Genomic DNA, 54107 nt, shown 5'->3' on the forward strand with positions numbered 1-54107 from the left:
ATGGTCCCGCCGGCCGGCATGTTTCAGGTCCAGCACCGGGATGCGCGAAACATCGTCATATTCGAGCGCCGCGCGCGCCCGGTCCCAGCGCGGGGGCCGGGCGGTGCAGGCGGCGCAGACCGTATCCTCACCCGCATCATAATCCTGCGGCAGGCCGCAGCGTGTGCACACCGCCCCGGTCAGGAAGCGCAGCTTGAGGAAGGCTTCGGCCGTCAGCGCAGAGGCGGCCTCCTCCTCCAGGCTGCCGAGCAGGGGGCGCGGCGGCCAGATGAAATCCCGCGCCACGCGGACAAGCCCCTTGGCCGCAGGCCCGGCGGCGTTCATATCCCGCTGCATGGTCAGCCCCCCTCCTCCGCCGCAGATCTTCGACCGCGCCCGCATCGCCCGGCGGCGCGAGCGCATGGCCCCGCGCTTTGCAGACTATGCCTTCCTGCGCGCCCGTGTGTCGAGCGACCTTGAAAGCCGCCTGAGCGATACCCCGCGCCTCTTTGAACACGGCCTCGAACTTGGCGCAGCCGGCGGCGCCTTGTCGGCAGGCCTCATCGCCGTCGGCAAGGTCGCCGCGATGACCGCTGCCGATACCGCCTCCGCCTTCACCGAGCGGGCCGCTTCAAAGGGCCTCATCGCCATCATTGCGGATGAGGAGGCCCTGCCCTTCGCGCCGGAGAGTTTCGATCTCGTCCTGTCGCCGCTGACGCTGCACTGGGTCAACGACCTGCCCGGCGCGCTCATTCAGGTGCGGCGCGTCCTGAAGCCGGACGGGCTGTTCCTCGCCGCGCTGTTTGGGGCGGGAACGCTGGCAGAGCTGCGGGAGGTACTGGCCGAAGCTGAAACGGAGCTGACCGGCGGGCTGAGCCCGAGGCTCTCGCCGCTGCCGGGCCTGCGGGATATGGCGGGGCTGCTGCAGCGCGCCGGCTTTGCCCTTCCGGTGGCAGACCGCGATCCCGTCACCGTCCGGTATGCCCGGCCCGAGGACCTGCTGGCCGATCTCAAAGGCATGGGAGAGCGCGCGGCGTTCGCCAACGGAGCTGGCCGGCCATTGCCGCGGCGGGTGCTGTCTCGCGCAATGGAGCTCTACCGCGAACGCTTCAGCGATCCGGACGGGCGGGTGCGGGCGAGTTTCGAGATTGTGCACCTGTCCGGCTGGGCGCCGGCGCCGGGACAACCCCAGCCGCTGAAACCGGGCAGCGCCACGGCCAGCCTGGCGGGCGCCGTGCGCTCGGTGTCTCGCAAGCCCGGAAGCTGAAACTGCGGAGGGGTCAGACGCTGGTGACGGCGTCCTCGATGTGCCGGTACATCTCGGCATTCCCATCGGCCACGTTGGTCAGTGCGGCCAGCAGGGCCACCACCATCAGGGCAACGATCAGGCCATACTCGACAGCCGTCGCGCCACGCTCATCGCGCAGGAACCGGCTCAGCAGGGAGCTTTTCTTGGCCATCCTCCGTCCCATCATCCTTGCGCGGCGAGCCAGTCAAACAGGGGAATGTCTGCGGGCGGCGCCGGATACTGCTTCAGATTTTCCGGCTCCACCCAGGCGACTGCCTGTCCCTCTCGGGGTTGGATGAGGCCAGTCCAGCTTCGGCAGGCGTAAAGTGGCATAAGCAGGTGAAAACCGGTGTAAGCATGGCTCGCGAATGTGAGCGGATTCAGTTCCGCTTCGTTAACCGTGATCGACAGCTCCTCGAGAAGCTCGCGCGCCAGCGCTGCTTCAGGCGTCTCACCCGGCTCCAGCTTGCCGCCCGGAAACTCCCACAGCCCGGCCAGCTGCTTGCCCGGTGGGCGCTGCGCCAGAAGGATGCGGCCCTGATCGTCATAGAGCGCGGCCGCGACGACCAGCAGCAGTTTGCCGCTCATGTCCGATACGCGCCGTTGATATCGACATAGCCATGCGTCAGGTCGCAGGTCCAGACCGTCGCCCGGCCGGAGCCAACCCCGACCGAGACCCTGATCGTGAACTCAGGCTTTGCGAACACCGCGCTCGCCGCTGCCTCATCATAATCCGGCGCGCGGGCGCCGCCGCTTGCGACCTGCACATCGTCGAACCAGATCGAGAGGCTTTCCAGCTCGATCGGCTCATACGCCTTGCCGACCGCCATGACGATCCGGCCCCAGTTGGCGTCCCCTGCCGCCATGGCGGTCTTGATGAGGGGGGAGTTGGCGATCTCGCAGGCGATCTTCTTGGCCGAGGCGGGCGAGGCTGCATCCTCGACATGGATGGTGGCGATCTTGCTCGCCCCTTCCCCGTCCTTCACCACCTGCATGGCGAGGTCGTGGCAAACTTCTTTCAGGGCGGCAGCGAAGGCGCGGAAACGCAGATCGTCTTCCGAAGTGATGGCCTCCATGCCGCTCGCCCCGGTCGCAAACACCATCAGCGTGTCGGAGGTCGAGGTATCGCCGTCTACCGTGATGCAGTTGAACGTGTCATCGGCGGCCCGTTTCAGCGCCTCCTGCAACAGGGCCGGCGCAATCGCGGCATCGGTGAACACATAGGAGAGCATCGTCGCCATGTTCGGCGCGATCATGCCGGAGCCCTTGGCGATGCCGGCGAAGCGCACTTCGGTTCCGCCGATCTCCGCCGTCTTGCCGGCGCCCTTGGGATAGGTGTCGGTCGTCATGAAGGCACGCGCGAGAGCTTCCCAGTCCGGCGCGCCAAGTTTCGCGGCAAGGTCGGGCACATAGGCGCCGACGAAATTCGGATCGGCCAGCGGCTCGCCGATCACCCCGGTGGCGGCGAGGAAGCACTGCTCCCGCGCCACACCCAATTCAGCCGTCAGCGCTTTCAGCGTCGCCTCATTCTTCAGCACGCCTTTCGGACCGGTAAAGGCATTTGAATTGCCGGAGTTTGCGACAAGGGCCCGCGCATAACCGCCGCCCGCCTCCAGCGCCTCGCGGCACCAGCGCACATCGGCAGAGGCCGTGAGCGAACGGGTGAACACGCCGCCACAGGCAGTGCCCTCATCGAACACCGCCAGGAACACATCATCGCGCGTGATGCCGCGCCGCGCATAGAAGCCGCGGCTTCCGGCGGCGGCCGTCATGCCGCGAACAGCCGGCAGCACCGGGAATACGGAAGGCGCAAAGGGCGATGGGGCAAGGTTCACAATTCGTCTCCTGCAAGGGGGTCCGTCTCGGTCTCGGTCTCGGTCCCGAACTCCTGTTCATAGGCCTCGCCGCCCCCGCTGCGGATCTCGGCTTCGGCGCGCAGGCGGCGCAGGATGCGGCTCACCTCGCCCAGCGTCAGCAGGGTCGCGATCTCGGGGCGCATTTCCTCGCGCGTCTTCGGCGGACGCGTGCGCCGGTCCTTGACCTTCAGGATGTGCCAGCCAGCCACGCTCTCGAAGGGCGGGGACACATCACCCACCGCCGTATTGGCAATCACGAGCGGGAACGGCTCCGGCTGGTCGTTGGGGGAGACATAGCCAAGATCGCCATTCTCCATCCGCGTCGCCGTATCTTTTGAATGATTGAAGACGAGGCTCTCGAAGCTCTCGCCCGCCTGGATACGCAGCCAGACCGCTTCGGCCTCTTCCTCGGTCTCGGTCAGGATATGCGCGATCGACACCTGGTCGTTCAGCTGCTGCAGGCGCACCTGTTCGGAATACATCCGGTCGATGGCTTCATCCGTGACCTGTTCGGCGACGAGGTTCTCCACCAGAAGGTTTCCGAGAATGCGCTCGCGCGCCATTTCGAGGCGCCGCTGGCCGGCGGGATCGCGGTCGAGCCCCCGGCGGAGCGCTTCCTGCGCCATCAGCTTCTGGTCGATCATCTGGTCGAGCACTTCGCGGTAGGCCGGATGCTCCGGTGTCAGCGCTGCGCCGGACGCGACAAGGCCCCGCGCCACCGCCTCAACCTCCACATCGCTGGTGTAGATCGCCTCTCCATTGACCCGGGCTGCGACCTCGCGGCGCACAGGGGCCGGGGCGTCCGGCGCCATCATTTCGGCGGAGCAGCCCGCCAGCATCAGCAGGGCCAAAGCGCCGCAAGCGGCTAAAAATACGGGGCTGCGCGTCATGGCTGTGGCCTCCCGGGCGGCTGAGGGCGCCTCATTGACACCCTCCGGCGGGGTTCTTAAGTCTGCCGGGCGCGCTGGTCGAGTGGTTTCAGCCGGTAAATGCGCGGTGGGAGAAACCGGAAAAATCCTGTAGCTTGTATTGCGGGATTTGAATTTTTTTCACCAGAAACTCGTTGGTGTTGTCTGATATGCTTTCCATTGCTCGCAAGATGTTCGGGACCGTCAATGAGCGGCGCCTGAAGCCGATGCAGGCCCGGGTCAACCGGATCAACGCTTTCGAGCCGATCATGGAGGCCCTGTCCGACCAGTCGCTTAAGGGCAAGACCCAGGAATTCCGCAAGCGCCTTGCCGATGGCGCGACCCTCGACAGCCTTCTGGAAGAAGCCTTTGCGGTCGTCCGCGAGGCCGCCAAGCGCGCCAACAACATGCGCCATTTCGATGTGCAGCTGATGGGCGGCATGGTGCTGCATTCCGGCGCCATCGCAGAGATGCGCACCGGCGAGGGCAAGACCCTCGTGGCGACGCTGGCCGCCTATCTGAACGCCCTCGAAGGCAAGGGCGTCCACGTCATCACGGTCAACGACTACCTCGCCCGCCGCGACGCCGAATGGATGGGCCGCATCTATGGCGCCCTCGGCATGTCGACCGGCGTGATCGTGCACGGCCTGACCGATGAAGAGCGCAAGGCCGCCTATGCCGCCGACATCACCTATGGCACGAACAATGAGTTCGGCTTCGATTACCTGCGCGACAACATGAAATACTCGCTGGACCAGATGGCCCAGCGCGGACACCATTTCGCCATCGTCGATGAGGTGGACTCGATCCTGATCGACGAAGCGCGCACGCCGCTGATCATCTCCGGCCCGACCGATGACCGGTCCGAACTCTACATCTCCATCGACAGCCTGATCCCGCGCCTCGAGGCTGAGGATTTCGAGCTGGATGAAAAGCAGCGTTCGGTCGTCTTTACCGAAATCGGCACGGAGAAGCTGGAAGGCTGGCTGGCCGAGATGAACATGATCGAGGGCTCGCTCTGGGACCCCGGCAACATCTCGCTCGTCCACCACGCAAACCAGGCCCTGCGCGCCCACAAGCTCTACAGCCGCGACAAGGATTATATCGTCAAGGACGGCCAGGTGATGCTCATTGACGAGTTCACCGGTCGGATGATGGAAGGCCGCCGCCTGTCGGAAGGCTTGCACCAGGCCATCGAGGCCAAGGAACGGGTCGACATCAAGCCCGAGAACGTCACCCTCGCCTCGATCACCTTCCAGAACTACTTCCGCCTCTATGGCAAGCTCGCCGGCATGACCGGCACCGCGATGACCGAAGCCTCGGAATTTGCCGACATCTACAAGCTCTCGGTCATCGACCTGCCGACCAACAAGCCGGTGCGCCGGATTGATGACGATGACGTCGTCTACCGCACGGCCAAGGCGAAATATGCCGAGATCATCAAGGAAGTGCGCGAGGCCAATGCCAAGGGCCAGCCGATCCTGCTGGGCACCGCGTCCATCGAGAAATCCGAACTCCTGTCGAACCTGCTGACCGCGCAGCGCATTCCGCACAAGGTGCTGAACGCGCGCCATCACGAGCAGGAAGCCTTCATCGTCGCTGAAGCCGGCGTTCCGGGCGCCGTCACCGTGGCCACCAACATGGCTGGCCGGGGTACCGACATCCAGCTCGGCGGCAATTACGAAATGCGCCTTGAACAGGAAAAGCTCGCCAAGGAGAAAGCCCTTGGCCGGCAGCTGTCGGACGGCGAAATCTCGATGCTGGGCGCGCAGATCCGCGCCGACATCGAGGTGAAGAAGAAGCGCGCACTCGACGCCGGCGGGCTCTACGTCCTCGGTACCGAGCGCCATGAAAGCCGCCGGATTGACAACCAGCTGCGCGGCCGGACAGGCCGTCAGGGCGACCCCGGCCGGTCGAAATTCTACATCTCCATCGAAGACGACCTGATGCGCATATTCGCCGCCGACCGGATGGACGCCGTGATGCGCCGCCTCGGCATCAAGGAAGATGAGGGCATCACCCATCCCTGGATGAACAAGGCGATGGAGACCTCGCAGCGCAAGATCGAGGAACGCAATTACGAGATCCGCAAGAACGTCCTCAAATATGACGACGTGATCAACGACCAGCGCAAGGCGATGTTCGAGCAGCGCATGGACTTCCTGCGCTCCGATGATGTGTCCGAAGTCATCGCCGAAATGCGCGACCATGTGATCGAAGACCTCGTTGCCCGCACGATGCCAGAGAAGGCCTATGCGGAGCAGTGGGACCTCGACGGCCTCGATGAGGCGCTGAAGATGGACCTTGCCCTCGAGCTTCCGGTCCGCGACTGGGCCGCCGAGGAAGGCGTCGCCAATGAAGAGATCGCCGCGCGCATCCGCGAGGCGGTGGACACGCAATATGCCGAGATGACCCGCCAGATCGGCGAGCCGCAGATGCGCCGGATCGAGAAGCAGTTCCTGCTTCAGGTGCTGGACATGCGCTGGCGCGAACACCTGCAGCAGATCGACCAGCTGCGCTCGGTCATCCACCTGCGCTCCTATGGCCAGCGCGACCCGCTGAACGAGTTCAAGCGCGAAGCCTTCAACCTGTTCGACAGCCTGCTGACCGAACTGCGCGGCACCGTGACCCGCTCGCTGATGCATATCCGCATCCAGCAGGCCCCGCCGCCGGGGATGCGCACTGCGCCGCCGCCGCAAGCTGCTGCCCCGGCCCAGCGCCCTCTGCAGCCGCCCCAGCAGACCAAAGAGACCAAGCTCGACCCCGATACCGGCATCAACGAGATGAACCCGGACGAGGCGCCCCAGCGCATTCCGCAGGCCGAGGAAGATTGGTCGAACACGCCGCGCAATTCCGCCTGCCCCTGCGGGTCGGGCAAGAAGTACAAGCATTGCCACGGCGCTATCGAGACCCAGAAGGCCTGAGGAAAATCTGCAGGGCAAGCCCCGCCTCTCTCCATACTTCCCGGTGGCCGGAACCGCGCCTGAACCCTCTGCAATCAGGGCGCTGAAAGACTCTTCGGCAAAACTTATCCGACCGGGTCTCCGGCGGGGTTAATCTCACCCCTGCCGCGGGCGCCCCTCCAGTCCCCGCGGCGGGTCTCCCGCAAGGGCGGCTCCTAACCTACTGCGGATGAGACTTGGGTTCCGGGACGCCGGGGACACTCAATCCCAATACCCTTGCTGCCGTCCCCGGAACTTTGGGCCTGTCCCATCCGCAGGATTTTCAGGAAGACCACCCCCGCAAAACCGGAAGGCGCCCGCCTGTCCGGCGATTGGTGTTGCTCAGCCCTGCCTGCGCCCCTGCCCCCCTTGGCGCGCCATCCACACCCCGCCCAGGATCAGCGCAAACGCGGCCACCGCATTCCAGCTCTGTGTCTCGGCGAAGAACACCCAGCCGAACACCGCGCCCGCGACCGGCACGGAATACCCCGTCAGCGACAGGAAAGTGGCGCCGGCGCGCGCGACGATGGCCATGAAGATCGCCTGCGCGATGCCCGAGGGGCCGAGCCCGAGGGCGGCGATGGCGGCCCAGTGCGTCCAGCCTGCCTCGACGCTTCCCGGATCAACACTGAATGCCAGCGGCCAGGACAGCACCGCCCCGACCGTCGCATAGCCGGCTGCAAACGCGATCGGCGGGATGGGCGGGGCGCCCCGCGCAATCAGCGTGCTGGTCGAATAGGCGAGCGTTGCAAACAGAAGCAGGATCTGCGCGATCACACTGGCCGAGCCGAAATCGGCCAGCACATCCGGCCCGAACAGCACAACAATCCCCGCAAAGCCGAGCGCGACGCCGATGCCGGTATTCCGCGTCATCCGCTCCTCGGCGAACAGCACCGTCGCGCCCAGCACGACAAAGACCGGCGCGGCGGCGGTATAGAGCGCGGCGAGGCTCGAATTCACCGTTTCCTGCGCCGTGGTGATCAGGAAGAAGGGGATGAGCGAGCCGGCAATCCCCATTGCGAAGATGAAACCCCAGCAGCGCCGGTCGCTGAGCGGCGGCAGGCGCTGGCCGGTCACCCCCATCAGGATCCACAATACGCCGGCCCCCAGCGTCAGCCGGGCCGGCAGCACCCATTCCGGCGGCAGGCCTACTTCCGTGCCGGTGCCGACCGCGACGCGTGTCAGCGCATAGGCCCCGCCCCAGAGCACAGTCAGGCAGGCGAACAGAAACCAGACCATCGCGGGCCGGCCAGGGGCCGCCGCGCCGCTGCCTGCTTCGGGCGCCTCTATGCCGGACATCTACTTCCCCTTGCTCTGACCTGCGGCCTAGCACGGGGCTTGCATACAGCAAGGCAGTTTAACGCCTTCCCGCGCGTCGCGCCGCCGCACGCGATGCGGGTGGACGGAATTCACCTGTCCCGTTAAAGGGGCGCAAAGCTGCGGGGCAGCACCCTGAGAGGAGAAGACAAGATGGCCGTTCGTGTTGCAATCAATGGATTTGGCCGGATTGGCCGCCTGGTTCTGCGCTCGATCATCGAACATGGCCGCACCGACATCGAAGTCGTCGCGATCAATGATCTCGGTCCGGTGGAAACAAACGCGCACCTCCTGCGCTTTGACTCCGTGCATGGCCGCTTCCCGGCGGAAGTGAAAGTCGATGGCGACAAGATCATCATCAATGGCAAGCCAATCCTCTGCACCGCCATCCGCGACCCGAAGGACCTGCCGCACCGCGAACTCGACGTCGATATCGCGATGGAGTGCACCGGCATCTTCACCTCGAAGGACAAGGCCTCCGCCCACCTCGCCGCCGGCGCCAAGCGCGTGCTCGTCTCTGCCCCGGCAGACGGCGCCGACCTGACGGTCGTCTACGGCGTCAACCATGACAAGCTCAAGAAAGAGCACACGGTCGTCTCCAACGCCTCGTGCACCACCAACTGCCTCGCCCCGGTCGCCGCCGTCCTGCACAAGGCCATCGGCATCGACAAGGGCATGATGACGACGATCCATTCCTACACCAATGACCAGCCCTCGCTCGACCAGATGCACAAGGACCTCTACCGGGCCCGCGCTGCCTCGCTGTCGATGATCCCCACCTCGACCGGCGCGGCCAAGGCCGTTGGCCTTGTCCTGCCGGAGCTGAAAGGCAGGCTCGACGGCATCTCGGTGCGCGTGCCGACGCCGAACGTCTCGGTCGTGGACCTGAAATTCCTGGCGAAGAAAGCGACGACTGTCGAAGAAGTGAACGCCGCCATCATCGCCGCCGCCGATGGCCCGATGAAGGACGTGCTCGGCTATACCGACGTGCCGAACGTCTCCTCCGACTTCATCCACGACCCGCGCTCCTCTATCTTCCATCTCGACCAGACCAAGGTGATGGACGGCAATTTCGTGTCGATCATGACCTGGTATGACAATGAGTGGGGCTTCTCCACCCGCATGAGCGACACCGCCGTCGCGCTGGCGAAGCTGATTTGATCACTGCCGCACAATCAGCGCTCATCCTGAGCGAAGTCGAAGGGTGAGTGCGGGCCGCAGACGGATGTCCCGCCCGGCCTCGTCCTTCGACTTCGCTCAGGATGAGGCCGCCAGGCCGGGGAATACGCATGACTGCTTTCAAACGCATCGCTGACGCAGGCAATCTCACCGGCAAGACCGCCCTCGTGCGCGTCGACTTCAACGTGCCGATGGAAAACGGCCTGGTGACGGACGACACCCGCCTGCGCGCCGCTATCGACACGGTCCAGTCCCTGCGCACGGCCGGTGCCAAGGTCGCCCTGCTCGCCCATTTCGGCCGCCCGAAGGGTGAGCGCGTTGCGGAGATGAGCCTCGCGCCCGTTGCTGGCGCCTTCGCCAAAGTGCTTGGCGCGAATGTCAGCTTCATTGCCGACTGCAAGGGCGAGCATGTGAAACAGGCAATTGCCGAGCTGCCGCCTGCCGGCGTCATCCTGCTCGAGAACACGCGCTTCCATAAAGGCGAAGAGAAGGGCGACCTGGAACTCGCGAAAGAAATCGCCGCGCTCGGCGACCTATATGTCAACGATGCCTTCTCTGCCGCCCATCGTCGCCATGTGACGACGGCTGTGCTGGCCGAGCTCCTGCCCGCCTATGCCGGAGTGACGATGGAGGCTGAACTCGACGCCCTCGACAAGGCGCTCGGCACGCCGGAGCGGCCGGTGATCGCGATTGTCGGCGGCGCCAAAGTCTCCTCCAAGATCGACCTGCTGAAGAACCTCGTCTCGAAGGTCGACCGCCTCGCCATCGGCGGCGGCATGGCGAACACCTTCCTGTTCGCGCGCGGATATTCCGTAGGCAAATCGCTGTGCGAGCGCGACCTCGTCGAGACGGTCAAAGAGATCGAAGCCAATGCGGCGGCCTCCGGCTGCACGATCCTGCTGCCGGAAGACGTCGTCGTGGCAAAGGAGTTCAAGGCGAATGCCGAGCACCGCATCTGCGGCCTTGGCGAGGTGCAGGAGGATGAAATGATCCTCGATGCCGGCCCGAAAACCGTCACGGCGCTTGCCGCCTCGATGGAGAGCGCGAAGACGCTCGTCTGGAACGGCCCGCTCGGCGCGTTCGAGCTCACCCCCTTCGACACTGCCACCGTTGCCGCCGCCCGCGCGGCCGCAAAGCTCGCATCAGCTGGCCAGCTGATCGCCGTCGCCGGCGGAGGCGATACGGTCGCCGCATTGAACCATGCCGGGGCAGCGCCGGGCTTCACCTTTGTATCGACCGCAGGCGGAGCATTCCTGGAATGGATGGAAGGCAAGCCCCTGCCCGGCGTCGAGGCCCTCAAAGGCTGAGCACCTCGCGGCAAATCTGCCCGTTGTGAGCGCAAACAAACTGCTTTTATGCCCGTCGCCTGCCCGCAGTTGCGGCAGGAAAGCTACGCCTTGAAGAAAGTGCAGACCGCTTTGACGCATGGCAACCTTGTCAGGCTTTTCCGGCACGCGGCTTGAATATAGGCCATGGGAAAAGCTCCGGAGGCGCGAGACGCACCGGGCGCGTGACGAGGCACTCCGGCCCGGGGACAACAGGCCGGGAACAACAGCAAGGTGATCAGACATGGCGGACATGGATATGGCAGTTAAGGCCGGCAATCAGGAAATGGCGAAGCAGATCACGCAGAAGGCGGGCTTCATCGCCGCGCTCGACCAGTCGGGCGGCTCGACCCCGAAAGCGCTGCGCCAGTATGGCGTTGAGGACAATGCCTGGTCGTCGGATGAGGACATGTTCCGCCTGATCCATGAAATGCGCGCCCGCATCATCAAGTCGCCCGCCTTCACCGGCGAGAAGGTGATGGGCGCCATCCTGTTCGAGCGCACCATGGACGGCGATATCGACGGCATTCCGACTGCGGACTATCTGTGGGCGAAGCGCCAGGTCGTACCGTTCCTGAAAGTCGACAAGGGCCTCGCCGATGAGGAAAACGGCGTGCAGCTGATGAAGGCGATGCCGGACCTCGACAAGCTGCTCGCCCGCGCTGTCACCAAGAATATCTTCGGCACCAAGATGCGCTCGGTCGTCTCCGCCGCCAACCGCGCCGGCATTGCCGCCGTCGTCGCCCAGCAGTTTGAAGTCGGCCGCCAGATCCTCGGCCATGGCCTGGTTCCGATCATCGAGCCGGAAGTGACGATCACGATTGCCGACAAGGCCGAAGCCGAAGACATCCTGCGCGACGAGATCGCCCGCCAGCTGGACGCGCTGCCCGCCGGCGAAGACGTGATGCTGAAACTCTCGCTGCCGAGCGTCGCAAACTTCTATCGCCCGCTGATCGACCATGCGCGCGTGATGCGCGTCGTGGCGCTGTCGGGCGGTTACAGCCGCGACGTCGCCTGCCAGAAGCTCGCCGAGAATACCGGCATCATCGCCAGCTTCTCCCGCGCGCTGACCGAAGGCCTGTCGGCCAAGCAATCCGACGCCGAGTTTGACGCTGCCCTCGCCTCCACCATCGACGCGATCTACGCCGCCTCGAAGGCCGGCTGAGGCGCCGCACCCGAGAACTATGATCTGGAAAAGGCGGCCAGCCTGGGCCGCCTTTTTCGTTTTGCGCCCCTATCCCTGCACCGGTTCGGAGAAGGGTGACTCGACGAATTGCAGCGTCAGCCGGCGGGCCAGCGGCGCCACTGTCAGGATCACCGGCAGGGCCACCATGAAGGCCAGCCCCCAGGCGCGCATCCAGCGGGCGAGGAAATCCGGTGGCAGGCCGACATTCAGCGTCGTGATGACCCCGGACATCAGGAAGCTCATGGTGATCGCCATGACGATGCCAAAGGCAGGCTGGAAGAGGCGGGCGGGCAATTTGCGGGACATGGACGCACTCCGGAGCATATAGTTCCAATATAGAACTTTATGAGGGATTTCCAGTCCTCCCCCTCAGGCCCGGTTGACTGGGACGCCTGCCCGCAGCAAAGCCAGCCGCCATGACCGAAAAAGCCCTGCCCCGGCCGCGCACGCGGCTTTACCTGATCACGCCGCCGCAGATTGGCGACATCCCGGCCTTTGCGAAGGCGCTTGAAGCCGCCCTTGGCGCTGGCGATGTCGCCTCGCTGCAGCTGCGCCTCAAACGCCCGGACGGGATGATCGATCCGGATGCCACCCGCGCCGTCAGCCGCGCCGTCACCGGCCTCGCCCAGGAAGCGGGCGTCGCCGTGCTGATCAACGACTCGGCGGAACTGGCCATGGAACTCGGCGCGGACGGCGTGCATGTCGGCTGGGACGATGCGCCGGTGAAGGCCGCGCGCAAGCTGCTCGGGCCGGATGGGATCGTCGGGGCGACCGCGAAGAATTCCTATCACCGCGCCATGCAGGCCGGGGAAGACGGCGCCGATTATGTCGCCTTCGGCGCGTTCTATCCCACGTCCACCAAGGACGGGACCGTGGCGGCGGAGACTGAGCTGTTGACCGTCTGGCAGTCGGCCATGCTGATCCCATGTGTTGCCATTGGCGGCATCACGGCGGCGAACGCCGCGCCGCTGGTAACGGCCGGCGCGGATTTCCTCGCTGTATCTGCCGGTGTCTGGCAGTATGAGGAAGGCCCCGCCGCGGCGGTCAGGGCCTTCAACGCTGTGTTCGACCGGCTCGCCGACCCGGCCTGAGCCCTAGAGCGCGGTGGGCGAGGCGGGCGAGGCTCCGGTTTTCGCGTCTCTGATTTCGCGCACATCCTCCGCCATGCGGAAGAAGAGCAGGTAAAGCTCGCAGATGAAGCGCCAGAACAACACCCCGACTACTGAGCCGATCGTCACCCCGATAACCATGCCGATGCCGCCCAGGAAGCTCACGCCGACCATCATGCCAAGACCGCCCAGCACGCCGGCCAGAAAGCCGAAGGCAATCCCGATGAGACCAAGATAATAGATGATCGTGATCAGCTGCCTGCCGATCAGCTTGTCGAACCCGATGAAGTATGTGTGCATGCGCCAGCCTCCTTTGCGCTTTGGCCGGGCCTTTGGCTCCGGCGAGTGCAGCATAAGGGCGTTCCACAACCGGCGGCAACCTTCGGGAGAGACCTTTCCCGCGATTAACACTCCGGCGCCTTGACCCTGCGCGGGCAAGGGCTTACGCCCCGGCACCGGCCCAAAATCCCTGCCGGACAAGCCTGCAAGAGTAGCTGCCCCATGTCGAAACCCTCCCCTGTCGGCACCGTGATGATCGCCGCCGCGCGCGCCGCCGGGCGCAGCCTTGCGCGTGATTTCGGCGAGGTCGAGAACCTGCAGGTCTCGCGCAAGGGCCCGGCGGATTTCGTATCGAACGCCGACCACCGCGCCGAGGAGATCATCTACACCCATCTGACCAAGGCCCGGCCCGGCTATGGCTTCGTCATGGAAGAGCGCGGCATCGTCGAGGGCACGGACAAGTCGAACCGGTTCATTGTCGATCCGCTGGACGGGACGCTGAACTTCCTGCACGGTCAGCCCCATTATGCTGTCTCCATCGGGCTGGAGCGCGACGGGAAGATGCTGGCGGGTGTCGTGTTCGATGTCGCCAAGAACGAGATTTTCTGGGCCGAGACGGGGCGCGGCGCCTGGCTGGAGCAGCGAAAGCTGCGCGTCGCCGCCCGCAAGAAGCTGGGCGAAGCGGTGATCGCCACCGGCACGCCCTGGATGGGCAAGAGCGAAGAGGCCCACATCACCTTCGCCCGCGAGATGGCCGCGATGACGCCCGCCACGGCCGGCATCCGCCGCTATGGCTCCGCCGCGCTGGATCTTGCCTGGGTGGCTGCCGGGCGCTTTGACGGCTTCTGGGAGCGGGGCCTGAAGTCCTGGGATATCGCCGCCGGGGTGGTGCTGGTGCGCGAGGCGGGCGGGCATGTTGCCGAGATCAATGGCGGCGATGTGATGAAGACCGGCGACATCATGGCCGGCAATGAAGACATCCTGCCCGCGCTGGAACACCAGCTGCGCCATGCGGCATCCTTTGCGCGGGCAGCTGCAGACAAATGAGCCGGCCGCGCCGGTTCAGGCTGGCTGGGGCGCGCCTGCCGCGCTAACCTGGCATAACCCAGCACTCAGGGAGGGTCCCGACATGCCGCCAGCCTTCTACAGCATCGCCTTCGTGCTCGGGATCGTCTCGGCCGTCAGCTATGCCTATGCGGGCTATATGTTCACGCAAGGCCAGAGCGAAACCGCAACGCCCGTGATCCTCACCGCGACCCTGACGCTCGCCCTCATCCCGATTCTCGGGCTGGTGATGCGCAAGAAAAAAGAGTGACGCCCGCGTCATCTATTTCAATTCCGGGAAAATCGGCTAGTCTGCCGGCATGACCCAGCCAGACACAGACATCCTGATCATCGGCGCCGGCCTGTCCGGCATCGGCGCCGCCGTGCACCTGACCAAGCGCTGCCCCGGCAAGCGCTATCGCATCTTCGAGGCGCGGGACGCCATCGGCGGCACCTGGGACCTGTTCCGCTATCCCGGCATCCGCTCGGATTCGGACATGCATACGCTGGGCTTCAACTTCAAACCCTGGACGGAGGCCAAGGCCATCGCCGACGGCCCGTCCATCCGCAACTACGTCAATCAGACGGCGGACGAATATGGCATCCGCCCGAATATCCGCTTCGACACAAAGATCGTCGCCGCAGACTGGTCCGGTGCAGACCAGGTCTGGCGCGTGACAAGCGAGAATGTGAAGACCGGCGCGCAGGAGACGACGACCTGCCGCTTCCTGTTCATGTGCGGCGGCTATTACCGCTATGACGAAGGCTACCGACCGCAGTTCGAGAATGAGGAAGCCTTCCGGGGGCAGATCATCCATCCCCAGCACTGGCCGGAGGATCTCGATTATTCCGGCAAGCGCGTCGTCGTCATCGGCTCGGGCGCGACCGCCATGACGCTGGTGCCCGCGATGACGGACAAGGCGAGCCATGTGACCATGCTGCAGCGCTCGCCCACCTATGTCGTCTCGCGTCCTGCAGTGGACGGATTTGCGAATTTCCTGCGCAAGGTGCTGCCGGGCACCTGGGCGTACACATTGATCCGCTGGCGGAACGTCGCCTTCCAGCAATTCTTCTTCCGCCAGACCCGCAAGAACCCGCAGAAGGCCCGCGAGCGCCTGCTCGGCATGGTGCGCGAGGAGCTGGGGCCGGACTATGATGTGGAGAAGCATTTCACACCCAGCTACAATCCCTGGGAGCAGCGCCTCTGCCTTGTTCCGGACTCGGATCTTTTCAAGGCGCTGAAATCCGGCAAGGCAAGCGTCGAGACCGACCATATCGAGCGCTTCACCGAGGGCGGAATCCTCCTGAAATCCGGCAAGGAACTGGCCGCCGACATCATTGTGACTGCCACGGGCCTGAACCTCGTTTTCATGAACGGGGTCGATGTCTCGATCGACGGGGCGAAGGTCGATCCGGGGCGCCTGCTGAATTACAAGGGCGTGATGCTGTCGAATGTGCCCAACCTCGCCGTCACCTTCGGCTATACCAATGCCTCCTGGACATTGAAGGCGGACCTGACATCGGAATATGTCTGCCGTCTGATCAACCTGATGGACCAGAAGGGCGCGACCTCCGCGCTGCCTTACCTCGCCGCGTTCCCGAACGAGACCGAGCCCTTCGTGGACTTCTCTTCCGGTTATTTCCAGCGCGTCATGGACCAGTTCCCGCGCCAGCACACCGAAGCGCCCTGGAAACTCCACCAGAGCTATTTCACCGACCGGAAAAACCTCCGTGAGCTGCCGATCGAAGACGGTGTGATGCAGTTTCATGTGCCGGTTGCGAAGGCGGCTGCGAAGCCGGCGCTGCAGGCGGCGGAATGAGCCTCACTGGTTGAAGGCCCTCACCTCCCATCGCTTCGCGATGGGCCCCTCCTCTCCCAGAGAGAGAGGGGTTAAGGGGCAGCGCCACTGACCCCTCTCCCAATCATGGGAGAGAAGGGGTCCGCGCCGAAGGCGTGGGAGGTGAGGGCTCTTTCTAGCCTTCCGAAAACTGCAGCTCCGCAAGCCGCGCATAGAGCCCGCCCTGCGCCATCAGGGCGTCATGGCTGCCTTCCTCGACGATCCGTCCACGGTCCATCACGATGATGCGGTCGGCGCGGCGCACGGTGGAGAGGCGGTGGGCGATGACGAGCGTGGTGCGCCCGGTTGCGGCGTTCTCGATGGCGCGGCGCACGGCCGCCTCGCTTTCGGAATCGAGCGCGGAGGTCGCCTCGTCCAGAAGCAGTACGGGCGCGCCGCGCACCAGAGCGCGGGCGAGCGCGATGCGCTGGCGCTGGCCGCCCGACAGGCTGCGCCCCTTCTGGCCGAGTGGGGTCGCGAGCCCGTCCTTTTCATCGAGGAAGCCCATCGCCTCGGCCATGCGGGCGGCCTGCTCGAGGATGGCATTGTCCGCATCCTCGCGGCCGAAGCGGATATTGTCAGCGGCCGTGCCGGTGAACAGCGCCGATTCCTGCGGGGCGTAGGCGAAGCGGCGGCGCCAGTCTGTGGGGTCCGCTTCGGTGGAGGCGACGCCGTCGAGGCGGATGGTGCCGGCCTGCGGATCGAACAGGCGCAGCGCGAGACGGAACACGGTCGTCTTCCCCGCCCCGCTGGGGCCCACGAGGGCAACAAATTCGCCGGGCTTCACATCGAGCGAGAAGCCCTCCAGCGCCGAGGCGTCGCCTGCGCCGTAGCGGAAGCTGACCCGGGAGAAGGAGAGCGCGCCAGGGCCGGACTCCGGCATCGGTTTCGGGTTTGCGGGTGGGGCGATCTCCGGCACGACGCGCAGCACTTCGGCCGCACGGTCCGCCGCGCCAGCCGCGCGCATGACCTCGCCATAGACCTCCGCCAGCATACCGAGGCCGGAGCCGGCATAGGCGGCATAGAGCACCATCGCGGCAAGGTCGCCGAAGCTCATCTCGCCGCTGGCCACGGCCCGCGCGCCGAGCCAGAGCACCGCCGTGAAGCCGCCGAACAGCAGGACGGACACGAGCACGATCATCAGCGCGCGGGCGCTGGTGCGGCGCATGGCGGCGGCGAAGGTTGCCTCGATGGCGGTCTGGAAGGCGGAGAGCTGGCGGGCCTCGCGGCCATAGGCCTGGACGAGCTCGATGGAGTCGAGCGTTTCGGCGGCTTCTGCGCCTGCGTCCGCGAGGCGGGACTGGGCCCGGTTCGACATGCGCCGGATGATGCCGCCGATGCCGATGACTGGCAGGATGGCGATCGGCAGCATGGCCAGCAGGGTCAGGCCGAGCTGCCAGTTGACGGCGATCATCAGGGCGAGCGCGCCCGTGGTCGTGATCAGGGTCCGGGTCGCGAGCGAGGCGGAGGAGCCGAGGAAGGTCTCGATCAGCGTGACATCTGCGGTGAGGCGCGAGACAGCTTCGCCCGACCGCATCTGCGCGTGATAGGCGGGGGAGAGTTTCAGGAGGTGGGCATAGATGTCCCGGCGCAGGTCGGCGGCGATCCGCTCGCCAAAACGGGAGACGAAATAGAAGCGCAGCGCGCCCAGCACCCCTGCCCCGACTGCTGCCGCGAAGACCCAGAGGAAGGCCTCATCAATCAGCGCCATCAGGAGCGCGGGATCTGAGCCTGCCGCCTGGCCGGCATCCGCCGCGCGCCCCAGCAGCATCGGAATGGCGAGGCTGACGGCTGAGGCCGCGATCAGGAAGACGAGCGCTACCGTCACCGTGATCCAGTGGCGGCCGATATAGGGCCATAGCAGGGCCAGCGGTTTCAGGTCACGGCCGCGCGGGCGGGCGATGGCTTCGCCCCCATCCGGCAGGCTGGCGCGCCGGTCTTCTGTAATGGTGGCGCCGGAATCGGCCATGCCCAGATTGTCTCATCCCTTGCCGGTGGGCCGGGGACGCGAATCCCTGCCGCGGGCCTCTTGCAGGCTCTCCGGCTTTCCCTTATACGGCCGTCTTCGATTTCCGGCTGAGACATGCCAGCGCACCCCGGTGCGTCAACCCGTACAGAACACGCCAGACGAGAAAGAGGCCCGCGGCCATGAAGAAACAAGGGCATCCCGATTATCACTTCATCACGGTTGTGATGACTGACGGCACCGAATACCAGACGCGCTCCACCTGGGGCAAAGAGGGCGACCGCATGGTGCTCGACATCGACCCGAAAGTGCACCCGGCCTGGACCGGCGGCGAGGGCAAGAACCTCGATCGCGGCGGCCGCGTTTCGCGCTTCAAGGACAAGTTCAAAGGCTTCGTGTAAGGCGCTTATCGCCCACACACGATGTGTAGCGTGGAAAACCCCGGCCCCTGTGGCCGGGGTTTTTCGTTTCAGCGGCGAAGTTTCAGGGCAAGCCCGATGAACGGCACGGCGAGTTCCACGATGGCGCGCTCCAGCGGCCCCTTCGCGAACTTGCGGAAATAGCGCGCGAGGCTGGCCGCCTTGTGGGCCTGCACGGCGGCAGACGGGGCATCCGAGGTGGAGGTGTAATGCAGCGCGCCGGCGCGGGGCTGGTAGATCACCGATCCGCCAGTTTCGAGCGCGCGGCGGCAGAGGTCCACATCCTCCACATGCAGGAAATAGTCCTCATCGAAGCCGCCGAGGGCCTCAAAATCCTCCCGGCGCAACAGGAAGAAGGCGCCGGTGATGACCCCGACCGGGATGGGCCCGTCCGGTGGGGGATCGTTTTCCAGCGTCCACTGGCTTAGGCCGAGCGCGCGGGGCAGTGTCAGCGTGTTGCGCCGCCCGCCGCGCTGCTCGCGCCCATCCTGCCCGAAGATGCGCCCGCCGATGATGGCCGGGCGCGCCGCGCCGGTGAGGGCCGCTTTCATAAGGTCCACCGCGCCGCGCTTGGGCACACAGTCGGGATTGATCACCAGGAGATGCGCCGCCTGCGCCTCTGCCGCCGCGCGGTTCACCGCCGCCCCAAAGCCCGGATTGTCGAGGCGCAGCAGGCGCGCCCTGCCCCCGCACCCGTCCACGAAGCGGGCGAGCCAGTCCTGCACTTGCCGTGGGTTGCCATTGTCCGCAATCAGGATCTCGGCAATCGCAGGATCGGTCTTCAAGGCATAGAGGCATTCGGCCAAGCGCGGCCCGGTGCGGTAGGTGACGACGATGGCGGCCGTGTCCGGCGGCATCGGCCTCAGCCCTTCGCGGCGCGGCGGGCGAAGAGGACCAGCACCGCCGCAATCAGCGCAAGACCCGCCCAGAACGCTTCGTTCCAGACGCTGTAGGCGAAGCTGAACAGGCTGAAGGAGGCCCCCGCCACGCCGGCAATCGCAAAGCGCACATCGGCCCGCAGGCTGGACGGCGCCGGCAGCCGGATCGCCAGCAGGACCAGCGCGGCAGCCGCGAGCAGCGCGCCCACGAGCCCGGTCTCTGCCCATAGATGCAGCGGCATGTTGTGCGGATGGCCGGGAATAACCGGATAGTAGGCCCAGTTAGGGGCGAGCTCTGCGAGCTTCTCCGGATGGGCGGCAAAGGTCTCCCGCCAGGTGCGGCTGGCGCCGAGACCGTGGCCGAGCAGCGGCGCCTCGCGGATATGGCCGATGGCCGCTTCCCACGACCAGAGCCGCGACTGGAAGGAATCCGGCAGGGATCGTGACACGCCGTCCAGGCTGCGGATCAGCCCCATCATCACCGCGGGCGCAAACAGCACATAGGCCGCAGCCAGGCCGAACAGCGCGCGGTAGGCGTTTCGCGGCAGCACCTGCGCGAGCGCAAATCCGCCGATCATGCCGGCCACACACAGCACGCCCGCCTGTGTATCCACGCGGATCGCCGCGACCACCATGAGCGCCGTGAGGACCGCCGCCGCCAGCGTTCCCTTGAGACCAAACCTGTGCGCCAGCGCCGCCGCGACAAGCGGCAGGACAAGGCCGAAGGCATTGATGTTGCGGTTGACGTTCTGAATCCCGGCGACGGTATCCTGCGGCTCGGTGCCATAGACGGCCTCAATGAACGGCCCGGAAATGAAGCCCGAGGCAAGCGCAATGGCGCCGTGAAGGGCGAAGGCAATCCAGATCAGCGCCTGCGCACGCGGGGACATGTCCGTCCGCGCGGCTGCCGCCAGGGTGAGCACGCCGAACAGGGCCGTCATCACGATGATCAGGCTGCGCGCACCAATGGCAAAGGTGCCCTCCATGAGATTGCCGGTGATGATCTGCCGGGCCGCCGGTGACCAGAATTCGCTCGCCGCCGCCCAGGCGATGAAGATGAGGAAGGCAACGGCATAGAGCGCCGGCGGCCATTTGGGCCGGGCGAGGATCAGCGCAGCAATGCCGGTAAGACCCACCAGCGGCGCAAAGCCCTGCGTGCCCAGAAGCGCCAGCAGCGGCCAGAGCAGCATCAGCCCGGCGAAGGTGTATCCGTATGCCATGGGCGCTAGTCTGGCCTCCGCCGGGGGGATTGTCACCGCTGGCGTGTCACACGGCCTCAGCGGCGCGTTTCAGGTCCGGCGGCAGGGCTTCCTGCGGCAGGGCGGCGAGCGCCTCGTCCAGGGTCATGATCTGCTGGCCGTTGGAGCCGAGCCGGCGCAGCGCCACCTTGCGCTCCTCCGCCTCCCGCGCACCGACGACGGCAATCACCGGCACCTTTTTCAGCGAGTGTTCGCGGACCTTGTAATTGATCGTCTCATTGCGGCGGTCGACCTCGGCGCGCAGCCCGGCCTTGCGCAGCAGGTCTGCAACCTCCTCGGCATAGCCGCCGGCTGCATCATCGGAGATCGCCGCCACGACGACCTGCACAGGCGCCAGCCAGGACGGGAAAGCGCCCGCGAATTCCTCAATCAGGATGCCGATGAAGCGCTCCATCGAGCCAAGGATTGCGCGGTGGAGCATCACGGGGCGCTGCTTCGAACCGTCCGGGGCCGTATATTCCGCCCCCAGACGTTCGGGCAGCACATAGTCGAGCTGCAGCGTGCCGCACTGCCAGACGCGGCCGATGGCATCCGTCAGCTGGAATTCGAGCTTGGGACCATAGAAGGCGCCCTCCCCCGGCAGCAATTCACACGGCAGGCCGGCAGCATCGACGGCCGCCTGGAGGCCGGCCTCGGCCCGGTCCCACGTCGCATCATCGCCGGCACGCACATCGGGGCGCGTGGAGAGTTTCACCGCGATCTGCTCGAATCCGAAATCGCGGTAGACGCTTTCCAGCAGGCGGCAGAACTGGATGGACTCCTCGACGATCTGGTCTTCCCGGCAGAAGATGTGCGCGTCGTCCTGCGTGAACTGGCGCACGCGCATGATGCCGTGAATGGCGCCGTGCGGCTCGTTGCGGTGGCAGCAGCCGAACTCGGCAAGGCGCAGCGGCAGGTCGCGGTAGGATTTCTGGCCGGACTTGAACACCTCGACATGCGCCGGGCAGTTCATCGGTTTCAGCGCCATCAGGCGGGCATCTTCCGGCACGGAGATTTCCACGCCTTCATCCCCTTCCGGAATGAAATCGGGCACGATGAACATGTTCTCGCGGTATTTGCCCCAGTGGCCGGACTTTTCCCACTGCGCGGAATCCATCAGCTGCGGCGTCTTGATTTCCTCATATCCCGACGCATCGAGGCGCCGACGCATATAGGCCTCGATCTGGCGCCAGACCTGGAAACCGTTGGGGTGCCAGAAGACCGAACCGGCTGCGGCCATGCCATCGAGATGGAACAGGTCCAGCTGTGCGCCGAGCTTCCGGTGGTCGCGCTTTTCGGCCTCTTCGAGACGGTGGAGATGTTCCTTCAGGTCTTTCTCATTTGCCCAGGCTGTGCCGTACATGCGCTGGAGCATTTCGTTGCGGTGGTCGCCGCGCCAATAGGCGCCGGCGAGCTTCATCAGCTTGAACGCCTTGGGCAATTTGCCCGTGGACGGAAGATGCGGGCCCCTGCAGAGGTCGAACCAGTCGCCCTGGCGGTAGACCGTGATCGGCTCGCCCGGCGGGATGATGTCATCGATGATCTGGGCCTTGTAGTCCTCGCCGATTTTGCGAAACGTCTCGATGGCCGCTTCCTTCTGCCAGACCTCACGGATGATGGGATAATCGGCATCGACGATCTCGCGCATCTTCGCTTCGATCCGCTCGAAATCCTCCGTCGAGAACGGGGCGGGGCGGGCGAAGTCATAGTAGAAGCCGTCATCGATGACCGGGCCGATCGTGACCTGCGCATCGGGATAAAGTTCCTGCACCGCCTGGGCCAGCACATGGGCGGCGTCATGGCGGATCAGTTCGAGGCCTTCGGGGTCGCGGTCCGTGATGATGGCGACCTGCGCGTCGCCTTCCAGCGGACGGACAAGGTCCCACATCTCACCATTTACCTTGGCGGCGAGGGCCTTCTTGGCGAGGGATTTGGAGATCGACTCGGCAACATCCAGCGGCGAGGCGCCGTCTGCATAGTCGCGTTTCGAGCCATCGGGCAGCGTGACTTGGATCATGGGTCTTTGCGTTTCTGTGACGGGCCGCGAGGACGCAGCGCCCCGGCGGGAAAATCTTGCGAATCCGGCTTGGGTTCTGGCGGGCCGTGATTAACGCGGCTTTACCGGGAATCCTACCCCGATTTCACGGCGTACCGGTGGCTGGGATTTTCGGCGGGTGCATGAACGGGGCGCGCGGGGGCGCCTTCAGGGATGCGTCATGCACCCTGACGAGTTCGCGGGGTGAGCCCGGTGAGGAAAATGCCTGCGTTCATGGACACGGGATATGTCACGCCTCGGGCGAGGTTTCAACCAGCGCCTTCGCGCCGTCGCTCTGACCGCATGTGGGGCCGTTTCTGGGCCCGGATTTCCAGTCACCATAGCGCCAGGGAAGCCAGAACGGAACGTTCGGTTTTGTTTCCGGCGCGGGATCATAGCCATGGCTTCCGCCTGGACGGCAGCGAATGAAACGCGCCAGCGCCATCCAGAAGCCCGGCCACCAGCCATGCCGCGCGACGCATTCCGCCCCGTATTCACTACAGGTCGGCGAATGCTGGCACCGCGCCCCCGCCAGCTGGAACAGCTGGCTCGGCCCGTGCTTGTAGACGGCAAGCAGGACATAGGCGATGCGGCGGCGGAGGCTCATGCTAAACCGCTGCCCGCGCTGCCAACGCCGTATCAATCGCCGCCACCGCCGCCTCGAAGGCCAGCAGCGTCGAGGCGTGACGGGGGGGATAGTCGGCGACGGGCTCGAGGTGGCGCAGTTCCCAGAAGCGGCCTTCGGGCGGGGCCCCACCCTCTTTCAGCATGGCGCGCAGGCCGCTGAGCGCGGCGCGGATTTCCTCAACACTGGCGCCGATGGCGTTGGCGGCGAGGATGGAGGTGGACGCCTGGCCCAGCGCGCACGCCTTGGGATCGACCGCGATGGCGGCGACATGCTCGCCTGCCGCGTCGAGCGCCAGCGAGACATGCACCGTGGAACCGCACACGCGGGAGACTTTCAGCGCCTCGCCCTCGGCCTCTGCCAGGCGCCCGACATGCGGAATGCCGGCGGCAAGTTCGAGGATGCGGTTGTGATAAAGCTCGCTCATGCCGCCTAGATGGCCCGCGCGAAGACAGGCGGCAAGGCCCGGAAAAAAGAGGCCACCCAGCCTGGCCGGAGCCGCGACCGGATGGCCCGAATGATGAGAGGTGTCGAAATGGGGCAAGCGCCCACGCCCTCCCCCGTGCGATACACCTACCGCTGCGTCAACTTACAATTCGGAGAAAGATTTGTGACCGCCCGGCCTGCGCCTCCGCCAGGTCTCAAAACGGCCAGAGCGCAGCCAGACGCGGCAGGATGCGGATAACCACCAGCAGGCCTCCGGTAAACGCTGCCATGGCGAGCAGCAGCACCACCCCATCCCGCGCTGTCAGGGCGAGGCCGAAGAGCAGGATCGTCAGCCCCGGCAGGAAGGGCGCCAGCGGCACGAAGCTGAGCGGATAGGTGATCAGCGCCGCCATTACGCAGAGCAGCGCGACCAGCTGGATGAACGGCGCCTCGGTCAGAAAGGTCAGGCGCGGCTTCACCAGCGCGTCCAGCATGTGCGCATAACGCTCGGCGACCACCGCGCCGCGCACGAGGATGTCGCGCCGGAAGCGGAAGTCGAGAATGCGGCGCGGCAGCCAGGGGTGGGGCAGTCCTGCCACCACCTGCAGCGCGAAGATCAGGGTCAGCGTGGCAAACACGATCGTCGCGCCGGGAATGGCGGCAATCGGGCTGATCGAGATGAAGCCGATCAGCAGCAAGACCGGCCCGTGCGCCCGCCGCCCGACAGCGTGCATCAGCTCCTCGAAGCTGACATCCTGCCCCTCGGTGTTGAGGATCAGGGATCGCATCAGCGTGCGCAGGCTGGTGACGGGTGTTCGCGTGCCGCGCCGGTTCATGGCGCCGCCCCGGCTGAAGCAAGCGAAGGCGCGCCATAGCGCTCGATCCGGGAGCCGATGGCTCCGGCCTGATCCAGGCTGATCACATAGAGGCGGTCAAATTCCCAACCGTCTTCAATTGGCGCGCCGGGATCGGCGCCGAGCTGGCCTGCCAGCTGGCCGGTCGTGTTCGAATGGCCGATCACCAGATGCACCCCGGCGATGCCTTCCAGCTGCCGGGCGAAGGCGCCGAGGTCTGAAGCGTCATAGGTCTGCATGCCAAGGCCCAGCGCCCCGGCGAGCGGACGGGCGGTCTCCTGCGTGCGGCGGGTGGCGGTGGACCAGATATGGGTCACGCCCTCCCCTTCCAGCCGCTCTGCCAGGGCAGCGGCGCGCGCCGCGCCAGCTGCGGTCAGGCCAGGATCATTGCCGGTGTCCTTCTCTGCATGGCGCACCAGGAAAAAGCGCGCCGGCGGCTCTGCCACGGGCTGCTGTTCCGCCTCGCGTGCCGGGCCGGCGGCGCACGCCGCCAGCACCGCCGCACACAGGGCGGCCAGGAGGCCCCGCCGGTTCAGATGCGCCGCCATGTGCTGCCGCCGGGGCCGTCCATGATCTCGACGCCCTCCTCGGCGAGCGCCTTGCGGATGCGGTCCGCCTCGGCCCAGTCCTTTGCCGCGCGGGCATCTACTCGCGCCTGGACGAGGGCGTCGATGCGGGCGTTCTCGTCGGAATTGCCGCCCTGCTCCCATTCCTTCGGCGTCAGGGTCAGCAGGCCCAGCAGCTTGCCGGCGGCCAGCAGGTCCGCGCGGGTCGCCTTCATCATCTCCGTATCCTTCTGGTCGGCGGCGGTGTTGGCAGCTGACGCAATCGCCGAGAGCGCAGCGAGCGCCTCGGGCGTGTTGAGATCATCCTCCAGCGCCTCATGCACGCCCCGATAGGTCGCGCGACCGCCTTCGGCCTCCCAGACGCGGCGGAGCGCGCCATAGATCCGGTCGAGCGTCGCCTTGGCCTGTTTCAGGAGGTCCTCGGTCCAGTCGAGCTGCGCGCGGTAATGCGCTGTCAGCAGCGCAAAGCGGAGCACCTCGCCCGGCCAGTCCTTCAGCAGGTCGTGCACGGTGACGATATTGCCGAGCGATTTCGACATCTTCTCCCCGCCCATGTCGAGGAAGCCATTATGCATCCAGTAGCGCGCGAGCTCCTGCCCGTGCGCGCATTCGGACTGGGCGATCTCGTTCTCATGGTGGGGGAAGACGAGGTCGATGCCGCCGCCATGGATGTCGATGGTCCGGCCGAGGTGCTTCTCGGCCATGGCGGAGCATTCGATATGCCAGCCCGGCCGGCCGCGGCCCCAAGGGCTGTCCCAGATCGCGTCTTCCGGCTCGCCGGGCTTGGCAAACTTCCACAGCGCAAAGTCTGCCGGGTCACGCTTGTCGGGCTCAACCGCGACGCGGGCGCCGGCTTCATTGTCTTCCGGTTTGCGGCCAGACAGCCGGCCATAGTCCGGCATCGAGGGCACGGAGAACCACACCCCTGTCTCGCCGACATAGGCGTACTGTTTGCGCACCAGCTTCTCGATAATGGCGATCATCTCAGGCACATGTGCCGTCGCCCAGGGCTCGATGCTGGGCGGGATGACGTTCAGGGCCGCGACATCGGCATTGTAGATGGCGGCGTATTTCTGCGTGATCTCGGCAATCGGCACGCCGGTTTCCAGCGCGGCGGCGATGATCTTGTCCTCGATGTCCGTGATGTTGCGGGCATAGACGACCGCGCCTTCGCCATACCGCGCCATCAGGAGGCGGCGCAGCACATCGAAGACCACCGGCGGGCGGGCATTGCCGATATGGGCATGGTTATAGACGGTCGGGCCGCAGACATAGAGGGTGATCCGGGCCGGGTCCTGGGGCTCGAAAACGCGCTTCTTGCGCGCAGCGGTATCGTAAATGCGGAGGGTCATGTCGTCTCTTGGAAAGGGGCCGGACTGTGTGTGCCGCGCCGGCGCAGCTGCGCCAGGGCTGTCTCTTGCTGCCGCTCAGCGGCAACAGCAACAGGGACAGGGGCGGGGCATCCGGCGCGGGGACATGCGCGCGGCCATACCCCTTGCCGCAACGAAACGCAACTTTTCCCTCATCCACTCCCCTCGCGTCACCGTAGAAACGGCTAGCATAACGGCAGAGCGCCACTTATGTTCCCCAGATCGCCCTGAGGGTAGCAACTCCGGGCGGGCGTTAAGTCCGTGCCATGATGGCCCCGGCTCGACCCCCGTCCCTCAGTGAAGGACTAAACTATGGCAATGGACGCCGTGACTCCCAAGAATGATATCGCACGCCACGACCCGGTCGTGCGCCCGACGCAGGAAGAGGCGGAAGCCGCTGTCCGCACCCTGATCGCCTGGGCCGGCGACGACCCGATGCGCGAAGGCCTGATCGACACGCCGAAGCGCGTCGTCAATGCCTACAAGGAATGGTTCCAGGGCTATGACGAAGACCCGGTGAAATATCTCAGCCGCACCTTCGAGGATGTGCAGGGCTATGACGACATCGTCATCATGCGCAATATCGAGGTGGAGAGCCATTGCGAGCACCATATCGCGCCGTTCCGGGGCAAGGCGTTCGTCGCCTACATGCCGTCAGAGGCCGTCGTCGGCATCTCGAAACTCGCCCGCGTCGTCGAGATCTTCGCCAAGCGTCTGCAGACGCAGGAAACGATGACCGCACAGATCTGCGACGCGATCACCGAAAGCCTCGCCCCGATGGGTACAGCCGTCTTCATCGAAGCCGAGCATCAGTGCATGTCGACACGCGGCGTCCACCACCGCCACGTTACCACCGTGACGACGCAGTTCACCGGCGTGTTCAAATCCGACGCTGACCTGCGTAACCGCTTCCTGAAGATGTGTGAAAAATAATCTGCCACGCAGCCAGGCTCGCGCCGCAGCAAAATTCAAGCGCCCCGCCCTCACCGGCGGGGCGTTTTCTTGTCTGAGACGGTCTCAACGCTTCAGCCAGGCGGCGATGTCTGCCACCACCTTGTCCGTACCCGGTTCATCGACGATCCAGTGGGCGTTGTCCGGATATTCGAGGAAGTCGCCGGGGACAGGCGCCCGGGCATATTTCTCGCCGACCTTGCGGACGGCCTTTGCCAGTGTCGCGCGGTCCTGCGTTGCGGCAATCGTCAGGGTCGGTATTGTGATGCGCGCCTCATCGACCTCAACCCCGTCCGCGAGGTCGCCATACACCCGGCCGGAATCATAGACCGCGCCGGCATAGATCGCCTCATGGCGATCCTTAGGCACACAATTCAGCACGCCGTAGCTGAAGCCCGTTTTCCATATCTTGTAGGGTTTCTTCCGGTCCCGGCTGATGATGATGTTGAAGAACGCCCAGGCGACCGACAGTCCGATCACGGAGCACTCCTTCGGCTGGGCCGGCGTCAGGAACACCGCTTTGGAGACCTCGCCCGCCTCGGCCAGTTTCTGCGCGATCAGCCCGCCCATCGAATGCCCGATCACTGCAGGCTTTTCGCCTGTCTCTGCCGCGACCCGGCGCGCCTCCGCCTGCATCGCGGCGATGTAATCGGCCAGGCCAAGCTCCGGCAGGCTCGGGGGCGGGTTGTGCTGCACCCGCTGGTCCGGGAACAGCGTCGGCGCATGGCAGGTCCAGCCCGATGCCTCGAACAGCGGTTTCATCCTGTCCCAGGCCGAGCCGTCACAGCCGACCCCGTGGATCATCAGGAGATGCCCCATACCCCTTCCCTCCTTGCGCGCGGGCCGATGCTCCGCGCTCAGCCCTGCGGCACCTTGCCCGGCAGCACCGGTTCCGTCCAGCGCCGGAAACGGATGGCCACTTCCAGATATACAGGCCGCTTGAACGGCACGATCAGCTCCGGTGTCTCGTCCAGCGGGGCCCAGCGCCAGGCGTCGAATTCCGGCGTGTGCCGGTCGAGGCGCACATCGCTGTCAGAGCCCTTGAACCGGAAGGCGAACCATTTCTGACGCTGGCCCAGATATGGTCCCTGCATCCGTTTCTTCAGGTCGGGCGGGAAATCATAATACAGCCAGTCGGACGTCTCTTCGAGCACATCGACGAGCTTCTCGGGCACGCCGATTTCCTCCTCCAGCTCGCGCAGGGCCCCGGTCGCCGGGTCTTCGCCGGGATCGACCCCGCCCTGCGGCATCTGCCACTGGAAGGGCCCGCGGCCATTGATGCGGCGGCCAATGAAGACATGGCCCGCCTTGGAGAACAGGGCGAGGCCAACATTGGCGCGGTACAGGTTCGGATCGGGTTTGGGCTGGGTCACCCGCCGGAATTTACCCCACTGCCGCGCAGGCTGCCAGTGCGCAGCTCGCGCCCCTGTGCCACAGGCGCTGGCTGGGCCGGCGCGCGCGGCAACAGGGCCGAGGCGGGAGCGAGGATCAGCCCCTTCTCGGGCAGCTGCTCGATCCAGTTGCTGGCAGTCTCGATCGTCACCGGGAAGGCGAAGGCCGCGCCGAGCGCTGCGCCGTGCTGCAGCGCCAGCATCTCAAGTTCCATCAGCTCGCCGGCGATGTCCTGCTGCGTCTGGCGCGTATCGATCGCGCCGCTCGCGCGCACATAGCGCAGGCCGTGCGTCGAGGCTGCCCGGGCGAAAGCCGCCGTCTCCAGAGTGCCATCATCAATGAAGGCAAGCTGGCGTTCGGCGAGCGTCCGGAAGACCGGCTCAACGGCAGCCGGGTCAGCAGCGAACTTTGCGCCCTGATAATTGATGACGCCGTAATAGCCGCGCGCCCGGCCGAGCACCTGGTTCAGGCGCTGCAGGTTTGCCTGGGGCGCTGCGTCAGCCATCAGCGTATCGCGGCGCATTCCCAGCCGGTCATAGGCCTGCGCCTCCATCGGCACTTCGATCAGCACTTCATGGCCCGCCTCGCGGGCGAGACGGATCCAGTAGTCCAGCCGGTTCGCATCCGGGGCAAAGGACAGGGTGACGTCCGGGGGCAGGGTCTCGATGGCCAGAAGGGTCTGGGTGGCATTGATGCCGAGGCCGCCGATGACCAGCGACACGACCGGGCGGCCCTCGGGATTGGAGAAGGGCCGGGCATAGAGATCAGCCGGCGACCGGCCAGTGGGCTCGGGCGCCCGCACAGCGGCACTGACCGCCTGGGCCGGCGGCGCGGCAGGCCCGCCCACCGGCGCCCCGCGAACCTCGCCGAAGGACTGGCCCGGCTGCACCATCCGGCCATTGATGCGCACACCGGTCTCGCGGAATTGGGGCGCAGGTCCGCCCTGCCCGCCGGTCACATCAATGCGCAGGCCCTCGCCCTCAAGATTGGTGTAGGTCAGCGCGAACCCTTCTTCCGCGCCAGCCTCATAGGCGGCGGCCACAAGCTCGGCACCGCCGTCCGCATCCGGGTCCATCTGCCGGGCATAGGAATAGGCTGACGTATCGGCATAGGCATAGGCCGTCTCGGACGGGCCGAACAGGGCAATTGTCTTGCGCGGGCTGGCCGTTGCCGGATCACCGGTCAGGTGGACGCCGAGCCCGAAACAGGCCGCAAGACCGCCGAAGACCGTGAGGCTGAAGCCTGCATGGACGAGGCCAGTGCGCAGCGGGGACGGCTCGGACTCACGCCGATAACGCATGGAACACCCTGATCACCTGTTCTTCGGAAAAGACAGGGATCAGAATCGCCCGCGAGGGTTAACAGCTGGCAAACGGAGTGTTGACGCCGCCGCGTCAATTGTACGTTTCAGCAGTGGAATTCGTTAACCGGCATTATCCCGACGCATGGCGATCCGCGACAGGGCCGCCTGGCCCTCCTTCAGGACGGCCAGCGCCCGCTCCAGCTGGAAGTCCGTGCCCTCATAATCTTCAGGCGGCTGTTCATCCGGCATCCGGCTGCCATTACGCTGTTCGCCGTTTTCGTTCTGCATCGCGTGTGGCAGGTCAGCCTCTGAGAAGCGGCGGATGCGGGCGAGCTCTTCTTCCGTCAGGCGCACCTGCGTGACCATCAGGTCCGGCTCGATGCCGAGGGCCTGGATCGAGCGGCCGGCGGGGGTGTAGTAGCGCGCCGTGGTCAGCCGGATGGCGCCCCGGTCTGCGCCGAGCGGGATCACCGACTGGACCGAACCCTTGCCGAAGCTGGTCGTGCCGATGACGAGTGCCCGGCCACGGTCCTGCAGCGCGCCAGCCACGATCTCCGAGGCCGAGGCCGAACCGCCATTGATCAGCACGACAATCGGTACGTCCTTGAATACTTCGGCGCGGCTGGCATTGCGGCGCTCGACATCAATCGGGCGGCGGCCCTGGGTCGAGACGACCTCCCCGCCCGACAGGAAGAAATCTGCGACCTTGACCGCCTCATCGAGCAGTCCGCCGCCATTGTTGCGCAGGTCCAGAACCAGGCCGCGCGGGCGCGGGCCGATCTCGCGGCCAATCGCGCTCAGTGCGTCCTCGAGCAGAGCCCCGGTACGCTCATTGAAGGTCGACACCCGGATATAGGCGATATTGTCATCTTCCTTCCGCCAGCTGACGATTCTCGGCCGGATGACCTCGCGCACCAGCGTGACCTGGAAGGGGTCCGATCCCTCGCGCAGGATCGTCAGTTCGATCGGCGTGCCTTTCTCGCCGCGCATCTCGCGCACGGCATCGTTCAGCGTCTGACCTAGGATCGCGCGGCCATTGATGGCGGTGATATAGTCGCCTGGCTGGATGCCGGCGCGGTCAGCGGGCGTATCATCCATCGGCGAGATCACCTTGACGAAGCCATCCTCCATCGTGACCTCGATGCCGAGCCCGCCATACTCCCCGGAGGTCGCAACCTGCAGCGAGCGGAAGTCCTCGGGGTCCAGATAGCCGGAATGCGGATCGAGCGAGGTCAGCATCCCATTGATGGCCGCCGACATGGCTTCGCGCTCATCAATCGGCACGACGTAGTCACGCTGCGCCCGGGCAAAGATTTCGGCGAACAGCTCGATCTGCTGATAGGTGATCGCGCGCGGATCGGACGGCGTGCTGCGTTGCTCCTGCGGCCAGGCGAAAGCCGCAAACCCGACCAGAACCGCCCCCAGCACCCCGCCAATGGCCGTCCCTGTCAGCAATGGACGCATGTTCCACTCCATCCTAAACCTCTTGGCGGTCATCCGCCCCGAGCCATCCACTCTGCCGGATTAAGCACCCGGTCGCCAAGCCTTAATTCCAGAGTGAGTTCAGGCGGCGGATCAGCGCGATCCGGCATCCGCCCGACCGGTTCTCCGGCGGTGACAGCCTGGCCTTCGGATACGTAGATCCGGCTCATGCCCGTAAGAATAACATGATATCCGTCACTTGTACGCAGAATCAGCATCGATCCATAGCTGCGAAACGGGCGTGCATACTCAACCGTTCCGCCCACCGGCGCGATGACCTGGGCCTCGGCCCGGGTCGTGAAACTGACCCATTGCGCCGTTCCGCCGCCGGACAGCCGGTCGCCAAACCGGTGCAGCAAATTCCCGGCGGCCGGCTGCTGCAGCCCGCCAAGGGCCGACCGGCCAAGCGGGCGCGCGGCCACCGCAGCGGATGATCCCGCCGCCGGCGGCGAAGCGGCAGACGGGCGCGTCGCGGGAGCTGCCGGGCGCAGCGCGGCAAGCTGGGGCCGCGCGGCCGGTTTCATGCCCGGCGCGGACGGCGCGTTCGATTGCAGCGCGGCCAGCAGGTCGCGCAGCGTATCGGCCTCGCGGCCCAGCCGGTCAGCGCGGGCCCTGAGCGCGGCCAGATCGCCTGACACGCCCTCCGCCTGGCTGCGCTTGACGGCGGCCAGCTGCTCGATCTCCTCACGCTTCAGCGCCAGCGTTGCCTCGGCCGCATCGAGGCGCGCCTGCTCGCCCCTCACCTGCTGCTCCAGCCGCTGCAGGTTCTCGATATCGGCGGCAATCGCGGCCGCCCGCGCCTCAAGCTGGGGCAGCGTCGTGCGCATCAGGACCGCGCGGCGGATCGCCGTGCCAGACTGGCCTGGGGACACCACCAGCGCGGGCGGGCGCCGCCGGTTGGCGGCTGCGAGCGCGGCGATCAGGTCCTCATACGCCGCCTCGCTGGCCAGCAGGTCCTCCGCCGCCTTGCGCTGCCGCATCCCGAGGTCAATCAGCGCGCGCTCGGCAGACGCGGCCTGTTCCTCGCGGCGGCGTGCCTCCATCGCGGCTGACAGCAGCTGCTGGTCCAGCGTGCGCAGGTCGCGCACCGTCTCCTCCCCTGCTGACTGCAAGCGTTCGAGTTCGCGCAGCGCGCTGCGCCGTTCGGCGTCCAGCGCATCGAGGTCAGCGCGCGTGAATGTGTCCGGCGCCGCCGCCGTCAGGGCGAGCGCCAGCATGGACACGGCAAGCGGGCGGAAGAGACGCATTGCGCCATCATGATCCGGCAGGCGTCACTTTGGCGTTAATCATGAACCGCCTTGCGCCAGCCCCGTCTCGAGCCGACGGATCACATCTGCCAGCAGGGCGCGCATGACCCCATGCGGGCGCGGATCGAACGCCGGATGACGGATCAGCAGATGACCGGTTAACCGCACCGCCGGGCGGGCGAGGGCTGCAGGGTCTGCCGGCAGATCAAATGCCAGACCGTGCACCGCCGCATTGCGCAGGCGCGCCAGCGCGTCCAGCCGCTCCAGCGTGCCTGCGCTGATATCCGGGCGTTCGGGCGGCTGCAGGTAATCCGGCCCCCGCGCCCGGCGCAGCAGCAGTGCCAGCGGCGCCGCCCGGTCTGGCTGGCCCGGCACCAGCACCGCCTGCGGGTCAGCCGTCTCGTATCCCGAGAGCGCCGCAATCAGCGCGGCCTGGAGCGCACTGATCAGCCCCAACGCCACCCAGCGCCACCGCGCCGGGTCCTCGCCGGTGGCGGCGAGTTCGCGCTCCGCCAGTTTCAGCGCCTCATGCGCAGCGTCCAGCGCATCGCGGATGCGCAACTGCCGATCTTCCGGGAACAAAGGCGCGCTCATCCCGTTAGGGATTTCAGGAGCCAGACAATAGATCAAGCCGGCAGATCAAGAGGGGCTTGAACCTGAAGGGCGTGTTCAGCCGGAGTTCACCGCCCGGCCCGGACAAGGCTTGCACCTGTCCCCGGAGACGGTTCGCTGCCTGGCGGGCCGCAGAAGAGACAACAGAAACTGAAGGAACTGACCCCATGAAATCCATGCTCGCAGCCTCCCTCGCGGCCATCATGCTGGCCGCCCCGGCCTCTCTGGCGCTCGCTGATGACGATTATCGCAGCTCGAACATCAGCAAGGCCGAGGCGCTGGAAATCGCGGAAGCGCGCGGGATGGTCCGCCTTGATGAGATCGAACTCGATGATGGCGAATGGGAAGTCGAAGGCTGCACCGCTGAGGGCTATGAAATCGAGATTGACATCAATGCCCGCACCGGCGACGTCGTGAAACTCGAAATCGACCGCGACGACCGCTGCTGATCGAAGGCCTCAGCGTCTGAAACGCAAAAGGCGGACGCACCAAACGTCCGCCTTTTTCGTGTCCGCACGAAAGCGGAAAGCCTAAACCAGCGACGGGTCGATGCCCTTGCAAGCCTCGATCAGGCCGTTCACCGAGGCGACGGATTTGTCGAACATGGCCTTTTCCTCGGCATTGAAATCGAACTCGACGATCTTTTCCGCGCCATTTGCGCCGATCAGCGTCGGGACGCCGACATACATGTCCTTCAGGCCGTACTCGCCCGAGCAATAGGCGGCCACGGGGAGCACGCGCTTCTGGTCGGCGAGGTAGGATTTGGCCATCGCAATGGCGCTCTCCGCCGGGGCGTAATAGGCCGAGCCGGTCTTCAGCAGGTTCACGATCTCGCCGCCGCCCTTGCGGGTGCGCTCGACGATGGCATCCAGCTCTGCCTGGCTCATCCAGCCCTGCTTGACGAGCTCGGTCAACGGCAGGCCGCCAACGGTGGAGTGGCGCACCATCGGCACCATGTCGTCGCCATGCCCGCCCAGCGTCCAGGCGTGGATGTCGGCCACCGACACGCCGGTCTTCTCCGACAGGAAGTAGGCAAAGCGCGAGGAGTCCAGCACGCCCGCCATGCCAACGACTTTCGCGGTCGGCAGACCGGAGAATTTCTGCAGCGCCCAGACCATCGCATCGAGCGGGTTGGTGATGCAGATGACAAAGGCGTTCGGAGCGTGGGCCTTGATGCCCTCGCCCACGGCCTTCATGACCTTGAGGTTGATGCCGAGCAGGTCATCGCGGCTCATGCCCGGCTTGCGCGGCACGCCGGCGGTGACGATGCAGACATCCGCGCCGGCGATGCCGGCATAGTCGTTGACGCCTTTCAGGTCGACCGAGGCACCATAAACAGGCGTCGATTCGGCAATGTCGAGGCCTTTGCCCTGAGGCAGGCCTTCGGCGATGTCGAACAGGATCACATCGCCGAGTTCCTCCCGGGCGCTGATATGGGCGAGTGTGCCGCCGATCATGCCGGAGCCGATAAGGGCGATCTTGTTGCGGGCCATGGGATTCTCCTGAAGACAATGGACGCGGAAACGGTTGCGCCGGACCCCTAGCCGAGGCGGTTGCCGGTTGCAATGCGGCCAAAATGTGAAACGCCCCGCGAGGCTGGCTCGCGGGGCGTTTGCAGGTCTGGGAGGTGTCCCCTCCTGATCAGTCGCGCGAGAGCAGCGACATCAGGATGGTGAACATGTTGTAGAACATGATGAAGAAGTTGAGGGCGCCCCAGTTCGTCATCACGGCCAGCGAACGCTGGTTGCCTTCATGGGCGAAGTAGCCCTCTTTCAGCTCCTGCGTCTGGAAAGCCACCAGCACGCCCGAGATTCCGAGCACGCCGATCTGCACGATCAGCTCGAACATGCCCGAAGGCGGGAAGAGCAGGCTCAGCAGCGACAGGCCGACGACACCCCACAGCGCGAAGACGGCGATGATGCCTATCGGGCGCAGGTTCGTCTTGGTCGTGTAGCCGAACAGGCTCAGCGCACCGAAGGCCGAAGCCGTCAGCAGGAAGGCCTTCGCCATCGTGTAGAAGGTCGGCGACAGGCCGGTGCCTGCGCGCGTCGCGCCGCTCATGCCGGCCGAGGCCATCGCGACCCAGATCGACAGACAGACGCCGAGCATCACGACCACCGCCCAGTAGACGATGCCCGTGCCCAGCGGAGACGGGTTCTTCATCAGGAAGGCCGAGCCGAGGATCAGCGCCAGCGGGCCGAACTGGAAAAGGTAGAACAGCGGCGTGCCGACCAGCACACCGAAAAGGGCGGGCGAAGAGCCCACCAGGAAGGCGATGCCGCCGGACAGCGCAATGCCAAGGGCCAGTTTCTGGTAGACCCCCAGCATGAACGAGCGAAGTCCGGCATTGATGGAGGTGTCCATCGAGCGGGCATCAACCGCACCGAAGCTCCGGTTGAATTCATTCATGGGTTCCAAGTCCTTTCATTGAACGCCGCGCCGCACCCGGCGCCGTTACCGCGGGAATATGGTGACATTGGCCCGCCTTCGCAAGGAAAACCGATCTTCTGTCCCACTGATTCGTCAGGCCCGCATCCTGTTACCAATACAGGCGAAAGACGGGCCGGGATGCACAACCGCAAGATGGCTGCCTCTACTGCTCAGTGTCAAATGAACGACACTTGCGACTCAGTATCGACACAAACTGGACAGTGATGCTCATCCTGCCGCAAATGAAGCAGGTGCAGCCATTTACATTTCATTGACACGCGATTGACCACCGATAAACCTTCCCTTGTGGAAGGAGTCCTTGAGGGGGGATCTTCTCAACCGCACCACGCCAGGAAAGTAGAACACGGAAGGGGATTATAATGGCGGATGCTTCTGCTTACGCTGAGAACATCAGGAAATACGCAAACGGCTACAATCAGGCCGCCGCCGAACGCATCGTCGGCCATCTGGGAATTGCCCTTCGCAATCGCGACAGCTCGCTGGTCGCCTGCTCGGATTCCGGCGAACTCGACCGGGTGCGGGAGAAATGGTGCCGGGGCAAGCTGGGCCTCGCCCACAAGCAGCAGGAACTCGACGAGGCGATCCAGGCGGTCTGTGACAAGATGAAGGATGAAGGCGGCCAGAAATCGCGCGTCACCTTCTATTATCTGCTGGCAGAGCATTTCGGAAAGCTCGAGGCCCTGGCCGGCTGAAGCCGGCTCGCCCTTCTGGAAAGACCGGCTGAGGCCGGTTCCCAGCCCCGGCAATCTGTGGTGAAGAGGCACATGCACCGCCTCTTCGCCGCCCTGCCCTTGCCGGACGACATTGCCGGCCAGCTCTCTGCCCTTCAGGACGACCTGCCCGGGGCCAGCTGGCGTCCGGAGGAAAACTTCCACATCACACTCTGCTTTTACGGCGGGCTGACCGGGGCCCAGGCCCGGGACCTTGATGAGCAGCTGGGCGAGATCAGCGCGCCCGCCTTCGATATTGTGCTGGAAGGCGCTGGCTGGTTTGGCCGCCGCGAGCCGACGGCCGTCTGGGCCCGCGTCCGAGAGAGCGACGAGCTGCGCGGCCTTGCCAGCGCCTGCGAGCGCGCAGCCCGCCGCCTCGGCCTCCCGCTGGAGCGGCGCCCCTACACGCCGCACATCACCCTGGCCTACCTGCACGGCACGCCGCTGGAGGCCGCCCGCCGCTGGACCGAAACCCACCACGCCGTCCGCGCCGGCCCCTTACCCGCCACCCACTTCCACCTCTACGAGAGCCGGCCCGGCCGCAAAGGCGGCCCCTCCCGGTACGAGGCGATGGCGGATTATCCACTGCAGGCCGCGTTCATCGGATGATAAGGCTCAGACGAGCGGTATGGTGCCCTGGCCGGACTCGAGGCTCCCGCAAGCACCTGTTCTGTAATGGAAAAATCAGACCTCTGAGTCTGGGCCATCAAATATGCCAACAATATTTTATCGTTATTCGTGACCCAGCCCCCTGATCCGAGCCGTTCAATTGGAGGCAGAGCACAATTCTGATCCGATTGGCTCACTCGTGGTGCGCTAGTATTGCAAATCTCAAACCGATCAGTTTGCTGTCTATCGGCAGAAGAATGAAGAGGTCCGGCTCGACGGGTGGCAAGCACAATCGAAATCGGATCGCTCCCGAAATCAAGGCCAGACCCAAATTAGCGCTGCGCCGGTCCACCTCACCTCCCCCGCGCCATCGTCAGCACTTCATCCGCCCACCAATCAGCCATCTTCACCCGCTCCTCCCAGTAGAGTGCCCGGTGATAGATCCGCCGGACCTGATTGGTGTCGGCATGCGCCAGCTCGGCCTCGATCGCATCGGGATTCCAGAGACCGCTTTCATTCAGGAGAGTCGAGGCGCTCGACCTGAAGCCATGTGACGTCATTTCTTCCCTCGTGAAGCTCATACGGCGTAAGGCCTGGTTCATTGTGTTTTCGCTGATCGACCGGTCCTTCCCGGTCAGGGATGGAAACACCCTAACGCGGCTGCCAGTCTGCGACCGCAGGTCCTTGAGAATTGCGATGACCGGTTCCGCGAGCGGTTTATGGTGCGGCCGGCGCATCTTCATCCGCTCTTCCGGGAGCGTCCAGACCCGCTTCTCGAAGTCAAACTCATTCCAGTGCGCCAGCCGCAGCTCTCCGGGCCGGGTGTAGAGCATGGCCATTAGCTTCAGCGCCGAGCGCGTAATTTCTGACCCCGCCTCATAGGTCCAGATCACCTGTAGCAGCCTCGCGAAATCCTCCCGCTTTGTCAGCGCCGCCATGTGCTGGACCTTGGGCGTGATTAGGGCGTCCCTCAGCGCAAAAGTGGGATCATGGTCGGCGCGCGCGGTGGCGACGGCATAACGGAACACCTGCCCTATGGAAGAGCGCATGCGGCGGGCGGTTTCGTAGTTCCCGCGCGCTTCCTGCCTGCGGAGCGGCACGAGAATGTCCACCGGCTTGATCTCGGTTATTGGCATGTCGCCGAGATCCTTAGTTTACGAACCGGATGAACCAGTCGCGCTTCTGGAGGGTGGCCTTCGAAATCCCCTCCTTCTTCCGCTTCTCCTGCAGCCCCGCCGCGATCTTCGCAAACGTGTGTTCTGTCCGGGCTACCTTCACTCGGGCCTCGGCCTTCTCCTTTTCGCGAGGGTCGAGGCCGTCATAGAGCTGGGCCTTTGCCTCGGCGCACTTTTCGCGCGCGCGCAACAGGGTGACGAAAGGATACTTCCCAAACGACAGCGTCTTCTGCTTCCCGTCGAACCGGTAGGCCATCTTCCAGAGCTTCGAGCCCTGGGGCGTGATTTCGAGGAAAAGACCATGCCCGTCACTGTATCGCGCGGTTCTCGGCCCCGGCTTAAGCTTCCGGATGTGAAGGTCGGTCAGTTTCATTGTTGGCATTTCTCCCTAAGGTTACCACTTCGATCCGCAGAGAATGCCAACATTTTCGAAAAAATCGACCAAAATTTGGCAAAATGCCAACGGACGGCCATGGACGAAACAGCCGCCAAAATCTCGATAAGTATTTGTTTTTTATGGATGTTTATGGACGCAAGCGGACGCTCACGGAGTCTGAGATGGTGCCCCTGGCCGGACTCGAACCAGCACTCTGTTGCCAGAAGCGGATTTTGAATCCGCCGCGTCTGCCATTTCGCCACAGGGGCGCCCGGTCGGGCGGCGCAAGTCCTGCATGAGGGGGGGATGATCTGTCAATCTCCGAGGTCTATAAGGGCTGCATCATGACCCCGTCTTCCCCCGTATCCGCCGCCGCCACCGGCGCGGCAGACACCGCCCCGCGCACCCTGCTCCAGACGATCGAGGACCTCGCCGACGCGGCGCCTGAGGAAGGCTTTTCCCTGCGGGAGATCTTCGACCGGCTGGACGAGAGCGCGTTCGGCGCGGGCCTCTTCCTGCTGGCGCTGCCCTGCTGCATCCCGTTCCTTTATGGCGTGCCGCAGATCGTTGCCCTGCCGATGCTGGCGCTGGCCTTCCAGATGCTGATCGGGCGGGAGGAGCCGTGGCTGCCGGCAAAGCTCGGCGCGCGCAAGATCGACAAGAAGGGCCTCACCCAGATGGCCCGCGGCGGGCGCAAATGGCTCGGCTGGATCGAGGCGATCATCCGCCCGCGTCTGAGCTTCATCACCGGGCCGGTGTCCGAGCGCGTCATCGGCGCGCTCCTGTTCTGCTTCTGCGCCTCGATCCTGGTGCCCCTGCCGGCGACCAATACCGTGCCGGGCTTCGCCGTCGCCGTCACCGCCTTCGGCCTGATGCAGAAGGATGGGCTTGCCGTCATCGGCGGCTGTATCGTCGGCACGGCCTGGATCGGCGCGCTGGTCCTGGGCGCGCTGACCGGCATCGGCCTCGTCGTTAGCGCCGCGACCGGCTCGTGACGCTGCGCCGCATTGCGCTCAGCCTGCAGCGCGGCAGACATGGGCGAGCATGCAGACCCTGACCTCTGCCCTCACAGGCTGGCGCTGGCCAGTCCTCGCGCTTGCCGCCTCGGCCCTGATGCTGGCGGCGGCCCATGCCTTCGAACAGTTCGGCGGGCTTTACCCCTGCCCCCTCTGCCTGCGCCAGCGGGAGGTCTACTGGGCGCTGATCGCGATGATTGCGACCGGGCTTGCCTGGTGGCGGTTCATGCCGAAGCGGCGCTTCATCATCGCGCTGAATGTGCTGATCGGCCTCGTCTTCCTCGTCGGCGTCGTTGTGGCGGGCTATCACGCAGGGGTCGAATGGCGCATCTTTCCGCCGCCGGCGGGATGTTCGGTCGGCGGCAATGTCGACCCGTTCGCGATGGGCGGGCTGGACCAGCCGATCCAGCTGCCGGCCTGCAATGAGGCGCCGTTCTACATCCTCGGCCTGTCGATGGCGGGCTGGAACGGGGTCGTCTCGGCCGGCCTTGCCGCCCTTAGCTTTGCCGCCGCCGCGATCACCCTGAACAGCTACCGCAAGGCATAGGCCGCCGCCGCAGCCGCCAGCGACAGCGCCGCGCCGCTGCCTGCGAAGAGGCGCAGCCGGCGGTACCAGAAGGGCATCCCCGCCCCGTTCGCATCCCACGCCATGTGGACGAGGTGCGCGCCGGCCGCTGCCGCAAAGACCGGCCAGCCAAGCTGCCCCAGCACCGCCCACAGCACCAGCCCCCAGCCGGCCAGCGAGCCCAGCACAGAGAGGTACATCAGCCCGCCGCGCGGAATGCCGCCGCTGCCCTGCGCATTGATTTCAGCGCCCCAGCGCACCCCGCCGAGGAAGGACAGGATGATCGCCCCGTATACGATCAGCACAAGGGCCGCCTGCGCCGTGCGGATCGGCTGGCTGCCGGACATCCACATCAGCGCAGCGGGCGCCACGAACGGCACCAGCCCCGCCAGCGTCAGCAGCAGCGGGATAACCGGAATATTGAAAAGACGCATACGTCAGAGCCCCAGCACCTTGCGCGCAATGATGTTCTTCTGGATCTCGTTCGTGCCGCCATAGATCGACTGCGCCCGCCCCGCGAAGTAAGCCGATATATCGCGCGGGGACGATCCGGAGGAAGGCCCTTTGTGTCCGGCATGGGGTCCGGCCGCGTCAAGGAACAGCTCCGTGATCAATTGATGGGTCTCGGTGGCCAGAATCTTGACAGTTGAGGCCGCATCCCCCGGCGATCCGCCCGCCGCCACACTCGACAGGATACGGAATACCGTCATTTCGAGGCCGTCCACCGCGATCTCGGCAGAGGCAAGCCGCATTGCGAATCCGGCATCATTGATCAGCCGCTCATTGCTGCCCTCCGGCGCCGCCGAGGCGAGCGCGCGGACATGGCGCAGCATAGCCCGCTTGCCGCCGATGCGGGCATAGGAGGTGCGCTCGAAGCCGAGCAGGTATTGCGAATAGGTCCAGCCCTTGCCCTCCTCGCCGATGCGGTAGCTTTCCGGCACGGTGACATTATCGAACAGCACCTCATTGAGCGCATGGGCGCCGTCGATGGTAATGATCGGCTTCACGGTCAGGCCCGGCGCGTCCATCGGGCAGCAGATGAAGCTGATGCCCTGCTGCTTCTTCTCGCCCCGGCTGGTTCGCGCGAGCAGGAAGATCCAGTCCGCGTGCTGCGCAGCGGAGGTCCAGATCTTGTGGCCATTGAGGGTGTAGACGCCGTCTTTCAGCTCAGCGGAAAACTCAAGGCTCGCCAGGTCCGATCCGGCCCCCGGCTCCGAATAGCCCTGCGCCCAGCCGACCGAACCATCACGGATGCCCGGCAGCCACTCAGCTTTCTGCGCCTCGCTCCCGAACGTGTAGATCACCGGGCCGACATAGATCACGCCCATCGGCGTCACCGTCGGCACGCCGGCGCGTTCAAGCTCCTCATCGAAGACGTATTGCTCCTCCAGCCCCCAGCCCGGCCCGCCATATTCTTTCGGCCAGGCCGCCGCGAGCCACCCCTTCGCGCCCAGCGCCATTTCCGAGCGGCGCACATCTTCTGTCGTCAGCGGGGTGCCGGATTTGTATTTGGCGATGATGTCTTTCGGGAATTCGGTCTCGAACCAGCCGCGCACCTGCGCCCGGAAAGCCTCGACATGCGGCGGGAAATTCAGGTCCATCGGCGTGATCCTCCGATGGAGAGCGTAGGCGCCGCACGCAAGCAAGCAAGGGCTCACCTTGAGGCAGGCAGCCCCCTCCGCCCTTCGGGCACCTCCCCCGCTTCGCAGGGGAGGATGAGGTTGCATCCAGACGCCCTCTTATCCTCCCCCGTTTACGGGGGAGGTGCCCCGCAGGGGCGGAGGGGGAACCAACCCCTCACTCCCCTCTCGCCACACTCACCCCCTCATCCGTCGCCACAACCGGCCGGATCGTTCCGTCCTCATTGAAATACATATGCTCGGCCCGCACCGAGCGCCGCCCCAGCGCGCCCTCGACCCCGTCAATCGACAGGGCGCCATTGTGATAGAAGAGGTACCAGTCGCCCTTGAATTCCGCGATGCCCGGATGGATCGTGAAACTGTTCTCGGCGATGCCCATGATCTTTCCACGGAAGGTCCACGGCCCCGTCACCGTGGGCGCGGTGGCGTAGTAAATCTGTTCCCAGTCATGCTCGGTCTCATCAATGCCGGCATAGGCGAGGTAGTAAATCTCCCCCCGCTTGAACAGCCACGGCCCCTCGACGAAATGATCCACCTCCACGCGCCTGATCTCATCTGCAAAGCTGATCATATCCGGCGCGAGCGGGGCATAATAGAGATGCGCATTGCCCCAGTAGAGCCAGACCGTGCCGTCATCATCCTCGAAGGCGGTCGGGTCGATATCGTCCCACCAGTGCGGCCCGTCCGTATCGCTGTTCTTCACAAGCGCCGAACCGCGCGCATCCACGAATGGCCCCGTCGGCGAATCCGACACGGCAACGCCAATCGCCTTGCCATGATCGGTGTCATCATGCTCGACCGTCGTATAGAACCAGAAGCGGCCATCCTTCTCGATCACTTCCGACGCCCAGGCATCGCGGATCGCCCAGCTGAAATCCGTGGGCTTCATCACCGAGCCATGATCGACCCAGGTTCGCATGTCCTCGGTCGAATAGACGAGCCATCCGGTGATGTTGAACATCTCCCCCTCGCCCGCCTCGTCATGGCCCACATAGAGCCATAGCCGCCCGTCATGCACCAGCGGCGCGGGATCGGCGGTGAACTTGTCGCGCACGATGGGATTGGTCCCATCGGTGTTCACTACCGGAAGCCCCGCAAACGGGTCCTCCGGCGGCGCGCCGCACGCCATCAGCAAAACAGCCGCACTGGCAGCCAGAGCTTGTCGCAACATCGGTAACCTCCCCGGTCTTCTCCTTATGAGAAGACAGGATTTGGCAGGCAGGCGCCGGGGTCAAGGAAAATCTGATAGCGCTATCATAATCAAAGCCCCTTCTCCCTTGGGCTTGCGAAGAAAAGAAATCGCATTGCGATTGCCTGAGCAAGGGGTTGGGGATGAGGGGGCGCAACACTTCCCGGGATCACTGCGCTGAGACGTAGGCCCCCCCTCACCCCTGCCCCTCTCCCAAGGGAGAGGGGTTCAGGCGGCGCCCCAATGAAAACAGCCGCCCCTGTTTCCAGAGGCGGCTGCCATTTCACCTGAATACGAAGCGCGCGCCTCAGCCCGCCGCCTTCACCTCCGCGATCCAGCGGTCGACCTTGGCGTTCAGCATCGCCAGCGGCAGTGCGCCACCTCCGAGCACCGTGTCGTGGAAGGCGCGGATGTCGAACTTGTCGCCAAGCTCTGCGCGGGCACGGTCGCGCATTTCCAGGATTTCCAGCATCCCGATCATGTAGGACGTCGCCTGCCCCGGCATCACGATATAGCGCTGGACTTCCGAACGCGCCTGAAGATCCGTGGTCGGAGAATTAGCGAGGAAATATTCCACCGCCTGCTCCTCGGTCCAGCCCTTGGCGTGCAGGCCGGTATCGAGCACAAGGCGGATCGCGCGCCAGACTTCAGAGCCGAGCCGGCCGAAATTCGAGTACGGATCTTCAAACGTGCCCGGCATCTCCGAGGCCAGCCGTTCCGAATAGAGCGCCCAGCCTTCGATATAGGCGGTGAACCCAGCCTGCGTCCGGAATTGCGGAACGCCGGTCAGCTCCTGCGCAATCGAGAGCTGCATATGGTGGCCGGGCAGCCCCTCATGATAGGCGACGACTTCCAACTCGCTCTTGGGCATCGCACTCATGTCCAGGAGGTGCGCATAATAGATGCCGGGGCGAGAGCCGTCCGGCGTGCCGGGGAAGTAATGCTGGGCGGCGCCCGCCTGCTCGCGGAAGGATTCCACCCGCTTCACGATCAGGTCGGCCTTCGGCAGGATGCCGAAATAATCCGGCAGAACCGCCTTGATCGTCTCGATTGCATCGGTGGCGTCGCCGATATAGGCCTGACGGCCTTCATCCGTATTCGGATAGTAGAAGCGCGGATCATCCTTGGAATCCCGCATCATCGCGAAGAATTCCTCCAGCGTCCCCTCAAAGCCGACGCTCTGCTTGATCGCTTCCATTTCGCCGCGGATGCGCGCGACGCCCTGCAGGCCGATCTCGTGGATCTGGTCTGCCGTCAGGCTGGTGGTCGTCTGCTGGGCGAGCATCTGGTTGTAATAGGCCGTGCCATTCGGCTGCGTGCTGGTGCCCTGCGGGCCGGTGGGGTCCGGCGAGTTCACAAGGTCGGCCTCCGCAAAGGCGATCAGCGCCTCATAGGCGCTCTTGAAATCGCCGGTCAGGGCCGCTTCGGCATCCGCGATCAGCGCGGCGGCCGTTTCGGGGGTCGTTTTTTCTGCCTCGACAAGCGCCTGCACATCGGCCTTGAAATCTGCAAACAGAGCCGAGTCCGGACCATCCGTGAACGGAGCCCCGGTCAGGATCTTCTGCGACTCCTCGATCACCCCCTGATAGGCAAAGCGCGGCGCATGCACGCCCTTGCCGGCTCGCATCTCGGCAATCTCGATCAGCTCCCGAAGGGCCCGTGCCGCCTCCCCAATCCGGGAGACATAATCGCGTGCATCGGATTCCTCGTCTACGGCATGGAACTGGATCAGGAAGGTCGGGATGAAGGAGTGGATCGCTGTCATCTGGTCGAAGACGAGGCCATTGTCGCGGAAAGCGAGCCCCGCCTGTTGCTGCTCAGCCTGGTAGACCCAAAGATCGAAAGAATCCCGGTCGGCCGGAGAGAGTTGGCGCGGATCGAAGCTGGCTTTCAGCTCCTCGGTCGCCGCCATCATCCACGCCACATTGTCCTCAGCGCAGGCCAGCGTGACGCAATCCACCTCACCATGCCGGTCCTTGCGGCCCAGGAATGTCAGCTGGATCGGGCTGCGCAGCAGCTGCTCCTCATACTTCTCATCAAACCAGGCGTTCAGCCGCTCGCTCAGCGCCGCCTGCTCCTCGGCCGACAGGGCCACGGGCGGGGCTGGGCCGGTATCAGGGGCGCAGGCGGTAACAGCAAAAATCAGGGCGAGGGCCGAAAAAGTAGCGCGCATCATGGGCGAGTCTCCGGGGTCTTTCCGTTTTTCGATATGCCGAGTTACGCCCTTGCCACTCCGGCGTCAATTGGCAACGCGCCAAAGCCCGGCTAGGGAGGATTATGACTGTTGAACATACCACTCCCGGCGCAAGGCGCCTTCGCCTCGGCACCCGCGCCTCCCCGCTCGCGCTCGCGCAGGCCCATCAGATCGCTGCGAGCCTGAAGGAAGCCTCCGGCGGCGCCCTCGAAGCCGAGATCGTGACCTTCACCACCAAGGGCGACCAGCTGACGACCGAGCGGCTGATCAATTCCGGTGGCAAGGGCCTGTTCACGCGCGAACTCGATGACGGGCTGACGAATGGCGAGCTGGACCTTGCCGTCCACAGCCTGAAGGATGTGCCCTCCCAGCTGCCGCCCGGCCAGATGTTCGTGGCCTTCCCGCAGCGCGAGGACCCGCGCGACGGCTTCGTCTCGAAATCCGCCCGCGCGCTGCAGGAGCTGCCCGAGGGCGCCCTGCTCGGCACCGCCTCCCTCCGCCGCGAAGCGCAGGCCCTTGCCCTGCGGCCCGACCTGAAAGTGGTCACCTTCCGGGGCAATGTCGCCACACGGATGCGCAAGCTGGAGGAAGGACAGGCCGACGCAACCTTCCTGGCCATGGCAGGGCTCACCCGCCTCGGCCTCGCCGAGGTCGCCGTGCCGGTCCCGCTGGAAGACATGCTGCCCGCTGCCGGCCAGGGCATCATCGGCGTGGTCATGCGCGAGGATGCAGACCCGGATGTCGTCGCCGTGATGCGCCAGCTGAACCATGCGCCCAGCGCCGCCGCCGCGATTGCCGAGCGCGCCTTCCTTGAAAAGCTCGATGGCAGCTGCCGTACGCCGATTGCCGCGCACCTCTTCGATCAGGGCGATGAGTGGAAACTGATCGGCGAAGTGCTGAGCCCGGATGGCCGCGCGCGCTGGCGCGGCGACGGGGTCTGCCGCAAGGAAGCCACCGAGAGCCAGCTCGCTGCGCTCGGCCGCGCGGTCGCGCAGGAAATCATCTTTGCCGCGAAGGAGGCCCTGCCCGTCTTCGGGGACGAGCGGTGAGCCATCCCGTCATCGTCACGCGCACCCAGCCGGGCGCGGACGAAACCGCTGCAGGCCTCGCCGCCCTCGGCTACCGGCCCATCGTGTCGCCGATGCTGCGCATTGTCGAAACGGGCCTGGCCGCTGAGGCGCTGGAAGGCGTGCGCGACATTGTCTTCACGAGCGCGAATGGCGTGCGCGCCTTCACGGCCGCCCGCGCCGGGGAGACCGCAGCCTTCGCCGCCTGGTGCGTCGGCCCGTCAACGGCTGAGGCGGCGAGGGAGGCAGGCTTTACGCCGGTCGTGGAAAGCGATGGCGACGCGGCAGCGCTGGCCGGCCTGATCCTTGCCCGGCGCGATGACCTCTCCGGCCCCCTCCTCCACATCGCCAACAAAGCGGCCGCCGGCCAGCTGGTCGCCGCCCTTCAGGCGGGCGGGCTCGAAGCCCGCTTTGCCGCGCCCTACCGGACCGAGGCCGCACCTGCGCTCTCTTCTGAAGCTCTGGAGGTGCTCACCTCCGGCAGCCGGTGCGCGGTGCTGGTCCATTCCGCCAAGGCCGCAGACGCGCTCGCCGCCAGCCAGCCGCCGCTGGCCCATGCCGTCATCGCCGCAATTTCGGAGGCTGCCGCTGAACCGCTAGCGCATCTGCCCGCAGCGGCGCGCGCGATTGCCGCCCGCCCCAATGAAGCCGCACTGATGGCCGCGCTTAAATCAGCGCTTGCCTGAACCGGGTGACCGCCTCGCTTTGCCGCAGGGGCGGGCTGTGCCACACTTCTGCCACGGCGATTCAGACGAAAGGAAGAGATGACGGACAAGACCGCCTCCCCGCCCGGCCCGGATGACGAACCGATCGACGCCCAGTTCGAGCCGGCGCCCGATCCCGCGCCCGCACCGAAGGGTCCCGGTGGCCCCGGCTGGCCGGGCGTGACGCTGGCCGCTGCCATCGCCGCGCTTCTGGGTGCAGGCGGCGGAATGCTTGGCGCGGGTCTCGGGCGCGATGGCCCGCCGGCCGGCAATCCGGTGGCGGTGCAGTTCGCGGCGCTGGCGGAACGCCAGGAAGCGCTGGAACAGCGCCTGTCCCAGACCGCCCCCGCCGCGCCGGAACTGGCCGGGCTGATCCGCGAGCTGGATGAAGCCTCCCGCCGCCTCGACGAAGCGATGGGCGAGGGCACCGCCTTTGCCGATTTGCGCGCGATTTCGGACCGCCTTGACGCGCTGGAACGCGCCGAAGCGGGCGAAACCGCGCAGACAGACGCCATCCGCGCGCTGGAAGTTCGCCTCAGCGCGCTGGAAACCCGCCTCGCCGAAGCCGTCGCCCGGCTGCCCGGCCCCGAAGCGCTGCGCCGCGCCGAAGCGGCTCAGGCGCTCGCCGCCATCGACCGCGCGGCCCGCCGGGGGGAAGGCTTTGAATCCGACTACCGCGCCCTGCGCGCAGCGGCGCCGGACACCGAGAGCGTGCGCCGCCTGACCCCCTTCATCGGCGGCGTGCCGACGCTTTCCGCGCTGCAGGCGAGCTTCACCGCCATGCGCGCCGATGCCCTGCAGGCACACGCCAATGCCGCCGCGAGCCAGACCCAGCTATCCTGGCTGAACCGGGTGTTCGGCGATGCGGTCACCGTGCGCCCCGCTGATAGCGGCGACGATCCTGTCAGCGCCGCGCTCGACCGCGCCAGCCGCCAGCTGTCTGCGGGCGACCTTGCCGGGGCGGTCACCGCCCTCTCAGCCCTGACCGGCCCCGCCGCAGACGTGGCCGGGGGCTGGACCCGCGAAGCGAACCGGCGCATCACCCTCGATGCTGCGCTCGAAGCGGTGCGCCTCAGCCTGATCGAGCCGGAGAACTGAACCGATGAGCCGGTTTTTCCTGTTTGTTTTCGTCCTCCTGCTGATTGCAGTCGGCGCCGTGCTGGCCTGGTGGGCCTTCAGCCTGCCGGGCGAGGTGACCTTCCCTGTCGGTCAGGAAATCGTCTCGATCCGCTCCGGCATTGCGGCCATCCTGATCCTGGTGTTTGGCGGCCTGATCGCGCTGGCCTGGTGGATTGCGACCGGCCTGCTGGTGCTGCCGGGACGGATCAGCAAGGCGCAGCGCCTTGCCCGCACCCGCAAGGCCAATGCCGCCCTCGCCGAGGGCCTGCTGGCCGCCGAAGGCGGCGACGCCAAGGCGGCCCTGCGCCTTGCGAAGAAGGCGATGCGCCATGCCGAGGATGAGCGCCTCAAGCTGCTGCTGGAAGCACGCGCGGCCGAAGCCAATGATGACTGGGCGGGCGCTGAACGCGCCTGGGGGCTGCTCACCCGCCTGCCCGGCGGCCAGCTGGCCGGCCTGCGCGGCGCAGCCACTGCCGCCTCTGCCCGCGGCGACCCGCTGACGGCGGAAACGCGCGCCCGCGAAGCCCTCGAGCTGCGCTCTGACGCAGACTGGCCGTTCAATTCCCTGTTCGACATCCATGTGGCCAAGGGCGACTGGGACAAGGCGCTGGAAACGCTGGTTCTGGCCGAAAAGCGCGACCTGATCGAGGCGCTGCACCTGAAACGCCGCCGCGCCGTGCTCTATACCGCGCGCGGGCTCGCCCTGCCGCAGGCAGAGAAACCGGCGGCGCAGAAATCGCTCGCCGATGCGATCCGCTCCGCGCCGGATTTCCCGCCGGCCGCCTATCATGGCGCGCGCTTCCTGATGATGGATGGCAAGGCCAAGGCCGCCCAGGGCGTACTGGAGCTTGGCTGGAAAGCGCGGCCGCACCCGGCGCTGGCGCAGCTCTCCCGCCGCCTCGTGCCGCAGGATACGCGCCAGCACATTGCCGCGCGCCTGGAAGCGCTGATCGAGATGAACCCCAATCACCGCGAAAGCCGGATCCTCGCCGCCGAGATCGCCATGGATTCCGGCAGCTGGGTCGAGGCGATCCGCAGCCTTGCCCTGCTGGTGGAGGAGAACCCCACCGGCCGCCTCTGCTTGCTGATGGAGCGGGCCCTGAAAGGCTATGGCGACATGGAGGAAGCCAATCGCTGGGGCCGGATGGCGGCCTCGGCCTCGCGCGAGCCGGACTGGTCTGACATCGACCCCAAGGGGAATGCCTTCGACTTTGACCGGGCCGGCTGGAGCCGGATGGTCTACACGTTCGGGGATGTGGGAGAGCTGATCCATCCGCGCTATGAAAGCTATGGCCGCGAGATGGAAGCGGGCCGCGTACTCGCCCTGCCAATGGCCGATGACGGCCCCGTCGCCCCGCCCCGCGCCGCCACCGGTCAGGTGACCCCGCCGCTCGACTATGCGCCGGATGAGGATTGAGGGAGCCGTGTTTGGAGACGGGTGCTGAGGTACTCGTCACCCCCGATACGCGTCAGCGTATCTGGGGGCCCATCTCCAGCGCCCTCCATATTCCCTGAGACAGCTGCAGGAGATGGGCTCCCAGACGGGCCTTGCCCGTCGGGAGTGACGAAGGTTGAGACGCAGACGGAAGTATAGCCAATGCCGCTCGTGCGGGATGATGCAGGGAGAAGGTCCCGGATCGCCGCTTTGCGGCGTCCGGCATAACACCGCGTGGGGACAGGTTTTGAGGCCTTGCACCCCTCCCGCCCTGCCAGTATATGCGGGGCCTGCCCACAACGGCACGCCGCTTTAGCTCAGCTGGTAGAGCACATCATTCGTAATGATGGGGTCAGGTGTTCAAGTCACCTAAGCGGCACCACCTTCCTTTTGCAGTCGTGGATTCGAGCGGGCGCAGCACCCGGTCTGAGCTTGTAACTTTCGTGAAGTTTCTGTTGGCGCCCCATGCTCCGATGTGTTACCATAGGTTGACAGACCCCCCCTCGATGTAATCTTCAGGTCGAACGGTAAGGGAGTGAGAGATGATCATGCATATCGGCAGATTTGCTGGCCTTGCTTTGACAGTTGGGATCCTGTCCGGAGCTGCATTCGCACAAGGCGCCCCAGGGGGATGCTTCTCCGTAAATGGCAGCGGTTGCCCGTTCAACGTCAATGATCCGGTGTCTTTCTCAGCCTACTATCTCGCGCAGTTTTCAGGCGAAGCCGGACAGCCCTTGTACCAATCCCGACCGGCCGGCGAGCCGGAAGATGATCGCACAGCCTGCGCCATCAATTGCCATCAGTATTATCTCGAGTCTCGCAGCGCGTGTTATGCTATCGGACTCCTGGAGTCCGACAGCGGAGATACCGAAGCCAGCCGTGTCTGCCTCTCTCTCGCGCTGGAAACCCTGGCCCGGTGTTTGCGGGAGACGTGCCGCATCCGATAGGCAGCGGTTCGGCCCCTTATCGCACGGCCATCTCTTTTCGCACCTGTCCGGTGTCCTAAATGCTGCGGTATGGTTGCAGTTGTATTCGGAAGTTCGGGCGGGGTCGGGCGGGCGCTGGCTGAGGCGCTGGTGGCCCGGGGCGGCTATGCGCGCGTGTTTGCAGTGTCGCGCAGCGGGGCGGGCGTTGAGGGCGCCGAGGCGCTTGAAGCGGATTTCCTGGATGAGGCGGCGCTGGCAAGGGCCGCCGAGGTGATCGGCGCGGGCGGGCCGGTGGGGCTTTGCATTGTGGCCTCGGGCATCCTGTCTGATGGCGAGGGCCTGCAGCCGGAAAAGAGCTATCGCCAGCAAAGCAAGGAAGCCTTCGAGCGTGTGTTTGCGGCCAACACGATTGCGCCGGCGCTGATTGCCAAACACATGCTGCCCCTGATGCCGCGCGCGGAGCGGAGCGTGTTTGCGGCGCTGTCGGCGCGGGTGGGGTCGATCACGGATAACCGGCTGGGCGGATGGCACGCCTATCGTGCGTCGAAGGCGGCGCTGAACATGCTGGTGCGCAATTATGCCATCGAACAGGCGCGGCGCGCGCCGGGGGCGATCTGCGTGGGACTTCATCCGGGTACGGTGGATACCGGCCTGTCGAAGCCGTTCCAGTCCGGCGTTTCAAAGGAGAAGCTGTTCACGCCTGAGGTATCGGCGGGATACCTGCTGGACGTGATCGATCGTCTGGGGCCGGAGGATTCAGGGAAGTGTTTCGACTGGGCGGGGAAGGAAGTGCCGGCTTAGATCCGGAACCGGCCCTCAATCACCGTCACGGCTGTTCCCGTGAGTTTGCAGCGGTCGCCTTCGAGCCTGACGCCGATATCGGCGCCGCGGCCGGGATAGGCCTGGTGGCAGCGGGCCGCCGGCATGTCAAAATGTTCGGCGAGGATGCGGGCGAGCATGGTGTGCCAGCTGCCGGTGGCGGGGTCTTCATCAATGCCGGAGCCGGGGGCGAAGAAGCGGCTTGTGGCCTCTGCACCTTTCTCTCCGCCGAGGGCGAAGCAGCCGAAATTGCCCCGGTCCCAGCCTGCGCCTTCTGCGCCCAATGTCTTCAGCCTGCGGATATCCGGGGCGAGGCGGCGGATATTTTCGGGGCTTTCGAAGCGGGCGGCATAGAACATGCCGGCCCAGGCTTCGATTGGGCGGGCGCCGAAGGCGTCTGCGATCTCGTCCGTGACCGGAACAGGCTGGATGGGGGCGGAGGGGAAGTCCATCTCCAGAAGGCCGCCCTCGAGGCGCCGGACGGTGAGGCGGCCGGAGCGGACCGTGTCGAAGTGGATCGTATCGCCGGTGGCGGCGCCGGTTTCGAACAGGGTGTGGGCCGAGGCGAGCGTGGCATGGCCGCAAAGGGGCACCTCGACAGCGGGCGTGAACCAGCGCAGCTGCCACACACCTTCCGCAGACGGAACGAGATAGGCGGTCTCCGCCACATTGTTCTCCGCCGCGATCTTCTGCAGCGTGTCATCCGGCAGGAAGGCATCCAGCGGCATGACACAGGCCTGGTTGCCCTCGAAGGGGCGGCTGGCGAAGGCATCGACCTGGTAGAAAGGCAGCGCGGGCATGGGAGTGTCCTCAGGGAGAGGCGCATCTCATCGCATGGGGCGCGGGCGGCGGCAAACGAGGAAATCTGATGGGGGTGTGAGGAAAGCTCCACGGCGCGGCGGCACTTGCGCCCGCAGGTCCGGCCGGGCCGGTGCGGGAGGGGGCGCTGAATTCGGGTTGAAGTCAGAGGCTAGGACGTGTCGGCGGTGAAGCAGGGCGCAGGCGCGCGCCCGGGAGCCGCCCGTTCACGGAGGATCGGGGCGGGCGGCGGCGCGGGCACGTGCGGCGCAAGGGCGGCTGCGAGGCGCGCCGGGAGGGATGGGAAGAATTGAACATCCGCATACGGCATATGTCCGAGGAGGCGCACCACCGGGGCGGCATCGGGATCGGCGCAGAGGCCGAGGAAGTGGACTTCGCCGAACGGGCCGATCTTGTAATGATACGGCACGCCCCGGCCATACTGCGCGCGGACCTGCAGCTTCAGCGCGATGAGGCGCGCGAAGATCAGTGGCCAGAGGAGCCATTGCAGCCAGGTGAGGTCCGGCAGGGGGGCGTGGCGGTCATACATCCTGAGACGGAGTATAACCCCGGTCTGGAGGGGGTCGGATAAGTTTATTTTATAGCCCTGATTTCATTGGAAATGAGGGGTGAAATCTGTTGGATAGGCGGGGGCTTGGATCAGTCGTCCTTGTCCAGCAGCCAGCCATGATGGACGGGGCCGTGACCCTTGCCGAAGCCCTTGGCGTTCTGAATGGCACCGAACAGGTATTCCCTGCCCCGTTCGACCGCTTCGGGCAGGCTGACGCCCTGGGCCAGCAGGGCAGCGATGGCGGAGGCAAGCGTGCAGCCTGTGCCATGGGTGGCGCGGGTTTCGATGCGGGGGGCTTCGAAGATCCATTCGCCGGTCGTGGTCTGCAGCACATCGTGGATGCGGGCGCCGGGGATGTGGCCGCCTTTGACGAGCACGCCATGGGCGCCGAGCTCGAGCAGGCGATCCGCCGCGCGGCGCTGGCCATCGAGGGTTTCGACCGCCTTGCCGGTCAGCACTTCGGCTTCGGGCGCATTGGGCGTGACGAGTCGGGCGCGGGGGACAAGCTCGGCCCGGATGGCGCCGACGGCTTTCTCATCGACGAGCCGGTGGCCGGAGGTGGCGACCATCACGGGGTCAATCACGCGGGCGAGGCCGGGGGCGTGTTCCGAGAGCGTTTCGGCAACAGCCTCCACCAGTGGGGCGGTGCCGAGCATCCCGGTCTTCACGGTATCCGCGCCAATGTCTGCGAGGACGGCTTTCATCTGGTCTGTGACGGCATTGATCGGCACGGGCCAGACGCCTGAGACGCCGAGCGTATTCTGCACGGTGATGGCCGTGATGGCGGTGGTGGCAAAGCCGCCAAGCATCGTGACGGCCTTGATGTCTGCCTGGATGCCGGCGCCGCCGCCGGAGTCAGATCCGGCAATGATGAGGACGCGGGCCTGAGGGGTGGTCATGGGGCGGGTGCCTCAACTGGGTGTGGGTGGGTGCTGGCTGAACTCGTGCTTGTTCAGGCATGTGGCATCCGTCAAGCCGGTTTGCATCCGCCGGGCGCGCGGCAGCAGCGGCCCTTGCCGGACCGGGCCGCAATCCCGTAAGGCTCTCGGATGAACCGGGCCCACCCCTCCGCCGCGCTGCAGTCCCGCAAGGATCGCAGCCCGCCCGCGCGGCGGGGGACCCGGCCATG

General features: G+C 65.7%; 55 protein-coding genes, 2 tRNA genes and 1 pseudogene (1 of these 58 running past the window's edge). 23 read left to right on the plus strand and 35 right to left on the minus strand.

Features of this window, described 5'->3' with window-relative positions; genetic code table 11:
• Positions 1-336: pseudogene (locus ACK4SV_RS12600) on the minus strand (ComF family protein); the annotation flags it as partial.
• Between ACK4SV_RS12600 and ACK4SV_RS12605 the strand changes: the two are divergent.
• Positions 335-1246 (plus strand): methyltransferase domain-containing protein, encoded by a 912-nt coding sequence (locus ACK4SV_RS12605; RefSeq protein WP_409918188.1) that lies wholly within the window; start codon positions 335-337, stop codon positions 1244-1246. The pseudogene ACK4SV_RS12600 and the gene ACK4SV_RS12605 sit on opposite strands and share 2 nt — an antisense overlap.
• A 13-nt stretch (positions 1247-1259) precedes the next feature.
• Here ACK4SV_RS12605 and ACK4SV_RS12610 read toward each other — a convergent pair whose 3' ends face one another.
• From ACK4SV_RS12610 to ACK4SV_RS12625, 4 genes are read right to left on the minus strand one after another with little or no spacing between them, the layout of a single operon-like run.
• Complete coding sequence (locus tag ACK4SV_RS12610; protein WP_409918189.1) at positions 1260-1439, minus strand: Flp family type IVb pilin; 180 nt, start codon at positions 1437-1439, stop codon at positions 1260-1262.
• 11 nt (positions 1440-1450) lie between these two features.
• Positions 1451-1855 (minus strand): (deoxy)nucleoside triphosphate pyrophosphohydrolase, encoded by a 405-nt coding sequence (locus ACK4SV_RS12615; RefSeq protein WP_409918190.1) that lies wholly within the window; start codon positions 1853-1855, stop codon positions 1451-1453.
• A complete protein-coding gene (argJ, locus tag ACK4SV_RS12620; RefSeq protein ID WP_409918191.1) occupies positions 1852-3102 on the minus strand; it encodes a bifunctional glutamate N-acetyltransferase/amino-acid acetyltransferase ArgJ in 1251 nt (416 codons plus the stop codon). Before argJ ends, ACK4SV_RS12615 begins: the two co-directional genes overlap by 4 nt.
• Entirely contained in the window at positions 3099-4013 is a 915-nt protein-coding gene (locus ACK4SV_RS12625; RefSeq protein WP_409918192.1) for a peptidylprolyl isomerase, read from the minus strand. The genes argJ and ACK4SV_RS12625 overlap by 4 nt, the downstream gene beginning before the upstream one ends.
• Positions 4014-4201: 188 nt before the next feature.
• On the opposite strand from ACK4SV_RS12625, the gene secA reads away from it, so the two are divergent.
• Positions 4202-6955: a preprotein translocase subunit SecA gene (secA, locus tag ACK4SV_RS12630; protein ID WP_409918193.1), complete on the plus strand. Its 2754-nt coding sequence runs from the start codon at positions 4202-4204 to the stop codon at positions 6953-6955.
• 360 nt (positions 6956-7315) lie between these two features.
• Here the strand turns inward: secA and ACK4SV_RS12635 are convergent, their stop codons facing one another.
• Positions 7316-8272, minus strand: a complete 957-nt coding sequence (locus ACK4SV_RS12635; protein WP_409918194.1) for a DMT family transporter — start codon at positions 8270-8272, stop codon at positions 7316-7318.
• Between the two features lie 171 nt (positions 8273-8443).
• On the opposite strand from ACK4SV_RS12635, the gene gap reads away from it, so the two are divergent.
• The 3 genes from gap to ACK4SV_RS12650 all read left to right on the plus strand — a co-directional run bounded on the left by gap (position 8444) and on the right by ACK4SV_RS12650 (position 11959).
• Positions 8444-9451, plus strand: a complete 1008-nt coding sequence (gap, locus tag ACK4SV_RS12640) for a type I glyceraldehyde-3-phosphate dehydrogenase (RefSeq protein WP_409918195.1) — start codon at positions 8444-8446, stop codon at positions 9449-9451.
• A 128-nt stretch (positions 9452-9579) separates the two neighbouring features.
• Complete coding sequence (locus ACK4SV_RS12645) at positions 9580-10776, plus strand: phosphoglycerate kinase (protein WP_409918196.1); 1197 nt, start codon at positions 9580-9582, stop codon at positions 10774-10776.
• 262 nt (positions 10777-11038) lie between these two features.
• Positions 11039-11959: a fructose bisphosphate aldolase gene (locus tag ACK4SV_RS12650; RefSeq protein ID WP_409918197.1), complete on the plus strand. Its 921-nt coding sequence runs from the start codon at positions 11039-11041 to the stop codon at positions 11957-11959.
• Positions 11960-12028: 69 nt separating this feature from the next.
• Here ACK4SV_RS12650 and ACK4SV_RS12655 read toward each other — a convergent pair whose 3' ends face one another.
• Positions 12029-12286, minus strand: a complete 258-nt coding sequence (locus ACK4SV_RS12655) for a DUF2798 domain-containing protein (RefSeq protein ID WP_409918198.1) — start codon at positions 12284-12286, stop codon at positions 12029-12031.
• 110 nt (positions 12287-12396) lie between these two features.
• On the opposite strand from ACK4SV_RS12655, the gene thiE reads away from it, so the two are divergent.
• Positions 12397-13071, plus strand: coding sequence for a thiamine phosphate synthase (gene thiE, locus ACK4SV_RS12660; protein WP_409918199.1), 675 nt, complete (start codon positions 12397-12399; stop codon positions 13069-13071).
• 3 nt (positions 13072-13074) lie between these two features.
• On the opposite strand, the gene ACK4SV_RS12665 is transcribed toward thiE, so the two are convergent.
• Complete coding sequence (locus ACK4SV_RS12665) at positions 13075-13389, minus strand: DUF4282 domain-containing protein (protein WP_409918200.1); 315 nt, start codon at positions 13387-13389, stop codon at positions 13075-13077.
• A gap of 201 nt (positions 13390-13590) precedes the next feature.
• Between ACK4SV_RS12665 and ACK4SV_RS12670 the strand changes: the two genes are divergently transcribed.
• The 3 genes from ACK4SV_RS12670 to ACK4SV_RS12680 all read left to right on the plus strand — a co-directional run bounded on the left by ACK4SV_RS12670 (position 13591) and on the right by ACK4SV_RS12680 (position 16232).
• Complete coding sequence (locus ACK4SV_RS12670) at positions 13591-14415, plus strand: inositol monophosphatase family protein (RefSeq protein WP_409918201.1); 825 nt, start codon at positions 13591-13593, stop codon at positions 14413-14415.
• A gap of 82 nt (positions 14416-14497) precedes the next feature.
• The gene (locus tag ACK4SV_RS12675; RefSeq protein ID WP_409918202.1) at positions 14498-14683 is read left to right on the plus strand and encodes a hypothetical protein; all 186 of its coding nucleotides are present in this window, start codon (positions 14498-14500) and stop codon (positions 14681-14683) included.
• A gap of 49 nt (positions 14684-14732) precedes the next feature.
• Positions 14733-16232: a flavin-containing monooxygenase gene (locus ACK4SV_RS12680; protein ID WP_409918203.1), complete on the plus strand. Its 1500-nt coding sequence runs from the start codon at positions 14733-14735 to the stop codon at positions 16230-16232.
• A 154-nt stretch (positions 16233-16386) separates the two neighbouring features.
• Here ACK4SV_RS12680 and ACK4SV_RS12685 read toward each other — a convergent pair whose 3' ends face one another.
• Entirely contained in the window at positions 16387-18219 is a 1833-nt protein-coding gene (locus ACK4SV_RS12685) for an ABC transporter transmembrane domain-containing protein (RefSeq protein ID WP_409918204.1), read from the minus strand.
• 179 nt (positions 18220-18398) lie between these two features.
• Here ACK4SV_RS12685 and rpmE point away from each other — a divergent pair, with 179 nt between their 5' ends.
• Positions 18399-18617, plus strand: coding sequence for a 50S ribosomal protein L31 (gene rpmE / locus ACK4SV_RS12690; protein ID WP_409918205.1), 219 nt, complete (start codon positions 18399-18401; stop codon positions 18615-18617).
• Positions 18618-18685: 68 nt separating this feature from the next.
• Here the strand turns inward: rpmE and ACK4SV_RS12695 are convergent, their stop codons facing one another.
• The 8 genes from ACK4SV_RS12695 to cysS all read right to left on the minus strand — a co-directional run bounded on the left by ACK4SV_RS12695 (position 18686) and on the right by cysS (position 26609).
• A complete protein-coding gene (locus ACK4SV_RS12695; RefSeq protein ID WP_409918206.1) occupies positions 18686-19492 on the minus strand; it encodes a glycosyltransferase family 2 protein in 807 nt (268 codons plus the stop codon).
• Between the two features lie 5 nt (positions 19493-19497).
• Entirely contained in the window at positions 19498-20733 is a 1236-nt protein-coding gene (locus tag ACK4SV_RS12700; protein WP_409918207.1) for an O-antigen ligase family protein, read from the minus strand.
• A gap of 46 nt (positions 20734-20779) precedes the next feature.
• Entirely contained in the window at positions 20780-22768 is a 1989-nt protein-coding gene (thrS, locus tag ACK4SV_RS12705; RefSeq protein WP_409918208.1) for a threonine--tRNA ligase, read from the minus strand.
• Positions 22769-23036: 268 nt separating this feature from the next.
• Entirely contained in the window at positions 23037-23393 is a 357-nt protein-coding gene (gene yidD / locus ACK4SV_RS12710) for a membrane protein insertion efficiency factor YidD (protein WP_409918209.1), read from the minus strand.
• A 1-nt stretch (position 23394) separates the two neighbouring features.
• Positions 23395-23838 (minus strand): iron-sulfur cluster assembly scaffold protein, encoded by a 444-nt coding sequence (locus tag ACK4SV_RS12715; RefSeq protein ID WP_409918210.1) that lies wholly within the window; start codon positions 23836-23838, stop codon positions 23395-23397.
• A gap of 214 nt (positions 23839-24052) precedes the next feature.
• Complete coding sequence (locus ACK4SV_RS12720; RefSeq protein WP_409918211.1) at positions 24053-24673, minus strand: exopolysaccharide biosynthesis protein; 621 nt, start codon at positions 24671-24673, stop codon at positions 24053-24055.
• Entirely contained in the window at positions 24670-25239 is a 570-nt protein-coding gene (locus ACK4SV_RS12725) for a histidine phosphatase family protein (RefSeq protein ID WP_409918212.1), read from the minus strand. Before ACK4SV_RS12725 ends, ACK4SV_RS12720 begins: the two co-directional genes overlap by 4 nt.
• The gene (gene cysS / locus ACK4SV_RS12730; RefSeq protein ID WP_409918213.1) at positions 25224-26609 is read right to left on the minus strand and encodes a cysteine--tRNA ligase; all 1386 of its coding nucleotides are present in this window, start codon (positions 26607-26609) and stop codon (positions 25224-25226) included. Before cysS ends, ACK4SV_RS12725 begins: the two co-directional genes overlap by 16 nt.
• Positions 26610-26945: 336 nt before the next feature.
• Between cysS and folE the strand changes: the two genes are divergently transcribed.
• Entirely contained in the window at positions 26946-27560 is a 615-nt protein-coding gene (folE, locus tag ACK4SV_RS12735; protein ID WP_409918246.1) for a GTP cyclohydrolase I FolE, read from the plus strand.
• A gap of 84 nt (positions 27561-27644) precedes the next feature.
• Here folE and ACK4SV_RS12740 read toward each other — a convergent pair whose 3' ends face one another.
• The 6 genes from ACK4SV_RS12740 to ACK4SV_RS12765 all read right to left on the minus strand — a co-directional run bounded on the left by ACK4SV_RS12740 (position 27645) and on the right by ACK4SV_RS12765 (position 33596).
• Positions 27645-28397 (minus strand): alpha/beta hydrolase, encoded by a 753-nt coding sequence (locus tag ACK4SV_RS12740; RefSeq protein ID WP_409918214.1) that lies wholly within the window; start codon positions 28395-28397, stop codon positions 27645-27647.
• Positions 28398-28435: 38 nt separating this feature from the next.
• A complete protein-coding gene (locus ACK4SV_RS12745; protein WP_409918215.1) occupies positions 28436-28951 on the minus strand; it encodes an RNA pyrophosphohydrolase in 516 nt (171 codons plus the stop codon).
• Positions 28948-30270 carry a divergent polysaccharide deacetylase family protein gene (locus ACK4SV_RS12750; protein WP_409918216.1) on the minus strand — a complete coding sequence of 441 codons (1323 nt, stop codon included), beginning with the start codon at positions 30268-30270 and terminating at the stop codon, positions 28948-28950. The genes ACK4SV_RS12745 and ACK4SV_RS12750 overlap by 4 nt, the downstream gene beginning before the upstream one ends.
• 123 nt (positions 30271-30393) lie before the next feature.
• The gene (locus ACK4SV_RS12755; protein WP_409918217.1) at positions 30394-31737 is read right to left on the minus strand and encodes a S41 family peptidase; all 1344 of its coding nucleotides are present in this window, start codon (positions 31735-31737) and stop codon (positions 30394-30396) included.
• Positions 31738-31766: 29 nt separating this feature from the next.
• Positions 31767-33002, minus strand: a complete 1236-nt coding sequence (locus ACK4SV_RS12760; protein WP_409918218.1) for a murein hydrolase activator EnvC family protein — start codon at positions 33000-33002, stop codon at positions 31767-31769.
• Positions 33003-33041: 39 nt separating this feature from the next.
• Complete coding sequence (locus ACK4SV_RS12765; RefSeq protein ID WP_409918219.1) at positions 33042-33596, minus strand: hypothetical protein; 555 nt, start codon at positions 33594-33596, stop codon at positions 33042-33044.
• Between the two features lie 185 nt (positions 33597-33781).
• Here ACK4SV_RS12765 and ACK4SV_RS12770 point away from each other — a divergent pair, with 185 nt between their 5' ends.
• Positions 33782-34063, plus strand: a complete 282-nt coding sequence (locus tag ACK4SV_RS12770; protein ID WP_409918220.1) for a PepSY domain-containing protein — start codon at positions 33782-33784, stop codon at positions 34061-34063.
• Positions 34064-34144: 81 nt separating this feature from the next.
• Here ACK4SV_RS12770 and mdh read toward each other — a convergent pair whose 3' ends face one another.
• Together mdh and ACK4SV_RS12780 are read right to left on the minus strand one after the other, a co-directional pair.
• Positions 34145-35107: a malate dehydrogenase gene (gene mdh / locus ACK4SV_RS12775; protein WP_409918221.1), complete on the minus strand. Its 963-nt coding sequence runs from the start codon at positions 35105-35107 to the stop codon at positions 34145-34147.
• Between the two features lie 148 nt (positions 35108-35255).
• Positions 35256-36023, minus strand: a complete 768-nt coding sequence (locus ACK4SV_RS12780) for a Bax inhibitor-1 family protein (RefSeq protein ID WP_409918222.1) — start codon at positions 36021-36023, stop codon at positions 35256-35258.
• A 401-nt stretch (positions 36024-36424) separates the two neighbouring features.
• Between ACK4SV_RS12780 and ACK4SV_RS12785 the strand changes: the two genes are divergently transcribed.
• A complete protein-coding gene (locus ACK4SV_RS12785) occupies positions 36425-36757 on the plus strand; it encodes a DUF2853 family protein (RefSeq protein ID WP_409918223.1) in 333 nt (110 codons plus the stop codon).
• 72 nt (positions 36758-36829) lie between these two features.
• Positions 36830-37384, plus strand: a complete 555-nt coding sequence (gene thpR, locus ACK4SV_RS12790; protein WP_409918224.1) for an RNA 2',3'-cyclic phosphodiesterase — start codon at positions 36830-36832, stop codon at positions 37382-37384.
• Positions 37385-37737: 353 nt separating this feature from the next.
• Here the strand turns inward: thpR and ACK4SV_RS12795 are convergent, their stop codons facing one another.
• The 3 genes from ACK4SV_RS12795 to ACK4SV_RS12805 all read right to left on the minus strand — a co-directional run bounded on the left by ACK4SV_RS12795 (position 37738) and on the right by ACK4SV_RS12805 (position 39204).
• A complete protein-coding gene (locus ACK4SV_RS12795; protein WP_409918225.1) occupies positions 37738-38520 on the minus strand; it encodes a tyrosine-type recombinase/integrase in 783 nt (260 codons plus the stop codon).
• A 13-nt stretch (positions 38521-38533) separates the two neighbouring features.
• Positions 38534-38932, minus strand: a complete 399-nt coding sequence (locus ACK4SV_RS12800; protein WP_409918226.1) for an Arm DNA-binding domain-containing protein — start codon at positions 38930-38932, stop codon at positions 38534-38536.
• 186 nt (positions 38933-39118) lie between these two features.
• A tRNA-Leu gene (locus tag ACK4SV_RS12805) sits at positions 39119-39204 on the minus strand.
• A 75-nt stretch (positions 39205-39279) separates the two neighbouring features.
• Between ACK4SV_RS12805 and ACK4SV_RS12810 the strand changes: the two genes are divergently transcribed.
• Together ACK4SV_RS12810 and ACK4SV_RS12815 are read left to right on the plus strand one after the other, a co-directional pair.
• Positions 39280-39930: an exopolysaccharide biosynthesis protein gene (locus ACK4SV_RS12810; RefSeq protein ID WP_409918227.1), complete on the plus strand. Its 651-nt coding sequence runs from the start codon at positions 39280-39282 to the stop codon at positions 39928-39930.
• A 49-nt stretch (positions 39931-39979) separates the two neighbouring features.
• Positions 39980-40498, plus strand: a complete 519-nt coding sequence (locus tag ACK4SV_RS12815) for a disulfide bond formation protein B (protein WP_409918228.1) — start codon at positions 39980-39982, stop codon at positions 40496-40498.
• Here the strand turns inward: ACK4SV_RS12815 and ACK4SV_RS12820 are convergent.
• The 4 genes from ACK4SV_RS12820 to ACK4SV_RS12835 all read right to left on the minus strand — a co-directional run bounded on the left by ACK4SV_RS12820 (position 40483) and on the right by ACK4SV_RS12835 (position 45521).
• On the minus strand, positions 40483-40950 hold the full coding sequence (locus ACK4SV_RS12820; RefSeq protein WP_409918229.1) for a DUF3429 domain-containing protein: 468 nt from the start codon (positions 40948-40950) through the stop codon (positions 40483-40485). The two genes, ACK4SV_RS12815 and ACK4SV_RS12820, sit on opposite strands and share 16 nt — an antisense overlap.
• A gap of 3 nt (positions 40951-40953) precedes the next feature.
• Entirely contained in the window at positions 40954-42117 is a 1164-nt protein-coding gene (locus tag ACK4SV_RS12825) for an acyl-CoA dehydrogenase family protein (protein WP_409918230.1), read from the minus strand.
• A gap of 196 nt (positions 42118-42313) precedes the next feature.
• Positions 42314-43327 carry a family 43 glycosylhydrolase gene (locus ACK4SV_RS12830; protein ID WP_409918231.1) on the minus strand — a complete coding sequence of 338 codons (1014 nt, stop codon included), beginning with the start codon at positions 43325-43327 and terminating at the stop codon, positions 42314-42316.
• A 325-nt stretch (positions 43328-43652) separates the two neighbouring features.
• Entirely contained in the window at positions 43653-45521 is a 1869-nt protein-coding gene (locus ACK4SV_RS12835) for a DUF885 domain-containing protein (RefSeq protein WP_409918232.1), read from the minus strand.
• A gap of 101 nt (positions 45522-45622) precedes the next feature.
• Here ACK4SV_RS12835 and hemC point away from each other — a divergent pair, with 101 nt between their 5' ends.
• The 6 genes from hemC to ACK4SV_RS12865 all read left to right on the plus strand — a co-directional run bounded on the left by hemC (position 45623) and on the right by ACK4SV_RS12865 (position 51591).
• On the plus strand, positions 45623-46588 hold the full coding sequence (gene hemC, locus ACK4SV_RS12840) for a hydroxymethylbilane synthase (protein WP_409918233.1): 966 nt from the start codon (positions 45623-45625) through the stop codon (positions 46586-46588).
• Positions 46585-47292 carry a uroporphyrinogen-III synthase gene (locus ACK4SV_RS12845; protein WP_409918234.1) on the plus strand — a complete coding sequence of 236 codons (708 nt, stop codon included), beginning with the start codon at positions 46585-46587 and terminating at the stop codon, positions 47290-47292. Before hemC ends, ACK4SV_RS12845 begins: the two co-directional genes overlap by 4 nt.
• A gap of 78 nt (positions 47293-47370) precedes the next feature.
• On the plus strand, positions 47371-48408 hold the full coding sequence (locus ACK4SV_RS12850) for a COG4223 family protein (RefSeq protein ID WP_409918235.1): 1038 nt from the start codon (positions 47371-47373) through the stop codon (positions 48406-48408).
• A gap of 4 nt (positions 48409-48412) precedes the next feature.
• Positions 48413-49846: a heme biosynthesis protein HemY gene (locus ACK4SV_RS12855; RefSeq protein WP_409918236.1), complete on the plus strand. Its 1434-nt coding sequence runs from the start codon at positions 48413-48415 to the stop codon at positions 49844-49846.
• A gap of 324 nt (positions 49847-50170) precedes the next feature.
• Positions 50171-50246, plus strand: a tRNA-Thr gene (locus ACK4SV_RS12860).
• Positions 50247-50880: 634 nt separating this feature from the next.
• Positions 50881-51591 (plus strand): SDR family NAD(P)-dependent oxidoreductase, encoded by a 711-nt coding sequence (locus ACK4SV_RS12865; RefSeq protein ID WP_409918237.1) that lies wholly within the window; start codon positions 50881-50883, stop codon positions 51589-51591.
• Here the strand turns inward: ACK4SV_RS12865 and ACK4SV_RS12870 are convergent.
• The 3 genes from ACK4SV_RS12870 to thiD all read right to left on the minus strand — a co-directional run bounded on the left by ACK4SV_RS12870 (position 51588) and on the right by thiD (position 53877).
• Positions 51588-52409: a PhzF family phenazine biosynthesis protein gene (locus ACK4SV_RS12870; RefSeq protein ID WP_409918238.1), complete on the minus strand. Its 822-nt coding sequence runs from the start codon at positions 52407-52409 to the stop codon at positions 51588-51590. The genes ACK4SV_RS12865 and ACK4SV_RS12870 overlap by 4 nt on opposite strands.
• Positions 52410-52579: 170 nt before the next feature.
• Positions 52580-52957 carry a hypothetical protein gene (locus tag ACK4SV_RS12875; protein WP_409918239.1) on the minus strand — a complete coding sequence of 126 codons (378 nt, stop codon included), beginning with the start codon at positions 52955-52957 and terminating at the stop codon, positions 52580-52582.
• A gap of 110 nt (positions 52958-53067) precedes the next feature.
• Positions 53068-53877 carry a bifunctional hydroxymethylpyrimidine kinase/phosphomethylpyrimidine kinase gene (gene thiD, locus ACK4SV_RS12880; protein WP_409918240.1) on the minus strand — a complete coding sequence of 270 codons (810 nt, stop codon included), beginning with the start codon at positions 53875-53877 and terminating at the stop codon, positions 53068-53070.
• Positions 53878-54104: 227 nt separating this feature from the next.
• Between thiD and ACK4SV_RS12885 the strand changes: the two genes are divergently transcribed.
• Positions 54105-54107 carry the start of an RsmB/NOP family class I SAM-dependent RNA methyltransferase gene (locus ACK4SV_RS12885; protein ID WP_409918241.1) on the plus strand. The gene runs 1266 nt beyond the window's last position, so the window shows 3 of its 1269 coding nt (coding positions 1-3); the start codon lies at positions 54105-54107; its stop codon lies off the right edge, out of view.

The sequence above is a fragment of the Hyphomonas sp. genome (genome assembly GCF_046313735.1).
Lineage (GTDB): Bacteria > Pseudomonadota > Alphaproteobacteria > Caulobacterales > Hyphomonadaceae > Hyphomonas.

Excerpts from the sequence above, each read along its gene's own strand:
- ACK4SV_RS12605 (WP_409918188.1), top strand. The coding sequence starts at position 335 with ATGGTCAGCCCCCCTCCTCCGCCGCAGATCTTCGACCGCGCCCGCATC.
- ACK4SV_RS12610 (WP_409918189.1), bottom strand. The coding sequence starts at position 1,439 with ATGGCCAAGAAAAGCTCCCTGCTGAGCCGGTTCCTGCGCGATGAGCGT.
- ACK4SV_RS12615 (WP_409918190.1), bottom strand. The coding sequence starts at position 1,855 with ATGAGCGGCAAACTGCTGCTGGTCGTCGCGGCCGCGCTCTATGACGAT.
- ACK4SV_RS12625 (WP_409918192.1), bottom strand. The coding sequence starts at position 4,013 with ATGACGCGCAGCCCCGTATTTTTAGCCGCTTGCGGCGCTTTGGCCCTG.
- secA (WP_409918193.1), top strand. The coding sequence starts at position 4,202 with ATGCTTTCCATTGCTCGCAAGATGTTCGGGACCGTCAATGAGCGGCGC.
- ACK4SV_RS12635 (WP_409918194.1), bottom strand. The coding sequence starts at position 8,272 with ATGTCCGGCATAGAGGCGCCCGAAGCAGGCAGCGGCGCGGCGGCCCCT.
- gap (WP_409918195.1), top strand. The coding sequence starts at position 8,444 with ATGGCCGTTCGTGTTGCAATCAATGGATTTGGCCGGATTGGCCGCCTG.
- ACK4SV_RS12645 (WP_409918196.1), top strand. The coding sequence starts at position 9,580 with ATGACTGCTTTCAAACGCATCGCTGACGCAGGCAATCTCACCGGCAAG.
- ACK4SV_RS12650 (WP_409918197.1), top strand. The coding sequence starts at position 11,039 with ATGGCGGACATGGATATGGCAGTTAAGGCCGGCAATCAGGAAATGGCG.
- ACK4SV_RS12655 (WP_409918198.1), bottom strand. The coding sequence starts at position 12,286 with ATGTCCCGCAAATTGCCCGCCCGCCTCTTCCAGCCTGCCTTTGGCATC.
- thiE (WP_409918199.1), top strand. The coding sequence starts at position 12,397 with ATGACCGAAAAAGCCCTGCCCCGGCCGCGCACGCGGCTTTACCTGATC.
- ACK4SV_RS12665 (WP_409918200.1), bottom strand. The coding sequence starts at position 13,389 with ATGCACACATACTTCATCGGGTTCGACAAGCTGATCGGCAGGCAGCTG.
- ACK4SV_RS12670 (WP_409918201.1), top strand. The coding sequence starts at position 13,591 with ATGTCGAAACCCTCCCCTGTCGGCACCGTGATGATCGCCGCCGCGCGC.
- ACK4SV_RS12675 (WP_409918202.1), top strand. The coding sequence starts at position 14,498 with ATGCCGCCAGCCTTCTACAGCATCGCCTTCGTGCTCGGGATCGTCTCG.
- ACK4SV_RS12680 (WP_409918203.1), top strand. The coding sequence starts at position 14,733 with ATGACCCAGCCAGACACAGACATCCTGATCATCGGCGCCGGCCTGTCC.
- ACK4SV_RS12685 (WP_409918204.1), bottom strand. The coding sequence starts at position 18,219 with ATGGCCGATTCCGGCGCCACCATTACAGAAGACCGGCGCGCCAGCCTG.
- rpmE (WP_409918205.1), top strand. The coding sequence starts at position 18,399 with ATGAAGAAACAAGGGCATCCCGATTATCACTTCATCACGGTTGTGATG.
- ACK4SV_RS12695 (WP_409918206.1), bottom strand. The coding sequence starts at position 19,492 with ATGCCGCCGGACACGGCCGCCATCGTCGTCACCTACCGCACCGGGCCG.
- ACK4SV_RS12700 (WP_409918207.1), bottom strand. The coding sequence starts at position 20,733 with ATGGCATACGGATACACCTTCGCCGGGCTGATGCTGCTCTGGCCGCTG.
- thrS (WP_409918208.1), bottom strand. The coding sequence starts at position 22,768 with ATGATCCAAGTCACGCTGCCCGATGGCTCGAAACGCGACTATGCAGAC.
- yidD (WP_409918209.1), bottom strand. The coding sequence starts at position 23,393 with ATGAGCCTCCGCCGCCGCATCGCCTATGTCCTGCTTGCCGTCTACAAG.
- ACK4SV_RS12715 (WP_409918210.1), bottom strand. The coding sequence starts at position 23,838 with ATGAGCGAGCTTTATCACAACCGCATCCTCGAACTTGCCGCCGGCATT.
- ACK4SV_RS12720 (WP_409918211.1), bottom strand. The coding sequence starts at position 24,673 with ATGAACCGGCGCGGCACGCGAACACCCGTCACCAGCCTGCGCACGCTG.
- ACK4SV_RS12725 (WP_409918212.1), bottom strand. The coding sequence starts at position 25,239 with ATGGCGGCGCATCTGAACCGGCGGGGCCTCCTGGCCGCCCTGTGTGCG.
- cysS (WP_409918213.1), bottom strand. The coding sequence starts at position 26,609 with ATGACCCTCCGCATTTACGATACCGCTGCGCGCAAGAAGCGCGTTTTC.
- folE (WP_409918246.1), top strand. The coding sequence starts at position 26,946 with ATGGACGCCGTGACTCCCAAGAATGATATCGCACGCCACGACCCGGTC.
- ACK4SV_RS12740 (WP_409918214.1), bottom strand. The coding sequence starts at position 28,397 with ATGGGGCATCTCCTGATGATCCACGGGGTCGGCTGTGACGGCTCGGCC.
- ACK4SV_RS12750 (WP_409918216.1), bottom strand. The coding sequence starts at position 30,270 with ATGCGTTATCGGCGTGAGTCCGAGCCGTCCCCGCTGCGCACTGGCCTC.
- ACK4SV_RS12755 (WP_409918217.1), bottom strand. The coding sequence starts at position 31,737 with ATGCGTCCATTGCTGACAGGGACGGCCATTGGCGGGGTGCTGGGGGCG.
- ACK4SV_RS12760 (WP_409918218.1), bottom strand. The coding sequence starts at position 33,002 with ATGCGTCTCTTCCGCCCGCTTGCCGTGTCCATGCTGGCGCTCGCCCTG.
- ACK4SV_RS12765 (WP_409918219.1), bottom strand. The coding sequence starts at position 33,596 with ATGAGCGCGCCTTTGTTCCCGGAAGATCGGCAGTTGCGCATCCGCGAT.
- ACK4SV_RS12770 (WP_409918220.1), top strand. The coding sequence starts at position 33,782 with ATGAAATCCATGCTCGCAGCCTCCCTCGCGGCCATCATGCTGGCCGCC.
- mdh (WP_409918221.1), bottom strand. The coding sequence starts at position 35,107 with ATGGCCCGCAACAAGATCGCCCTTATCGGCTCCGGCATGATCGGCGGC.
- ACK4SV_RS12780 (WP_409918222.1), bottom strand. The coding sequence starts at position 36,023 with ATGAATGAATTCAACCGGAGCTTCGGTGCGGTTGATGCCCGCTCGATG.
- ACK4SV_RS12785 (WP_409918223.1), top strand. The coding sequence starts at position 36,425 with ATGGCGGATGCTTCTGCTTACGCTGAGAACATCAGGAAATACGCAAAC.
- thpR (WP_409918224.1), top strand. The coding sequence starts at position 36,830 with ATGCACCGCCTCTTCGCCGCCCTGCCCTTGCCGGACGACATTGCCGGC.
- ACK4SV_RS12795 (WP_409918225.1), bottom strand. The coding sequence starts at position 38,520 with ATGCCAATAACCGAGATCAAGCCGGTGGACATTCTCGTGCCGCTCCGC.
- ACK4SV_RS12800 (WP_409918226.1), bottom strand. The coding sequence starts at position 38,932 with ATGAAACTGACCGACCTTCACATCCGGAAGCTTAAGCCGGGGCCGAGA.
- ACK4SV_RS12810 (WP_409918227.1), top strand. The coding sequence starts at position 39,280 with ATGACCCCGTCTTCCCCCGTATCCGCCGCCGCCACCGGCGCGGCAGAC.
- ACK4SV_RS12815 (WP_409918228.1), top strand. The coding sequence starts at position 39,980 with ATGCAGACCCTGACCTCTGCCCTCACAGGCTGGCGCTGGCCAGTCCTC.
- ACK4SV_RS12820 (WP_409918229.1), bottom strand. The coding sequence starts at position 40,950 with ATGCGTCTTTTCAATATTCCGGTTATCCCGCTGCTGCTGACGCTGGCG.
- ACK4SV_RS12825 (WP_409918230.1), bottom strand. The coding sequence starts at position 42,117 with ATGGACCTGAATTTCCCGCCGCATGTCGAGGCTTTCCGGGCGCAGGTG.
- ACK4SV_RS12830 (WP_409918231.1), bottom strand. The coding sequence starts at position 43,327 with ATGTTGCGACAAGCTCTGGCTGCCAGTGCGGCTGTTTTGCTGATGGCG.
- ACK4SV_RS12835 (WP_409918232.1), bottom strand. The coding sequence starts at position 45,521 with ATGATGCGCGCTACTTTTTCGGCCCTCGCCCTGATTTTTGCTGTTACC.
- hemC (WP_409918233.1), top strand. The coding sequence starts at position 45,623 with ATGACTGTTGAACATACCACTCCCGGCGCAAGGCGCCTTCGCCTCGGC.
- ACK4SV_RS12850 (WP_409918235.1), top strand. The coding sequence starts at position 47,371 with ATGACGGACAAGACCGCCTCCCCGCCCGGCCCGGATGACGAACCGATC.
- ACK4SV_RS12855 (WP_409918236.1), top strand. The coding sequence starts at position 48,413 with ATGAGCCGGTTTTTCCTGTTTGTTTTCGTCCTCCTGCTGATTGCAGTC.
- ACK4SV_RS12865 (WP_409918237.1), top strand. The coding sequence starts at position 50,881 with ATGGTTGCAGTTGTATTCGGAAGTTCGGGCGGGGTCGGGCGGGCGCTG.
- ACK4SV_RS12870 (WP_409918238.1), bottom strand. The coding sequence starts at position 52,409 with ATGCCCGCGCTGCCTTTCTACCAGGTCGATGCCTTCGCCAGCCGCCCC.
- ACK4SV_RS12875 (WP_409918239.1), bottom strand. The coding sequence starts at position 52,957 with ATGTATGACCGCCACGCCCCCCTGCCGGACCTCACCTGGCTGCAATGG.
- thiD (WP_409918240.1), bottom strand. The coding sequence starts at position 53,877 with ATGACCACCCCTCAGGCCCGCGTCCTCATCATTGCCGGATCTGACTCC.